55 protein-coding genes (2 of these 55 running past the window's edge) are annotated in these 57,671 nt (G+C 48.2%); 23 read left to right on the top strand and 32 right to left on the bottom strand.

The genetic code is table 11. From position 1 onward, the window contains the following. The 4 genes from PRIO_RS13235 to PRIO_RS13220 all read right to left on the bottom strand — a co-directional run. On the bottom strand, positions 1-517 hold the beginning of the coding sequence (locus PRIO_RS13235) for a Na+/H+ antiporter subunit A (protein ID WP_231869883.1). It extends 2,384 nt beyond the left edge of the window; only the first 517 of its 2,901 coding nucleotides appear in the window; it begins with the start codon at positions 515-517; its stop codon lies off the left edge, out of view. Between the two features lie 276 nt (positions 518-793). Further along, entirely contained in the window at positions 794-1,375 is a 582-nt protein-coding gene (locus PRIO_RS13230) for an NAD(P)H-dependent oxidoreductase (RefSeq protein WP_020432607.1), read from the bottom strand. Between the two features lie 297 nt (positions 1,376-1,672). Further along, complete coding sequence (locus PRIO_RS13225; protein ID WP_039790779.1) at positions 1,673-2,095, bottom strand: MarR family winged helix-turn-helix transcriptional regulator; 423 nt, start codon at positions 2,093-2,095, stop codon at positions 1,673-1,675. 141 nt (positions 2,096-2,236) lie between these two features. Continuing rightward, positions 2,237-3,292, bottom strand: coding sequence for an AraC family transcriptional regulator (locus tag PRIO_RS13220; protein WP_020432601.1), 1,056 nt, complete (start codon positions 3,290-3,292; stop codon positions 2,237-2,239). A 276-nt stretch (positions 3,293-3,568) separates the two neighbouring features. On the opposite strand from PRIO_RS13220, the gene PRIO_RS13215 reads away from it, so the two are divergent. Both PRIO_RS13215 and dhaK read left to right on the top strand, forming a co-directional pair. Then, positions 3,569-4,702, top strand: coding sequence for a glycerol dehydrogenase (locus tag PRIO_RS13215; protein WP_020432598.1), 1,134 nt, complete (start codon positions 3,569-3,571; stop codon positions 4,700-4,702). A gap of 7 nt (positions 4,703-4,709) precedes the next feature. Next, positions 4,710-6,470 carry a dihydroxyacetone kinase subunit DhaK gene (gene dhaK, locus PRIO_RS13210; protein WP_020432597.1) on the top strand — a complete coding sequence of 587 codons (1,761 nt, stop codon included), beginning with the start codon at positions 4,710-4,712 and terminating at the stop codon, positions 6,468-6,470. 448 nt (positions 6,471-6,918) lie between these two features. Here the strand turns inward: dhaK and PRIO_RS36740 are convergent, their stop codons facing one another. The 5 genes from PRIO_RS36740 to PRIO_RS13185 form a co-directional block, all read right to left on the bottom strand. Next, the gene (locus PRIO_RS36740) at positions 6,919-7,134 is read right to left on the bottom strand and encodes a hypothetical protein (protein ID WP_052741404.1); all 216 of its coding nucleotides are present in this window, start codon (positions 7,132-7,134) and stop codon (positions 6,919-6,921) included. Positions 7,135-7,196: 62 nt separating this feature from the next. Then, positions 7,197-8,144, bottom strand: coding sequence for an IS110 family RNA-guided transposase (locus PRIO_RS13200; protein ID WP_046501296.1), 948 nt, complete (start codon positions 8,142-8,144; stop codon positions 7,197-7,199). Positions 8,145-8,564: 420 nt separating this feature from the next. Further along, complete coding sequence (locus PRIO_RS13195) at positions 8,565-9,731, bottom strand: NAD(P)-dependent malic enzyme (protein WP_407944494.1); 1,167 nt, start codon at positions 9,729-9,731, stop codon at positions 8,565-8,567. A gap of 199 nt (positions 9,732-9,930) precedes the next feature. Next, on the bottom strand, positions 9,931-10,452 hold the full coding sequence (locus PRIO_RS13190) for a CDP-alcohol phosphatidyltransferase family protein (RefSeq protein ID WP_020432506.1): 522 nt from the start codon (positions 10,450-10,452) through the stop codon (positions 9,931-9,933). Between the two features lie 26 nt (positions 10,453-10,478). After that, complete coding sequence (locus tag PRIO_RS13185; RefSeq protein ID WP_046502867.1) at positions 10,479-11,177, bottom strand: TVP38/TMEM64 family protein; 699 nt, start codon at positions 11,175-11,177, stop codon at positions 10,479-10,481. A gap of 155 nt (positions 11,178-11,332) precedes the next feature. Between PRIO_RS13185 and PRIO_RS13180 the strand changes: the two genes are divergently transcribed. Both PRIO_RS13180 and PRIO_RS13175 read left to right on the top strand, forming a co-directional pair. Further along, positions 11,333-12,031, top strand: coding sequence for a response regulator transcription factor (locus tag PRIO_RS13180; protein ID WP_046502863.1), 699 nt, complete (start codon positions 11,333-11,335; stop codon positions 12,029-12,031). Then, entirely contained in the window at positions 12,024-13,340 is a 1,317-nt protein-coding gene (locus PRIO_RS13175; protein ID WP_020432514.1) for a sensor histidine kinase, read from the top strand. Before PRIO_RS13180 ends, PRIO_RS13175 begins: the two co-directional genes overlap by 8 nt. 113 nt (positions 13,341-13,453) lie before the next feature. Here PRIO_RS13175 and PRIO_RS13170 read toward each other — a convergent pair whose 3' ends face one another. Then, positions 13,454-14,209, bottom strand: a complete 756-nt coding sequence (locus tag PRIO_RS13170; protein ID WP_046506849.1) for a YheC/YheD family protein — start codon at positions 14,207-14,209, stop codon at positions 13,454-13,456. Between the two features lie 211 nt (positions 14,210-14,420). Here PRIO_RS13170 and PRIO_RS13165 point away from each other — a divergent pair, with 211 nt between their 5' ends. Beyond that, on the top strand, positions 14,421-15,233 hold the full coding sequence (locus PRIO_RS13165; RefSeq protein WP_046502856.1) for a DUF6492 family protein: 813 nt from the start codon (positions 14,421-14,423) through the stop codon (positions 15,231-15,233). Between the two features lie 14 nt (positions 15,234-15,247). Then, a complete protein-coding gene (locus tag PRIO_RS13160; RefSeq protein WP_046502850.1) occupies positions 15,248-16,567 on the top strand; it encodes a sugar phosphate nucleotidyltransferase in 1,320 nt (439 codons plus the stop codon). 21 nt (positions 16,568-16,588) lie between these two features. On the opposite strand, the gene PRIO_RS13155 is transcribed toward PRIO_RS13160, so the two are convergent. Both PRIO_RS13155 and sbnA read right to left on the bottom strand, forming a co-directional pair. Further along, positions 16,589-17,554, bottom strand: coding sequence for an ornithine cyclodeaminase (locus PRIO_RS13155; RefSeq protein WP_046502846.1), 966 nt, complete (start codon positions 17,552-17,554; stop codon positions 16,589-16,591). Positions 17,555-17,584: 30 nt separating this feature from the next. Continuing rightward, positions 17,585-19,810, bottom strand: coding sequence for a 2,3-diaminopropionate biosynthesis protein SbnA (gene sbnA / locus PRIO_RS37325; protein WP_331709848.1), 2,226 nt, complete (start codon positions 19,808-19,810; stop codon positions 17,585-17,587). A 118-nt stretch (positions 19,811-19,928) separates the two neighbouring features. Between sbnA and PRIO_RS13140 the strand changes: the two genes are divergently transcribed. The 5 genes from PRIO_RS13140 to PRIO_RS13120 all read left to right on the top strand — a co-directional run bounded on the left by PRIO_RS13140 (position 19,929) and on the right by PRIO_RS13120 (position 26,260). Next, a complete protein-coding gene (locus tag PRIO_RS13140) occupies positions 19,929-20,768 on the top strand; it encodes a YheC/YheD family protein (protein WP_020432530.1) in 840 nt (279 codons plus the stop codon). A gap of 95 nt (positions 20,769-20,863) precedes the next feature. Continuing rightward, the gene (locus PRIO_RS13135) at positions 20,864-21,547 is read left to right on the top strand and encodes a response regulator transcription factor (protein ID WP_020432534.1); all 684 of its coding nucleotides are present in this window, start codon (positions 20,864-20,866) and stop codon (positions 21,545-21,547) included. Then, positions 21,535-22,590: a HAMP domain-containing sensor histidine kinase gene (locus PRIO_RS13130; RefSeq protein ID WP_020432536.1), complete on the top strand. Its 1,056-nt coding sequence runs from the start codon at positions 21,535-21,537 to the stop codon at positions 22,588-22,590. The genes PRIO_RS13135 and PRIO_RS13130 overlap by 13 nt, the downstream gene beginning before the upstream one ends. Positions 22,591-22,748: 158 nt before the next feature. Continuing rightward, on the top strand, positions 22,749-24,500 hold the full coding sequence (locus tag PRIO_RS13125; RefSeq protein ID WP_046502842.1) for an ABC transporter ATP-binding protein: 1,752 nt from the start codon (positions 22,749-22,751) through the stop codon (positions 24,498-24,500). Beyond that, positions 24,500-26,260, top strand: coding sequence for an ABC transporter ATP-binding protein (locus PRIO_RS13120; protein ID WP_020432544.1), 1,761 nt, complete (start codon positions 24,500-24,502; stop codon positions 26,258-26,260). The genes PRIO_RS13125 and PRIO_RS13120 overlap by 1 nt, the downstream gene beginning before the upstream one ends. 86 nt (positions 26,261-26,346) lie before the next feature. Here the strand turns inward: PRIO_RS13120 and murI are convergent, their stop codons facing one another. From murI to PRIO_RS13100, 4 genes are all read right to left on the bottom strand, one after another. Continuing rightward, the gene (murI, locus tag PRIO_RS13115; RefSeq protein ID WP_046502839.1) at positions 26,347-27,135 is read right to left on the bottom strand and encodes a glutamate racemase; all 789 of its coding nucleotides are present in this window, start codon (positions 27,133-27,135) and stop codon (positions 26,347-26,349) included. Between the two features lie 248 nt (positions 27,136-27,383). After that, entirely contained in the window at positions 27,384-27,995 is a 612-nt protein-coding gene (locus PRIO_RS13110; RefSeq protein ID WP_020429863.1) for a sugar O-acetyltransferase, read from the bottom strand. Further along, positions 27,996-29,252, bottom strand: a complete 1,257-nt coding sequence (locus PRIO_RS13105) for an MFS transporter (protein ID WP_046502835.1) — start codon at positions 29,250-29,252, stop codon at positions 27,996-27,998. 23 nt (positions 29,253-29,275) lie between these two features. After that, a complete protein-coding gene (locus PRIO_RS13100) occupies positions 29,276-30,283 on the bottom strand; it encodes an ROK family protein (protein ID WP_231869882.1) in 1,008 nt (335 codons plus the stop codon). A 168-nt stretch (positions 30,284-30,451) separates the two neighbouring features. On the opposite strand from PRIO_RS13100, the gene PRIO_RS13095 reads away from it, so the two are divergent. The 3 genes from PRIO_RS13095 to PRIO_RS13085 all read left to right on the top strand — a co-directional run bounded on the left by PRIO_RS13095 (position 30,452) and on the right by PRIO_RS13085 (position 32,061). Then, a complete protein-coding gene (locus tag PRIO_RS13095) occupies positions 30,452-31,084 on the top strand; it encodes a histidine phosphatase family protein (protein WP_231869881.1) in 633 nt (210 codons plus the stop codon). Positions 31,085-31,196: 112 nt separating this feature from the next. Continuing rightward, on the top strand, positions 31,197-31,496 hold the full coding sequence (locus tag PRIO_RS13090) for a hypothetical protein (protein WP_020429858.1): 300 nt from the start codon (positions 31,197-31,199) through the stop codon (positions 31,494-31,496). 193 nt (positions 31,497-31,689) lie between these two features. Continuing rightward, positions 31,690-32,061, top strand: coding sequence for a carboxymuconolactone decarboxylase family protein (locus tag PRIO_RS13085; RefSeq protein WP_046502825.1), 372 nt, complete (start codon positions 31,690-31,692; stop codon positions 32,059-32,061). Between the two features lie 411 nt (positions 32,062-32,472). On the opposite strand, the gene PRIO_RS13080 is transcribed toward PRIO_RS13085, so the two are convergent. The 3 genes from PRIO_RS13080 to PRIO_RS13075 form a co-directional block, all read right to left on the bottom strand. Beyond that, positions 32,473-32,793, bottom strand: coding sequence for a DsbA family protein (locus PRIO_RS13080; protein WP_046502820.1), 321 nt, complete (start codon positions 32,791-32,793; stop codon positions 32,473-32,475). A gap of 258 nt (positions 32,794-33,051) precedes the next feature. Then, entirely contained in the window at positions 33,052-33,345 is a 294-nt protein-coding gene (locus tag PRIO_RS35525) for a hypothetical protein (protein WP_167345620.1), read from the bottom strand. Positions 33,346-33,502: 157 nt separating this feature from the next. Continuing rightward, positions 33,503-33,775, bottom strand: coding sequence for a hypothetical protein (locus PRIO_RS13075; RefSeq protein ID WP_046502815.1), 273 nt, complete (start codon positions 33,773-33,775; stop codon positions 33,503-33,505). A gap of 708 nt (positions 33,776-34,483) precedes the next feature. Between PRIO_RS13075 and PRIO_RS13070 the strand changes: the two genes are divergently transcribed. Beyond that, complete coding sequence (locus tag PRIO_RS13070) at positions 34,484-34,873, top strand: Ku family protein (protein ID WP_046502810.1); 390 nt, start codon at positions 34,484-34,486, stop codon at positions 34,871-34,873. A 733-nt stretch (positions 34,874-35,606) separates the two neighbouring features. Here PRIO_RS13070 and PRIO_RS13065 read toward each other — a convergent pair. After that, the gene (locus tag PRIO_RS13065) at positions 35,607-35,879 is read right to left on the bottom strand and encodes an FtsX-like permease family protein (protein WP_039791405.1); all 273 of its coding nucleotides are present in this window, start codon (positions 35,877-35,879) and stop codon (positions 35,607-35,609) included. Between the two features lie 4 nt (positions 35,880-35,883). Here PRIO_RS13065 and PRIO_RS34810 point away from each other — a divergent pair, with 4 nt between their 5' ends. Beyond that, positions 35,884-36,144: a hypothetical protein gene (locus tag PRIO_RS34810; RefSeq protein WP_231869880.1), complete on the top strand. Its 261-nt coding sequence runs from the start codon at positions 35,884-35,886 to the stop codon at positions 36,142-36,144. 431 nt (positions 36,145-36,575) lie between these two features. Here the strand turns inward: PRIO_RS34810 and PRIO_RS13055 are convergent, their stop codons facing one another. The 3 genes from PRIO_RS13055 to PRIO_RS13045 form a co-directional block, all read right to left on the bottom strand. Next, entirely contained in the window at positions 36,576-37,220 is a 645-nt protein-coding gene (locus tag PRIO_RS13055; RefSeq protein WP_020434216.1) for a cysteine hydrolase family protein, read from the bottom strand. Positions 37,221-37,259: 39 nt separating this feature from the next. Next, a complete protein-coding gene (locus PRIO_RS13050; protein ID WP_020434215.1) occupies positions 37,260-38,621 on the bottom strand; it encodes a uracil-xanthine permease family protein in 1,362 nt (453 codons plus the stop codon). 163 nt (positions 38,622-38,784) lie between these two features. Further along, on the bottom strand, positions 38,785-39,543 hold the full coding sequence (locus PRIO_RS13045; RefSeq protein ID WP_231869879.1) for a FadR/GntR family transcriptional regulator: 759 nt from the start codon (positions 39,541-39,543) through the stop codon (positions 38,785-38,787). Between the two features lie 208 nt (positions 39,544-39,751). Here PRIO_RS13045 and PRIO_RS13040 point away from each other — a divergent pair, with 208 nt between their 5' ends. The 3 genes from PRIO_RS13040 to PRIO_RS13030 all read left to right on the top strand — a co-directional run bounded on the left by PRIO_RS13040 (position 39,752) and on the right by PRIO_RS13030 (position 42,628). Further along, a complete protein-coding gene (locus tag PRIO_RS13040) occupies positions 39,752-40,957 on the top strand; it encodes an MFS transporter (RefSeq protein WP_020434213.1) in 1,206 nt (401 codons plus the stop codon). 367 nt (positions 40,958-41,324) lie between these two features. Then, the gene (locus PRIO_RS13035) at positions 41,325-41,711 is read left to right on the top strand and encodes a MerR family transcriptional regulator (RefSeq protein ID WP_046502799.1); all 387 of its coding nucleotides are present in this window, start codon (positions 41,325-41,327) and stop codon (positions 41,709-41,711) included. A gap of 68 nt (positions 41,712-41,779) precedes the next feature. Continuing rightward, a complete protein-coding gene (locus tag PRIO_RS13030) occupies positions 41,780-42,628 on the top strand; it encodes an oxidoreductase (protein ID WP_046502795.1) in 849 nt (282 codons plus the stop codon). Positions 42,629-42,964: 336 nt separating this feature from the next. Here the strand turns inward: PRIO_RS13030 and PRIO_RS36040 are convergent, their stop codons facing one another. Next, positions 42,965-43,126 carry a hypothetical protein gene (locus PRIO_RS36040; RefSeq protein WP_167345618.1) on the bottom strand — a complete coding sequence of 54 codons (162 nt, stop codon included), beginning with the start codon at positions 43,124-43,126 and terminating at the stop codon, positions 42,965-42,967. A gap of 154 nt (positions 43,127-43,280) precedes the next feature. On the opposite strand from PRIO_RS36040, the gene PRIO_RS13020 reads away from it, so the two are divergent. Further along, complete coding sequence (locus tag PRIO_RS13020; RefSeq protein WP_020434210.1) at positions 43,281-44,162, top strand: helix-turn-helix domain-containing protein; 882 nt, start codon at positions 43,281-43,283, stop codon at positions 44,160-44,162. Positions 44,163-44,270: 108 nt separating this feature from the next. Beyond that, complete coding sequence (locus PRIO_RS13015; protein WP_046502786.1) at positions 44,271-45,551, top strand: glycoside hydrolase family 27 protein; 1,281 nt, start codon at positions 44,271-44,273, stop codon at positions 45,549-45,551. A gap of 58 nt (positions 45,552-45,609) precedes the next feature. On the opposite strand, the gene PRIO_RS13010 is transcribed toward PRIO_RS13015, so the two are convergent. The 8 genes from PRIO_RS13010 to PRIO_RS12980 all read right to left on the bottom strand — a co-directional run bounded on the left by PRIO_RS13010 (position 45,610) and on the right by PRIO_RS12980 (position 55,847). Further along, positions 45,610-47,382 carry an extracellular solute-binding protein gene (locus PRIO_RS13010; RefSeq protein ID WP_020434208.1) on the bottom strand — a complete coding sequence of 591 codons (1,773 nt, stop codon included), beginning with the start codon at positions 47,380-47,382 and terminating at the stop codon, positions 45,610-45,612. Positions 47,383-47,484: 102 nt separating this feature from the next. Beyond that, on the bottom strand, positions 47,485-48,372 hold the full coding sequence (locus PRIO_RS13005; RefSeq protein WP_020434207.1) for a carbohydrate ABC transporter permease: 888 nt from the start codon (positions 48,370-48,372) through the stop codon (positions 47,485-47,487). 30 nt (positions 48,373-48,402) lie between these two features. Continuing rightward, positions 48,403-49,362 carry an ABC transporter permease gene (locus tag PRIO_RS13000; protein ID WP_020434206.1) on the bottom strand — a complete coding sequence of 320 codons (960 nt, stop codon included), beginning with the start codon at positions 49,360-49,362 and terminating at the stop codon, positions 48,403-48,405. Positions 49,363-49,428: 66 nt separating this feature from the next. Further along, positions 49,429-51,105 carry an extracellular solute-binding protein gene (locus PRIO_RS12995; RefSeq protein ID WP_039791395.1) on the bottom strand — a complete coding sequence of 559 codons (1,677 nt, stop codon included), beginning with the start codon at positions 51,103-51,105 and terminating at the stop codon, positions 49,429-49,431. A 154-nt stretch (positions 51,106-51,259) separates the two neighbouring features. Beyond that, on the bottom strand, positions 51,260-52,405 hold the full coding sequence (locus tag PRIO_RS12990) for a response regulator transcription factor (RefSeq protein WP_020434204.1): 1,146 nt from the start codon (positions 52,403-52,405) through the stop codon (positions 51,260-51,262). Next, positions 52,398-54,149: a sensor histidine kinase gene (locus PRIO_RS12985; protein ID WP_046502776.1), complete on the bottom strand. Its 1,752-nt coding sequence runs from the start codon at positions 54,147-54,149 to the stop codon at positions 52,398-52,400. The genes PRIO_RS12990 and PRIO_RS12985 overlap by 8 nt, the downstream gene beginning before the upstream one ends. 472 nt (positions 54,150-54,621) lie before the next feature. Then, positions 54,622-54,873, bottom strand: coding sequence for a beta-galactosidase (locus tag PRIO_RS35520; RefSeq protein WP_231869878.1), 252 nt, complete (start codon positions 54,871-54,873; stop codon positions 54,622-54,624). Positions 54,874-54,914: 41 nt separating this feature from the next. Beyond that, positions 54,915-55,847, bottom strand: coding sequence for an AraC family transcriptional regulator (locus PRIO_RS12980; protein ID WP_046502771.1), 933 nt, complete (start codon positions 55,845-55,847; stop codon positions 54,915-54,917). 128 nt (positions 55,848-55,975) lie between these two features. Between PRIO_RS12980 and PRIO_RS12975 the strand changes: the two genes are divergently transcribed. Together PRIO_RS12975 and PRIO_RS12970 are read left to right on the top strand one after the other, a co-directional pair. Further along, a complete protein-coding gene (locus PRIO_RS12975; protein ID WP_046502766.1) occupies positions 55,976-57,157 on the top strand; it encodes an MFS transporter in 1,182 nt (393 codons plus the stop codon). A 130-nt stretch (positions 57,158-57,287) separates the two neighbouring features. Beyond that, on the top strand, positions 57,288-57,671 hold the 5' portion of the coding sequence (locus PRIO_RS12970; protein ID WP_020434198.1) for a sugar O-acetyltransferase. The gene runs 168 nt beyond the window's last position; the window shows 384 of its 552 coding nt (coding positions 1-384); its start codon is at positions 57,288-57,290; its stop codon lies beyond the right edge, outside the window.

Here is a 57,671-nt window from a genome sequence, read left to right as displayed (position 1 = left end):
GCGCTCCGTAGCGCGATCTCTCCCGGCGGTGCCAGAAGGCAATCAGCAGGAAGGACGTAATACTGGTCAGTTCCCAGAACCCGTAGAGCACCATTAAGTTGTCAGACAGCGTGACTCCCAGCATGGCTCCCATGAACATAAGCAGATACATGTAGAAGTTATGGATGGATTCCATCCGCTTTTCCAGATAATAAATCGAATATAAAACTACCAAAGCTCCCATCCCTGTAATCAGCAGGGCGAACAGCAGGCTCAGCCCATCCAGCACCAGGGTAATATCAATCCCCAGCGAAGGCATCCACGCTACCGTGGCCACAGTATTTTCCCCGGATTGAACGGACCGGATCTGCAGCAGGAAATACACAAAAAGAGCCATAGGAGCAGGCAGCACCGCCCACCCAGCGTGAAGACGCGGAATACGCTTGACGAGCGGGATCAGAACAGCCAGCAGAAATGGTATTAAGATTGCAGCATGCAGCACAGCTTCGCACTCCCCCTCTTTCAAATCAGTCATCATCTGCCTTAAATTCCCATAAAAAAACACAAAAAGAGCCCGCTGTTGGCAGGCTCCTCCGGGTAAATCCATATACAATTACATTGATTATATAGGCTACCGGGAAGATTGTAAAGGAACAAGCGGGTCAGCCGTTGGCTTCACCGCCACAAGCGTTATGTACATAACACCTGTAATATCCCCTTTTTCCCGGAAGGTTATTACATAGAATATAGATTGAACTTGAAATCCGTAGTCTTCATTTGGGATAACAATAGTGGATTTGTTGCATGACTGTAGTTAGAATAACGAGGTTACGGTTTCCTCAACCTGGACCAGAATTTCATCCAGAGCGGCCTGTCCGGCTGAAGGGATGCTGCCAAACAGCAAATGCTCCACCATTTCAATGCCCGTAAAGCCGAAAATCCCGCTATCCGATGTAATTTTGAGCCCTGCGGTCATTCCGATTTGATCATAGATCTCTTTTGGTGTGCCGTGTGTATTGATAATAAATCCTTTTTTGCCTGTAAGCAGCTTATCTACCCCAGTTTCCCCATAAGCATATGCGAAACCGTAAGAAAATACCCGGTCCACGTAACCTTTGAGAATGGCTGGCAGCCCTGTCCACCAGATCGGGTAAATAAAAGTCACGACATCCGCTTCAGCAATAAATTTCTGTTCTGTAACAATATCCGCGGGCGTCTGTCCGCTGCGCATTGCTGCAGTATCCTCGGGCTTGAGCACAGGCTGGAAATCAAGAGCGTACAAATCCCGTACAACGACTTCATGGCCCTTCTTCTTCAATGCCTGGACAGTTGTCTCCATAATGGCATGATTAAAGCTCTCTGCATTGGGATGGGCATACACGACTAGATGTTTCATTTTGATTACCTCCGAGTATATTGTTTGGTTGAACAGCATATAAAGAGTGAACTTAAGATATTTACATTAGGGACTTCGTCGGGACTACGGAGAATGTTTGGACTTCCGGCCGCTGTTGTCTGCAGATTTCTTGATTATTACCGCACTTCGCGGTGGAAATCCGCAGACAAAGGCGGACGCTTTCGCTCCTACAGTTCCAAACTTCCCCTCCATCCCTTTTCCCTTTTGTTAGCTTCTCATATTCACTTTATATAACAATTATTTTAGATAGATATCTATATATTTATGCAAAAAAAATTAGAATCTTCTATATATATGTTCCAATAGAAACTCAAGGTCCTCCCGCTGTCCGGGATTTAGGCCTCCATATATGGCTTCATTCAGCTTATCCGATATTTCCTGGAAGGCTGGCTTCAGCGCCAGGCTCTTATCCGTAAGCTTAATAAAAGTAACTCTGCTATCCTCCCCTCTTTTTATTCTGTCCACATAGCCCAGCCGTTCCAATTTGTTAACAAGAACAGTTACTGTAGGCTGTGTGAGGTGAACTTTGTTCGCAAGCTCCTTAATAGACAAGCCATCCTGCTGAAACAGCAGACCCAGCACATCTCCATGCGAAGGGACGATATCCCCGATGCCCCGTTTCTCAAGCTCTGACACAATCATCTTGTGTGCCTCTGAGCGGATCTTGCTGATGAGCGACAATGCATTATAGTTAGGCATGGCTTCATTATACATAGATATCTATATAATATCAAGCATCGAAACCGTGGACCTGCTGTATACCTGCAACCACAAGCTGTTCACCACTAAGGGAAGCTATATGCAAAATGTTCTTCAAGCTCTGCTACGCTGACGGCATGTTTAGCCCTGCTCACCTTTGATAAATGAGCGGTAGGCTGCAGGGGTGCGCTGTTCGTATTTTTTGAAAATTTTGATAAAATAGCCGGCATCGCAAAAACTCAGATGATCGCTGATCTCATTAACCGACAGCCCGGTCGTTTCCAGCAGCTGCTTGGCCTGTCCGATTTTGAGCCGAGAGACATAAGCCGAGAAGTTCTCTCCGCTCTCCCGCACGAACAACCGGCTGAAATAACTGGGGCTGATGTGACAGAGCCGGGCCATCGCCTCAAGAGAGAAATTCTCATGCTTGTTGCTGTAGATAAAATCGAAGGCCGGCTGAAGCGTTGGGTTTGTACAGGTGACAACGGATAGGTCTGGAATGACCGCTGCATTGTTCCCGCTTTCTATGAGTGAAGCGGAATCGGACAGCTCTTGCTGCACCGCTTGAGGTGCAGGACAGGACGAATCTGCCAGCGTTTTGTGGGGCAGTATATCTACGGGTGATGCAGCGAGGGCCTGCCGGTACAAATCCATAATTTCATTTTTCCGGCTTGCTTCTTCAACGATATAATTGCACAGATGGGACAGCATTTCGGCGATGGTGACCACTTGAGCATACGGCATAACGGGCAGCTGCTCATACTCCTGCCTTAATGCTGCGAATGTCCCGGCGCTCTCCGGTGTTGCCGGGCGGGTTACAATCTGCTCCAGCCGTGATCCGTCATTGTCCGCAAGCCGGACCTGCCCTGCCATCACAGCTCCGACATATTGATTGTCCACCGTAATGGGTATAGCTATATCCAGAATGCTGAAGTGGCATAAATACACATAAGGTTCATTCAGCCGGACCGCCTCCAGTCCGCCGCGCGCATCACATTTCTGGCAGTAGGAGGACAGCTCGGCATCCTGGCGTACCGCCTGGCAGAAGGCTTGGCAGCGGCTGTGCCGGGTAACCGGAACTCCTTTGTAATCGACGGTAATGATCGCCATTTGTGTGACGAGGGACAGTGAATCCTGCAAAGCCTGCCATTTCTCAAGATCAATAATCGACTTCAGATCATATTTGGATAACATCATAGCCGTTTGTCTCCATCCCCGGCAAATATGCCTGTTCTATACTGAATTATAGCGAAACCAGGCATAAGAGAACAAGATAATTATATTTTTCTGGCGGATGACAAAAATTTACGATCTGAAAACGCTTAAATCTGTCAATTTCCTTCCATGCATCTAATTTAGCCCGTGTCTATAATGAGGATAGGCTCACAAAACTTAGCGTATGCTTCCGAAGCGAGTTTTGTACGAAGTGTATTCAGGAAGTTAAGCTTACAAAACTTTTAGGAGGAAAAAGCCATGAGAAAAGTGTTCATCAGCCCGACCAAATATATTCAGGGGGAAGACGAGCTGCTTAACCTGGGGTATTTTGTGAAGACCTTCGGAGACTCCGCCCTGCTGATTGCCCACCCCGATGATGTGCAGCGGGTCAAGGCCAAGCTGGATGCCACCAGCAGCAAGTTCGGTATTACCCTGATTACGGGAAATTTCCAGGGAGAATGCTCCCGCCAGGAAGTGGCCAGGCTGCAGGCCTTGGCCCGTGAACATGCTTGTGCCTGTACGATTGGCCTCGGGGGAGGCAAAGCCATCGACACGGCAAAATGCGTAGCCGAAGGCGATGCCTTGATCATCGTTCCCACTATTGCGGCAACGGACGCTCCTACCAGCCATTCTGCGGTCCTCTATACACCGGAAGGCGCTTTTGACGACTATGCTTATTTCAAGCAAAGCCCCTCCGTGGTCATGATCGATACAACCATCATCGCTGAAGCCCCTACCCGATTCCTGGTGTCCGGCATGGGGGACGCTTTGTCCACCTATTTTGAAGCCCGGGCCACTGCGCGATCCTTCTCCAATGTCAATGCCGGGCTTCCCTGCGGTGTGCGCGAAGGCGTGAGCCAAGAAGCCAAAGGAACCAAGGCCGCGCTTGCGCTGGCCCGCGTATGCTACGAAACCCTGCTAGAGGATGGCGTCAAGGCCAAGCTGGCCTGCGATCAGAATGTTGTGACCCCGGCACTGGAAAACATTATCGAAACCAACATCCTGCTGTCCGGCCTCGGTTTTGAGAGCAGCGGACTTGCCGCAGCCCATGCCATCCACAACGGACTGACGGTTCTGGAAGGCAGCCATCATTATTACCATGGCGAGAAAGTGGCCTTCAGTACCTTGGCCCAGCTGGTGCTGGAGAATGCGGACAGCCGTGAAATCCAGGAAGTGCTTGCTTTCTGCGCTTCCGTAGGCCTTCCTGTGTGCCTGGCTGATATCGGCGTCCACTCGATCACCAGGGAAGAGCTGCTGGAAGTGGCCCGCAAAGCCTGCATTCCGGAGGAATCAATCCACTCGATGCCGTTCCCGGTGACACCGGAAGCAGTCGCCGCAGCGATTACCGTTGCCGACCAGTTGGGTCATGCCTTCAAGAAAGGCAAGGTGTAAACGCACTATGAAAAAGATAATCAATCAGCCGGAAACCTTAGTCCGCGAAATGGGCAGCGGCATGGTGATGGCCCATCCGGAGCTGGCTTTTGACCGCAAATACAAGATCATCGCCAAAAAAGCGCTCAACGGGGACAAGGTCACCCTGATCAGCGGCGGCGGCAGCGGACATGAGCCCGCCCATGCAGGCTTTGTGGGCCAGGGCATGCTGGATGCCGCGGTGTGCGGGGATGTCTTCGCCTCCCCTTCCCAGATCCAGGTATACCAGGCCCTCCGCAGCACTGCGGGCAGCAAGGGCGCCCTGCTGATCATCAAAAATTACAGCGGCGATATGATGAACTTCCAGAACGCGGCGCAGCTTGCCCGGGAAGACGGCATTGCCGTCGACTACGTGAAGGTAGAGGACGATATCGCGGTAGAAGACAGCCTGTATACTGTCGGCAGACGCGGTGTGGCCGGAACCCTGTTCGTGCACAAGGTCGCCGGGGCCGCAGCAGAGGCCGGCCTGTCCCTGGAAGAAGTGAAACGCGCAGCCCAGCATGCGGCCGACCGGGTGCGCAGCATCGGCTTTGCTTTTACCTCCTGTACGGTTCCGGCCAAAGGCACCCCCACCTTCCAGCTTGCGGAGGATGAAATGGAATATGGCGTCGGCATCCACGGGGAGCCGGGTATCCGCAGAGAAAAGGTGGTCAGTGCCGGCGAGCTTGCCGGACGCATGACATCCGCTCTGCTGAACAGTCTCCAGCTTGGCGGGGCAGCGGGCCAGGAGGTGGCCGTGCTCGTCAACGGCTTCGGGGCAACGCCGCTGCAGGAATTGTACGTTCTGAACCACGCTGTTATGCGGGAGCTGTCGGAACGCGGCATAACGGTCCGCCGCACGCTCGTAGGCAACTATATGACCAGCATCGATATGGCCGGAGCCTCCGTAACTCTCCTGAAGCTTGACGATGAGCTGAACCAATGGCTGGCCGCCCCGTGTGATACACCGGCCCTGAGAATTACAGGACCTCTCGAACCTATTCTTTATGCCGATCCTTTGGAACGGCAGGCGGAGTCCGGCGAGGTTAGCTATACCAACGAAACTGACCCCGCCCATGCGGTGATCCGGGACGAACGCCTGTCGACAGCCAACATCATCTATCTCGTTGACCAGATGAGTGAAGTGATTATCACGAACGAGGTGCCGTTCTGCGAGCTGGACGCCCATGCCGGAGACGGGGATTTCGGCATGAGTGTGGCTAAAGGCTTCAAGCAGCTCAAGAGCGAGTGGCATGATCTGCTTCAGAATCACGCCACGGACACCGGCAGCTTCCTGCAGGCCTGCTCGCTGATTATTATGGAGCACTGCGGCGGCGCATCGGGCCCGATCTGGGGCTCCGCGTTCCGGGCAGCAGGCAAATCCGCAGGAAATAAGACTTCCCTATTCATTCAGGAAGTCGCTGACATGCTGTCCGCCGCCGTCAAAGGGATTCAAGATACCGGCGAGCGTTCCTTCGGCCGGGGAGCCGTTGTCGGCGACAAGACGCTGATTGACGCCCTCGTTCCCTGCGCCGAAGCGTGGCAGAGCAGTGCAGCGCAGAAAGACACGCTGCATACGGCATTCACCAAGGCCGCCCAAGCCGCCGTTCAAGGTGCCAAAAGCACGGAGGGCATCGTCGCCCGGATGGGCCGGGCGGGAGCCGTCGGCGAACGCAGCATCGGCTACCCGGATGCCGGAGCCTACGCGCTCGGCGTCATCTTCACGGCACTGGCGGAAGCTGTTCGGTAAGCAAGTAGAAACGGCTACGCCGTCCTTATTAGGAGCCTATGCTTCCGAAGCAGCGATACAAAGTATCGCTTTCAGGTACCCGTTTCAACGAGAAATAGAAGGATAATTTATAACGTGAAACATATAAATTCTTATATTTTGAAAAAAAACGGCTGTGCCGTCCTCCACGGGACGCACAGCCGTTTTTTGTTCTAGGGTTCCCTGGAGAACGGCTCCCTGTGAATCCTACGGCAACACTTTAAGTGGAATAAGGTTAACTAATTTGCTGGAGTATCCTGTCCTCGACAGTTCTAAGTGGAAAAAGGGACACTAATTCAGCTCATTTTGCCTTTGGACCAGAAATATAGCCCGATTTATACGAAAATAACTTTGTCGCTTCACAGCTCGAAAGTAAATTTTGCTTTAAAGATCCCCTATATCGGAACTTCATTTTTTTAAAAAGTGGGTATCATGTAATAGGTGTCAGTTCCACTTGGTAGCCTAGCTTTTGAAGTTTTTTAATCAGGTAATTTGCGGTCTGCTCTGGGGTGTTCAGATATTCCGTCCCCAGCTCGGTATAGGGGACTTTATCCCGAAGCATCACATACATGATTCGGATCATCGCATGGGCTAAAGCGACGATGGCTTTCTGTTTTCCTGCCCGTTTCACGATCCGACTGTACATAGCGGAAAGCCGATTATTCTTGGACTTGCTCGCTGCCCAAGCGCACTGGACGAGTACGGCTTTCAGACCTCGGTTCCCGCGTTGGTTCTTTTTACTTTTTTTTTACCGGCGCTCTCATGGTTGGCTGGACACACCCCGACCCAAGAGGCCAGATGAGCTTCACTTGGAAAAGGAGACACGTCGGTACCCAGTTCCGCCACGATGCTCGCCGCGGCATCCGTGCTCACGCCTGGAATGGTATCCAGCAGTTCAATTTCCTTCCTGTATGGTTGCACCAGTTCCTCAATTTCAGCTTCCAACGTCTGCATTTCACTCTCCAGATACTGCAAATGATCCCAATGACGCCGGATCATCTTCCGGTGATGCAGACGTAGTCGGCCGTTCATCGCTTCGACCAGTGAAGGCACCTTCATCTTCAGCCGGGTATGCACCAGCTTGCGGACCTCATGCACCTCCAGCACTTCGCCATTCACAATCGAGTCCAGTAGCGCACGACCGGAAACGCCAAAAAGATCGGAGACATACGTGGTCAGTTTAATGTTGGCATCTTGTAGAATTTTGTGAATCCGGTTCTTTTCTTGCGTCGCGTTTTGCTTAAGCTTGCGCAGATACCGGGTAAGGTCACGCAAATCGCGGATGGGCTCGTCCGGGACAAAGCTTCCCTCAATCAAGCCGCAGCGGTGGAGCTTGGCGATCCACTCGGCATCCTTGACGTCGGTCTTCTTCCCGGGCATATTGCGGATGCGTTGCGGGTTGGCCAGCGTGATCGTACAGGTGCTTTCTAGAATGTTCCACACGGGTTTCCAAAAGACCCCTGTACTTTCCATGGCAATCTCGGTACATCCCTGCTGCTCCAGCCACTCCTGTAATCTCAAAAGCTCGCGGGTCGTGGTTCCAAACGTCTCGATCACGGACTTGGGTTTCTTCTCCAGGGGGCCACTCAGTAGACAAACCACCACCGTCTCCTGATGAATATCCAACCCGGCACAGCGTTCACGAATGGCATCCATATTCCCTACCTCCAAGCTAAAAGTATGCGTGGATCATGCAACCTAAAGAGGTGAAATTTTATACACGTGCTCGTGGCAACACTCGGCGATCCTCGTCGTTGCAGTTGGTCAGATTAGGTTACGGGATGTTTCACCAATATTGAATCGACCTCTGATCCACAGCACGATTTTACCAAATATATACTCTGACTTCACCTGATTTTCATGACCGACGGTGGCCGCCAGGCCATGGGTGATTAGGTTTACTTTTTCCACTTAACCCTCAGGATTTCTTAATTTCCGGAAAAATAAGTTCCCTTTTTCCAACTAGCACCTGCGAAGAAACCGGTAAGTAATTGCTAAAAGGACGGTACCCGTTTTAGCTCTTTATTCTTGCAATCTGCCGGATTGACACTCGCCCGTCCAGCGACTGATACCCTGTTATGTATTCGCCCCGATCAGCAGCTTTTTACGGGCAGCACCGCTATTGAACGCCGCTTCGGCAACGGCAACGCGGATTCGTTCCACCACGCGCGGATCAAAGGCATCCGGAATGATATACGTCTCATGAAGATCCGCAGCATCAATGACCGAGGAAATTGCTTGCGCTGCTGCCAGCTTCATTTCATCGTTGATGTCGGTGGCTTCACAATCCAGCGCCCCTCTGAAAATACCGGGAAAGCACAGCACATTGTTAATCTGATTCGGGTAATCTGAACGGCCTGTCGCCATGACTCTTACATGAGGCGCAGCGATGGCAGGATCGATTTCCGGTGTCGGATTCGCCATGGCGAACACGATGGGGTCCTTGGCCATGTTCAGCACATCCTCCAGCTTCAGCACATCCGGAGCGGAAACCCCGATAAATACATCGGCACCCTTGATCACATCCGACAGCTGGCCCGTTTCCAGGCAGGGATTCGTCATCCGGGCATATTCGTTCCAGTGTGTCCGGCTGTAGGCAACCTGCCGGTTGAGGGCACCTTCCCGATCCACACCGATCAGGTTCACAGCCCCTGCATGGAGCAGCATTTTGGAAACGGAGATGCCTGCTGCACCGATACCGTTGACCACGATTTTAACATCCTTGATGTTTTTGCCGCATACCTTCAGGGCGTTCAGCAGCCCGGCAAGCACAACGATGGCCGTCCCGTGCTGGTCATCATGGAATACCGGAATGTCCAGCTCCTTCCGGAGCCTTTTCTCAATCTCAAAACACCGCGGAGAGGAAATATCCTCGAGATTAATGCCTCCGAATGTAGGGGCGAGTGCTTTTACAATCGCAATAATCTCTTCCGTACCCTTCGTGTCGAGGCAGATGGGCACAGCGTCGACATTGGCGAACTGTTTGAACAGCGCAGCTTTGCCTTCCATCACCGGCATGGCGGCTCTCGGGCCGATATCTCCCAGACCCAGTACTGCAGTTCCATCGGATACCACGGCTACGGTGTTTTTCTTCGTTGTTAGTTCATAGGCCTGCGCCTGATCCTGAGCGATCGCCTGACAGACCTCCGCAACACCCGGTGTATATACCTTGGACAAGTCTTCTTTTGTCCGGATCGGATTTTTTAATGTTGTTTCAAGCTTCCCGCCTTTGTGGAGCAGCATGATTTCGTCCAATAATTCCACAATCGTTCCCCCGTTCAACTGATATACCGCTTGTTCCAACCATTTTCTCTACCTCTATAGTTATCGGCTATATTCATCAGTTTTGCAAGATAATTAACGGCGTTACTGTTGCCGGAATCAACCTCCCCGGACCGGGATTAACAAAGTTGCCACAAGTACCCCAAATGCTTCTGGAGCTTTATCTTTTGTTGAATTTGTATTTGGAGACCATGAAGCAGGCAAGAAACAGCAGCAGCACAACGGAACCCATTGTAAAAGCACTATTGATAGGTGCAGCCAATGAATACACGGCGAGAATAAAACCCGCGACGGTAATGGGCATACCTATAAATACATTATCGAAATGACCGATGTTATATTTGGCCAACCGGTAAGAACCGCTGATGACATACAGCAATAACACACAGATGCCGATTCCTTTAATATGGCCCAGGTTCAGAAAATTGAATTTACAGAATATTAGCAGCGCCGGCGCAACCCCGAAGGAGACCAGATCCGCCAGGGAATCCAGTTCTTTGCCAAGTGTGCTGGATACGTTCAAGAAACGGGCGATTCTGCCGTCATATCTATCCACTACCGCCGCACAGATTAGAAACACCCCGCTGATAAAGTAGCTTCCGCCCACAATCTCAAGAATGGCCAGAACGCCAAAAGATAAGTTCAGGAACGTAAGCACATTGGGTATAGACTTTTTAACCATACTTCTCCTCCGCCTTCAGCAATAAATTATGAACGGCCGGCTCTCTTGCCGGCCCCGAATCTCTGAATCAGCTTATCCTTATAAATCAATCCCAATACAAAAGCCACCACGGCCAGCACGGAAAGGATGATAGTGGAGGTATAATTTTTCTGATAAAGGTTAGCTCCGACTGCTACAGACGCGATCAGCCAGGGCAATCTTCCCGCAAGCAATATTCCGAACAACCTGAGCGGCTTCATCGGCGTCAACCCTGCAATATACACGAGTAAATCCTTCGGCAGTCCGGGAATCAGGAAGAAAACAAACAAAAATACCGAAAAATTCTTTCTCCCCATCATATCTGTCATCCACTTCAGCTTCTTCTTTTCTATTAATCTCCCAATCAGGAAGCCTCCCATAAACCTGGTGAAATAAAAGGCAATAGCGGAGCCCGTCAACATCCCGGCCGTTACATAAATTGTTCCCAGCGTGACTCCATATATGTAGCCTCCGGCAATTTGCACGACCTCTCCCGGAATCGGAGCAATTACGGTTTGGAGGATCTGAAACAGAATTAATACCGCCGGTCCCGCTTTGCCCGTTGAGAGAATATACTTTCGGAATTCATCAAAAGACACGGTCAATTGAAGGATATCCGGCAGATATTTCAGCATCAGAATAACTGCCGTACCTGCCAGTATTAACAATGATATTCTGGTGATTAAAATCTTTCTGGATGGGGCCATAGGTATGTGATCCTTTCTTGCGTAGTGTAGTTAGCAGTATACGAGGAGGATCTTAAGCTTGACCTGAAGAGAATCTTAAGAATTCTTAAGTCCTCTCCATCCGCTAGATTAAATCAATATTGAATTATATACTGAGAGCGAACGGAGGAAGATCAATGAACTATACAACAAATATTCTGATCGCCGATGACAACGATGAAATCCGGGAGATTGTCCGTGTTCTTTTGAAAAGCGAAGGGTTCCATATCATCGAAGCTGTAGACGGAGACGATGCTGTCCATAAGGCCGATGAAACGATAGATTTATTCATTCTGGATATTATGATGCCTGGAAAATCCGGATTTAAGGCATGCGTAGAAATCCGCGAGAAATCAAGCGCTCCAATCTTGTTTTTAACGGCAAAAACGCAGGACTCCGATAAATACATGGCCTTCTCGGCGGGAAGCGATGACTACCTGTCCAAACCGTTTTCTTATACAGAGCTGGTCTCCAGGGTGAAGGCGCTGCTGAGAAGATATTATGTGTACAAAGGGAAGGACAGTGCGCCTTCTTCAGATACAATCCACATTCATGATCTGAGCATCAACACCGCCTCCAATGAGGTGACTATGGCTCAGCAGGAGATTACGCTGACGGAAACCGAATATCAAATTCTGCTGCTGCTGGCACAAAACAGGATGAAAATATTCTCTGCACAAAATTTATATGAGAGCGTGTGGAACGAGCCTTATTTCTATAGCTGCAACAACACGGTCATGGTCCATATCCGCAACCTGAGAAGCAAATTGGAGGCCGATCCGCAGAATCCGGAGTATATCAAAACGGTCTGGGGAAAGGGGTACCGCATTGATTAAGAGGTTTGTATCCGGCAAGCTGAGAATCAAATTAATTCTCTCCCTGTTGTTCTCATTCGCCGTTTCTGTAGGCATCTTCCTATTGCTGCAATTCACTGCGGAAGACATTGCGGAGGACTATTTCGATCAAAGCTCCTTCATCGAGAATCAACAAAATCAAGCCATTGCCGAATTCAAGAAATATGTGTCCGATAACAGGCTGGCCCTGAGCGATCATGAACAGCTAACCAAATGGGCTGGCAAAATGAAATATGTAACGGTCTATCTTTTCAAAGATGATCACCTGGTATACAGTTCGGATCGTGAAGAGGCTGCTGCCGGCAGCGGGAATCACATGATTAACCCGATTCTCAAAGGGATTCCGCTTGTGCCTGTCGCCTTTGCCGACACCAACGTCCAGCTATATATGGAATGCTTTTTTGAATACAAGTATATTAACATCATTGGCTTTGTAACCCTCACCCTCTCCTTTATCTGCTTTATCTGCATCATGCTGTTCTTTATCAACCGGAAAACCTCTTATATCGGAGTACTGGAAAATGAAATCAAAATACTGGAGGGGGGCTATCTGGATTACCCCATTACGGTCAGCGGCGATGATGAGCTGTCTTCACTGGCCCAAAGCATCAATGAAATGAGAAAGTCGTTTATGGAAAGACTGAACAGCGAGGAACGGGCGAGGTTGGCCAACAGTGAACTGGTCACGGCGATGTCGCATGATCTGAGAACACCGCTCACTGCGCTTGTAGGTTATCTGGATATCATTGCGTACCAGAAATATGGCACCGAAGACAACCTGAACAAGTATATTCACAACAGCCGTGAAAAAGCCTATCAAATCAAAACGCTGTCAGACCAATTGTTTGAGTATTTTACAGTGTTCAATACCGATGAGGGTGATTTGGCGCTGGACACCTTCGACGGGATGCCACTGATCGATCAGCTGATCGATGAGCAGCTTCTGGGACTGCAGAATCACCGGATTCAGTTTGAGTATCTTCCATGCGGCACCCCCTTTCAGATCGACATCAATTTGACAGCTATGCGCAGAGTGTTCGATAATCTGTTCTCCAACATTACAAAATATGCCGGCACCTCAAAACCAGTAATCATTAAATGCTGTATTGCCAATCAAAAGCTGCGGTTGGATATTCAAAATCACATTGGCCCTAATCCGGAAACGATAGACAGCACAGGAATCGGCATGAAAACCTGCGAGAAAATTATCAGGCAGCACAAGGGGTCCCTGGCGGTCACCCGAACCGAAGATATCTATTCTGCCTGCATCCATTTGCCTGTAAAGGCCTGAGCGTCCGCCGTTCAGGACCTGCACTCCCATAAACATGCAAATAACCCCACACCAAGTGGGGTTATTTGCATGCAGAACCACTTCAAACGGCAGCCCGATTCAGGGCGGCAGCTTTATTTTTCCATCCAATAACGCCGGTATTTCATAACCTTCCTGTACATGGATTTATCCTTCAGCTGATTGAAGATATAAGGGTCAGGATTCATATTTACTTCAATCACCCATGGGGTCAGTGACCGGTCCAGGCCGACATCTACGCCGATTTTGCGGATGCGGGGATAGGTTTTCTGCATATGGGCCGCCATGCGGGTGCCAAGCAGATTCAATTCCCCGGTCAGATGTGCAAGCTGTTGGCGGGTCAAATGGGTCGAGAGCAGGGTTTCAATCGCCATCGGCCGGCCGCCGCTGTGGTAATTCGTAACAATTTTGCGCGGATGGCCCAGCCGTCCGATAATTCCGGTAGCTTCCCAGACTCCCTTCGGGCTTAGCTGCACCATCACCCGGATATCAAAGCGGCGGCGGTTATGCTTCAGCAGGTGGATGCCTTTTTGAATCAAATAACTTCTTTTGCCTGTTTTTTGGGCCAGGCTTTTGTGAAAGGCTTCAAAGGTATCAAAATGGCGGACCGTTTCCTCATATTGGTACGTGTAGCCCTTGTTCTCACTCCGCTCGGCCCGTATAACCCCATTGCCATAGGTTCCCCGTTCCGGCTTAACATAGATCATTCCATAGCTGCGAATCATCTCCTCCAGATTGCGTCTGGAGAATTTCCGGGTATCCGGGATAAAAGGTCTGACCGCATTGCTGCGCAGCAGCAGCTTTGTCTTCACCCATTTGCTCTGCACTAGGTTAGCTGTGTTTGCCTTCACGCTTGCACTCTCCCATCCGGTAAGGGTATTGCTCCCTCCCTGATTTACAACGTCACTGTATCCTATGCGGAAGCAGTCCTTGCTGAAGTAAGCATCTATCCCGTGCGGGAAGATTAATTTTGCGGCGGCCCTTGCCCGGTCCTGAACGGTTGCAGCGGCATACATTGGTTGCAGACGCCCTAAGTGTCAATATGTGTCCGGAGATGAAGCTATGTCAGCAATATCAGGCTTAACGAACAGCGGACCGGCAATCGATGTCCTGATCCCGGCCATTGAAAAAGATCTGGCAACCCTCCCTCATGTGATAGACAGCCTTCGCCGCTATGTCCGCCATCCGATCAGCAATATTTACATTGTCTCACCGAACAGCCGCAAAATCAGATCTCTGTGCACACGGAAAAGCTGTATCTTTGTCGACGAAACCCGAGTGCTGCCGTTTACCAAAAAGGACATCCGTTATTCCTCCGCCCGCTGGAACCGGTCGGGCTGGCTGTACCAGCAGCTGCTGAAGATGAACGGGGATCATGTCTGCCGGGAGAGCTTTTTTCTGGTTATTGATGCCGATACTGTGCTGATCCGTCCCCACCGTTTCCGTTCCGGGAACAGCAGCATTTTCTATTGCCGCAGCTGGAGCCAGCCGGAATATTTCCGCACCTACCGGAAGCTGATGGGTACCCGGCCGCCCGCTCCCAGATCATTTGTCACCCATTATATGCTCTTTGAGAAGGCAAAGCTCGCCGGATTAAAACGAAAAATCGAAGACCGCCACGGCATGTCCTGGCACGCCGCCATTATACGCAGTATCGACAAGAGGAAGCAGTTCGGCTTCTCTGAGTACGAAACCTACGCCAATTATGTGTACAGCGGAGACAGCACCTCTGTAATCATGAAGACTGCCAATAATAAATCGCTGAAAAGCTCATTTGCGTCTCTGGGGAAAGCGCAGACTTTGCGGCTTGCCCGCACGTTCCGTTCACTTTCCTTCCATCAGCGCAAGGGATACTCCACTCCAGCCAGGCACTAAGGAGGCAGACAGCTGTGCATACCATTCTTTTATGCGGCGGTTCCGGCCAGCGGCTGTGGCCGCTGTCGGGCCGCATCCGTTCCAAAATGTTTCTGGAGCTGCTTCCGGCACCGGATGGAGGCAAGGAGTCCATGATCGGGCGGGTATGCCGCCAATTGGATCATGCCGGTCTTGGTGCATCGGCATTGTTCGTCGCACATGAGGATCAGCTGGCCCTGACGCGGCGGCACACCCGGAACCGGTATCCGGTGATTGGTGAGCCCCACAAGCGGGGCACATTCACAGCAGCCGCACTCGGGGCGCTCTATTTGTATTCCGCAGGAAAAGCCAAACCGGAAGACACGTTATGTGTCGCTCCAGCCGATATGTACACGGATGATGCCTTCTTCGATTGTTTTCACCGGTTCACAGACATTCTGGCCGATTCACAGGCCGAACTTGTCCTGCTTGGGACAAGGCCCACCCACCCTTCGGACCAGTACGGCTATATCATTCCGGGGAACGCTGGACCGGGAGCCTATGCCCCCGTCCTGTCGTTTCAGGAAAAGCCGGACAGCGCCAGGGCCTTGGAGCTTATACAACAGCAGGCATTATGGAACTGCGGCATTTTTGCTTTTCGCCTAAGCTTCATGCTGTCGCATTTGGAGCGCATGGGTCTGCCCGCTGAACCCGCTGCATTTACAGAGCTGTACCCCGGATTCCCGGTCCGCAGCTTCGACCAGGAAGTGGCGGAGCGCAGCCGGAAAGCTGTCGTGCTGAGGCATGAAGGAGAATGGCGCGATTTGGGCAGCTGGGATGCACTGACCGCGCGCCTGGCCGATCCGGTAATTGGGGAAGGCGGGATTTGGGGCAGCTCCCGGGATACTCATATTGTTAACGACCTGGGGATTCCGCTGCATGTGATCGGGGTATCCGGCATTGTCGCTGCAGGAAGTCCCGAGGGCATTCTCATTGCCGGCAAAGGGGAAGCAAATGCCATCAAAGAAATCCTGCAACAGGCTGCTGAGGAACCGAGGTATGGGGAAACCGGATGGGGAAGCTATACCGTCCTCGACCGGACCTTCAGCGGGCCGGAGCTTATTCTGACCCTTGCCTTATCCCTGCTGCCGGGCCATGACCTGCCTGAATTGCAGTGTCAGCATTCCAGCAAGAGCTGGGTCATCGTGTCCGGTCAAGGAGAGATCGTGCTGAACGGGCTGCCCGCTGCGGCACAGACCGGCGGAATCTTTACAATCGCCAGGGGAGACAGGCATGGGATCAGAGCTTTTACGGCCCTGAAGCTGATAGAGATCAGAACTTGCGGACAAGATGATGAGCAAAAGATCTACAGCTAATGTTGCAGTAATCCCAATCAGCTACTCCAGCTCGTTGCCGATCCCTTTCTCCCTTGCCTTCTTCACGTAATATACCGCTGTAGCAATATCGAAAACGGCCATGCCCATCGGGCAGAAAAAGACCGGCTCGGCTTCAGCGAAATCGGTCAGGCAATGCCGGACGACGACATCGGTAATCTTTCCCGTGCCGCCCTGAGTCAGTCCCCGTTCCAGATGGAGCCGCTCAATGTCCGTATTCTCCCGGCAGACTTCATCCCAGTCATCGACGATGACGGCTGTCACCGCCGCTAACGCCTCCGGCTTGTAATCCCGCAGTGAAACATTCAGCAGAAGACTGCCCCGGGCTGGGGGAAGATCGATATACCGGTGGTTGGATACAGTACATGTGATAAAGATATTGGAATGCAAATAGACCTCTGCCCACGTGGCGGCCGCTTCCGTCCTGTCTCTATAAAGAGGCGGGATTTCCGCCAAATCCACTCCCCGGATATCATAGATCCGGATGCTCTCAATCCGTTCACCGTACAGAGCCGCTGCCATTTGGAAATGATACTGTCCAACCGGTCCCCAGCCGATAATCCCGAGCTGAATCCGCTCCAGCGGGCGCGCCTGCAGCCAGTGGCGGATCATCAGCCCGCTGATGGAAGCTGTCCTGACGAGGCTGGGGACCGGTGAATTCAGGATTGCTGAGGGCTGGCCTGTAAGGGGGTCATTCAGCACGGTGATGCTATGGGCCCGGGGAAGACCGGCCTTAAGATTATCCGGGAAGCTGGAAATCCACTTGATTCCCGCCGCGCTCACCTCTCCCCCTACGTAAGCTGGCATTGCGATAATACGGTTATTAAGATTGTTATATCTTAAGTAGGGCTTAACCGGCTGTGCGTAATCACCGGAATCAAGAATGCGCACCGCAGATTCTACGGAGTCCACCAGGGCAGGCCAATCCAGCCCGACGGCCCGGAGATCCCGGTCGTTTAAGTACAGCATGCTCCTCCTCCTTTTACCAGTGTGATGAACTTATCTTTCGCTATGGCCGAACTGGTTCTGCACCCATGAATCGGAGTACACGGTATCGAGGTAACGTTCTCCTTTGTCATGCACAATCACCCCGCAGACAGATCCCGGGGCTATTTCCTGCTCCATATGCTTCACTGCGGCAATAATTCCCCCGGAGGATGCGCCGGCCAGGACCGATTCGTTCTGTGCGAGTGCCCGGCAGCCTGCAACAATCTCGGAGTCCGAGACATGCACGACCCGGTCAATCAGCTCTGTTCTGCAAAAGGGCGGCACGATTCCGGCACCGAGTCCCGGGAACCGCCGCCGGCTCTTATTCCCGCCAAAAATGGCGCTGCCTTCCGCGTCAACGGCCACAATCCTGGTCTTCAGGCCATGATCCCTTGCATATTCCGCAAGGCCGCGGATCGTGCCGCATGTACTGACGCTGCAAAACAAATAATCGATCCGGTCAAGCGCAGTCACGATTTCTTTCATTGTCGTGTGGTAGTGGGACAAATAATTATTCGGATTACCATACTGGTTCAGCCAGCAGCTGCCCGGCAGCTCTGCCAGGAGCTGCTGCACACGTTTCAGCCGGGCAGGCAAAAACTCGCCTGTGTCCGGGTCGGGCTCGGCCACAACATCTATTTTGGCATCCAGTGCCTTAAGGATTTGAAGATTCGTCCCGGTTGTCCGAGGGTCTACAACACTAATAAACCGCATCCCCAGATATTTGCAGATCATGGCCAGGCTGATCGCCATATTTCCCGAGCTTGATTCAATGATGGAAGTGCCCGGCCCGATTTCTCCGGCCTTCCAAGCCTCCTGGATCATCCGCAGGGCAGGGCGGTCCTTCGCGCTTCCTCCGGGGTTCAGCAGCTCCATTTTGGCATAGACCTCAAACCTGCTGTTCCGGAACAGGTTGCCCAGCCTGATTAAGGGCGTATTTCCGATGGCCGCCAAAATGCCGCCGCTGAGGTTGATCCCTGCCCTGTCCTTCTGCTGCTGGTAATATAACTTTTTGTTCTTCACCTGCCCGCTCTCCAGCGGTTCGTCTCCGGCTGCCAGAATAACCTCAATCTCCTTCAGCAGATGGCCCCTGATCATCATGCCGATTTCCGGAATGCAATCTCTGATCTCGTCCCGGATGACCGGAAGGATAGTGTGATCTGCAGATTTGCTTTTGACAGATACGGTCAGCGCATTATTCCTTACTTGAACCCGGACGATTGCGTCCTCAAGATGGCGGTATACCACCTGCTCGATATCGTACAGGCTGATTTTTTCCCCGTGCTTCAGCTCCCGGCCCACCCGTTTGACGATAGAACCAAAGCTCTGCTTCATTACTCCCCCAACCATCACGGGCCTGAAGTCCCTGATCACGTCATAAGTAACGAACCGGACGGCAGGCAGCATCTTGCGGACGCTGGAGGTAAGGACCAGGATGCTTTCATCTGTTCCCAGCGGCCTCAATTCCCCGCCTAACTCCTGTGTCCCGATCCCTTCCGCATAAATGCCGTCAGCAAAAATATACCTGCCCAGATCATGGGAGTAATAGGCGATGGTGCCGATTTCAATGGAACCATACGTATCGGTGATGTCGCGCGGATCAAGACCGAACAGACGGGCCATATTCCGCTGCCATTCGGGCGTGGCGATTTCCCCGACCAGAATGATTTTGCGGATACCCAAGGCACGCGGATTGTCGCTGGCATATACGATATGGTCAAGGATGGAGGGCATCGTGTACAGCAGATCCGGCTTAAAAGCCTGAATCCGTTCAATATGCTGTTCAACCGGCAGCTCAAAGGGAATCGCACTCTTTTCCAGCCCCAGCCGTTCAAAAATCGTTAGGGCCGTGGCCGCTGCATGTCCGGTACCCATGTCCGCCATCGCTCTGGTACATCCGCTTCCTGCAATCAGCTCCCCAAACAGCTTCGTTTTGATGTCAACATAGTGCTTCTCGTCTTCCTCTGAGTAGAATATTGCCTTTCTGCGGCCTGAGCTTGTGCCCGATGTCCTGTATACAGCCAGAGAAGGATCGGCAGAAACTGTATAATAATGGGTTTCAAGAATTTCCGCTGTCATAAGAGGAAGGTTCTGCAGCTTATAATCCGTTGTCTCACCACCAATCAGCCCTTTGTACCAGGGAAAACACTCGCTCACTTCGAGCACCTTATCCTGCAATTTGTCCAGCAGCATCATAGCCGCCTCCTGCTCCGCCGCATCTGCAGCCTCATTAATCACCTGCAATAATCATATGTAGAACGCCTAGGGTGTGTTCTTTTATTGCGTGGCGCCCAGTCAAAAGCAGACCGGTTCCCGTAATATAGCCTACATAGACTAATGGAGACGGAGGGATACAATGAAGGAGCAGATCCGGCGGATATCCAACAAGCTGACGAAGACAAGGGTGCTGGCCAGGAGCCAGGAGTTAAAAAGTCGTATCCCGGCAACGAAAAGAATGAACCAGCGTGTGCTTCAGGAGATGCTGCAAAAATACCAGATGGTGTACGTTAAACCATGCTGCGGTTCTTTGGGGCAGGGCGTGATCCGGGTTGAAAAAACTGCCGGCAGCAGCCTGAGAAGCAAAAACAGCGGGAATCATGCCCCGGGGGACAAAGGGACTTACCGCTATCAGGCGGGTATGCAAATACACAACTTTTCTGACTATGACGCGGCATACCAGGCCATTCATAAGGAAACCCGGGGGAAGCCCTATCTCGTACAAAAAGGAATCCGGCTCCTGCTTCACAAGGGCCGCCCCTTTGATATCCGGGTGATGGTGCAGCGCAATCTCAAGGGCCAGTGGGAAGCTACCGGGGTGGCAGGACGCGTGGCGCATCCGCTCAAGGTGGTTACCAACGGCAGCCAAGGGGGAACGATTTATCCGGTTGAGGTATTATTAACACCCTACACCAGCCCGGAGAAGCGGACGGCATTGATCGCAGCTATGCATGACATTGGCGTGAAATCCGCCAGGCAGCTAAGCACGGCTTATCCCGGTCTTCAGGAAATCGGTGTGGACCTTGCCCTGGACCGGAACCTGAAGCCATGGATTCTGGAAGTAAATACAGCCCCTGATCCCTGTCCGTTCACCAAGCTGAAGGACCGCCGAATGATTAACCGGATCGTCCAATATGGCAAAGCGTATGGGCGGATATATCATCTTAAGTGTATGAAGGCGAAGCAGGGTGTGGTGTAATTACACATGTGCACCTTCTTGCCTAATCCTCTTCATGGTGGTTATGATAAGGTTGCCTATGTATGTCAAATGACCAAACCATTGGAGTGAACCCGATGATCCATATTCTAGTTGTGGAAGATGACCGGCATGCCAGAAGACTGCTTGAAGCCGTGCTGAAACGCGAAGGATACCTGGTGTCTACTGCTGAAGACGGAGCGCGGGCCATGGACGTGCTCGACCAGCAGCATATCGACCTCATCGTTCTTGATATTATGATGCCGAACATGGACGGATATGAGTTCGCCAAGGAGCTCCGGGATGCCGGCAGCCTGATTCCCGTTCTGATGGCTACAGCCAAACATCTCCCGGAGGATAAAAAGAAGGGCTTCCGCCTGGGGATCGACGATTATATGACCAAGCCGGTCGATACCGAGGAAATGCTGCTGCGGATTGGTGCCCTGCTCCGCCGTTCCCAGATTGCCAGTGCCCGTAAGCTGGTTGTAGGCAATGTGGTCTTGGATTACGATGCCTTGACGGTTACGCGCGGCGAAGAGAAGCAGACCCTTCCGCAAAAAGAATTTTACCTGCTGTACAAGCTGCTGTCCTATCCGGACCGTATCTTCACCCGCATCCAGCTGATGGACGAAATCTGGGGGATGGAAAGTGAAAGCTCGGACACGACGGTCAATGTGCATATCAACCGCTTGCGGAAGCGGTTCGAAGGGTATCCTGAATTCGAGCTGGTGTCCGTCCGCGGCCTCGGCTATAAGGCGGTGCGGCAGCAATGCGCAGACTGATTCCACGGATCAAAGAAAAGATCACTTTGCCGTTCTTATTTTCACTGATGGTCTCTATCATTTTCCTCATTACCATCGTGATTACCGTTATACTGGTCTCTCTGGCACATTATTTCGGACTGTTCAATGAAGAAATCGCCCAGGTCGGAACCGCACTGCCTATCATTATTTTGATATCCTGCATCATCATCGGGACCACGATATCCGGTTTAGCCAGCCGAAGTATGGTCAAAACCATCCGCGAGTTCATCGAAGCAACCCAGCGGCTGGCTGCCGGCGATTTTTCCACGCGCCTCTATTTGAAAAGTCCTCCCGAATACCGGATTCTGTCCGAGAATTTTAACCGGATGGCCGAAGAGCTCGGCAGCATCGAGATTTTGCGCACCGACTTCGTGAACAATTTCTCCCATGAATTCAAGACACCCATTGTCTCGATCAAAGGTTTTGCCGAAATCCTAAAATACGATGATCTCTCCGAAGAAGAACGGGACGAATACCTCGATATCGTCATCGAGGAATCCGCCCGGCTCGCCTCGCTGGCCTCAAATGTGCTGGAACTGTCGAAGATCGAGACCCAGACCATTCTGACGGACAAGCAAGAGGTTAACGTTGGAGAGCAGATCCGCCAATGTGTGCTGCTGCTGACAACCAAGCTGGAGAAAAAACATCTCTCCCTCAATTTGGGTCTTCATGATTATTCCCTGTCCGGCAACAAAGAGATGCTCAATCAGGTCTGGCTTAATCTGCTGGAAAATGCGGTCAAATTCACACCTGAACAGGGAACGGTTACCATTGAAATGAAGCGTACCGCAAACTCACTGGAAATGGTGTTCAGCAACACCGGAAGCGTGATCGATCCGGAGACCCTCCCCCGAATCTTCGACAAATTCTATCAGGCGGACACCTCCCACGCGACGGTGGGCAACGGTCTCGGCCTGACCATTGTACAGCGAATCGTGAACCTGCATGGCGGGACGGTTGCCTGTGAGAGCGGGCCTCTCCAGGGAACTGTTTTTATCGTCACCCTTCCTTTCGCAGCCTAAAAACAACCCCGCAAAGTGAGGTTTTGGCTTCAAATTAAACAAAGCTTTGAAAGAACCGCGAGGTTTTTTCAAAGCTTTTTCTTTTTTCAGAAAAGTTAACGTTCAGTTTATGTTCTTCCGGTACCATACATACATCATCACACAAAGGAGTCAGACTTATGGTCAAAATACTCAAATACTTGAACCCGAAAGAATGGGCTCTCTTCGGTGTCAGCTTCCTCTTCATCGTTGCCCAGGTGTGGCTGGATCTGGAATTGCCCGATTATATGAGCGAGATTACCCGGCTGGTCCAGACACCGGGAAGCGAAATGAGCGACATCATCGCCACCGGCGGCTGGATGCTGCTCTGTGCGCTCGGCAGTCTGGCAACCTCAATCGTTGTAGCCGGCATCGCCGCAAGAATCGCCGCCAACTTCTCTTCCCGGCTCCGTTCCAAGCTGTTCGATAAGGTGCAGTCCTTCTCCATGGAGGAAATCAACAACTTCTCGACAGCCAGCCTGATTACCCGTTCGACCAACGATATTACCCAGGTGCAGATGCTGATTGTCATCGGATTGCAGCTGCTGGTGAAGGCTCCGATCCTTGCGGTATGGGCGCTGCTCAAGATTACCGGCAAGAGCTGGGAGTGGTCGCTGACGACCGGCATTGCCGTCGGTGTGCTTATCCTGATCGTCGGAATTTGTGTCGTGCTCGTGCTGCCGAAGTTCCAGAAGCTGCAGCAATTGACGGATAACCTGAACCGGGTGTCCCGAGAAAATCTGACCGGCCTGCGGATCATCCGTGCATATAATGCTGAAGGCTATCAGGAAAACAAGTTCAGTGAAGCCAACAATGTGCTTACCCGCACGAACCTGTTCGCAAACAACGTACTGGCCGTGCTTATGCCCAGCATCACCCTGATTATGAGCGGTCTGAGCCTCGCCATTTATTGGGTAGGCGCATCCCTGATTCAATCCGCCGATATGGGTGCCAAAATGGGATTGTTCTCGGATATGATCGTCTTCTCCTCCTATGCCATTCAGGTGGTTATGGCCTTTATGATGCTCATCATGATCTTCATTCTGATGCCCCGCGCCCATGTCTCGGCTAAACGGATCAACGAAGTGCTGGATACCAAGCCGAGCCTGATGAACGGCTCGCTGACCGCCTCATCTTCCAAGCTTGCCGGCGAGGTTGAATTCAGAAAGGTCAGCTTTAAATATCCCGATGCGGATGATTATGTCCTCAAAGACATCAGCTTTACAGCCAAAACAGGCGAAACCGTCGCCTTCATCGGTTCGACCGGCTGCGGCAAAAGCACTGTCGTTAACCTCATCCCCCGCTTCTATGATGCTACTGAAGGCGAGGTGCTTGTCAACGGGGTCAATGTCAATCAATACGAAGAAAGCGCGCTCCGCAACAAGATGGGTTATGTCTCGCAGAAGGCGGTGTTGTTCGGCGGAACCGTGACTTCCAATATCGCCTTCGGCGACAACGGCAGTGATGCTTCCGCTGAAGTGGTAGATGCGGTGTATATCTCCCAGGCTTCAGATTTCGTCGAAAAAATGGAAGGCAGCTATGATGCGCACATCGCCCAGGGCGGCACTAATCTGTCCGGCGGCCAGAAGCAGCGGCTATCCATTGCCCGGGCGATCGCCCGCCGTCCGGAAATTCTGATCTTCGACGATTCCTTCTCCGCGCTTGATTACAAGACGGACCGCAAACTGCGCAGTGAACTGAAAAAGGGTGCCCGCGGAACCACAATGCTGATTGTCGCCCAGCGGATCGGCACCATTAAGGATGCAGACAAAATTATCGTGCTGGAAGAAGGCCGCATCGCCGGCATGGGCACACATGAGGAATTAATGGACACCTGCAGCGTTTATCAGGAGATTGCTTATTCGCAGCTGTCCAAGGAGGAATTGGCCTAATGACTGCAAACAACAAACAACCCGGCACCTGGAGCAAGCTTATCCGCTATTGCCGTAATCATATTCCTGTGGTGCTGGCAGCCGTGCTCAGTGCGGCCGCCGGAACTGTGTTGACCTTGCTTGGTCCGGATCAGCTCTCCGAGATGACGGACCTGATTACCCAGGGCATCGCTGCCGGAATCGATATGGAGGCGATCGCTTCTATCGGATTGTATCTGGTCATCATCTACGGAATCAGTGCTGTGCTCTCTCTGCTGCAGGGACTCATCATGTCGTCGGTGACGCAAAAGGTCTCCAAACGTTTAAGAGGCGATCTGTCGCACAAAATGAACAGACTGCCGATCTCTTATTACAATAAATCAACAACCGGCGACATTCTCTCCCGGGTAACCAATGATGTGGATACGATCGGGCAAGCCTTGAATCAAAGCGTCGGTACGCTGGTCACCGCCCTCTCGCTGTTCGTCGGGTCCATCGTGATGATGCTCAAGACGAACTGGATCATGACCGTTACCGCAGTTGTCGCTACAATCATCGGTTTTGGCCTGATGACGGTTATTATGAAGAAGTCCCAGAAGTATTTTCAGAGCCAGCAAGAGTATCTGGGCAAAATCAACGGCCATGTGGAGGAAGTCTACACCGGACATACTGTTGTAAAAGCCTACAATGCCGAAGCGCAGATGCGCGGCGCATTTGAAGACCTGAACCGCAATCTGAAAAACAGCGTGTTCAAGGCGCAGTTCCTCTCCGGCATGATGATGCCGATCATGATGTTTATCGGGAATTTGGGTTTCGTGGCCGTCTGTGTGGTTGGGGCTGTACTGGCAACGAACGGAGATATTTCCTTCGGGGTCATCGTCGCCTTTATGATGTACGTCCGTTTCTTTACCCAGCCTCTCTCGCAGATCGCCCAGGCTGCGCAGAGCCTGCAATCGGCTTCGGCGGCCAGCAAGCGCGTCTTTGAATTTTTAGAGGCCGAGGAGATGGACGATGAAAGCCAAAAGACGGCACAACTGAAAGCTGCAACGGGCAAAGTGAAGTTCGAGCACGTGCAGTTTGCTTACGAGGGTACGGATAATCTGGTGATCAGGGACTTCTCCACCGAGGTTCAGCCGGGGCAAAAGATCGCCATCGTCGGCCCGACCGGCGCCGGCAAAACCACGCTCGTCAATCTGCTCATCCGCTTCAATGAACTCACCGGCGGAGAGATTTATATCGACGATACGCCGATTAGCAGCCTGACCCGGGAGAACATCCATGACCAGTTCTGTATGGTGCTGCAGGACACCTGGCTGTTTGAAGGAACGATCCGGGAGAACCTGATATACAACCAAACCGGCATCACCGATCAAGACATTCAGGAGGCATGCAAATCGGTAGGCCTGCACCACTTCATCCAGACCTTAAGCGCCGGCTACGATACGGTACTGAACGACAAAGTCAACCTGTCCGCCGGCCAAAAACAACAGTTGACCATCGCCCGCGCCATGCTTAAAAATGCGCCGATGCTCATTCTCGACGAGGCGACCAGTTCGGTCGATACCCGGACAGAGCTGCTGATCCAGCAGGCGATGGACCGGCTGATGGAAGGCCGGACATCCTTTGTCATCGCCCACCGGCTCTCGACCATCAAGAATGCCGATGTCATTCTTGTGCTGAAGGACGGGGACATCCTGGAAAGCGGAAGCCACAGCGAGCTGCTGGCCAAAAACGGCTTCTACGCCGAACTGTACAACAGCCAATTCGAGCAGGCTTCATAAAACACTGAGGTGCTTCCTTCAGCAAACATATAAAAGAGCAGCCGGCTCAGGAGTTATTCTGGGCAGGCTGCTCTTCGCCCGTTAATTTAATTCCCTGCGTAGTACCCATCTAAAATTTGAAAAAGCTTTTGATAGTTAGATAATGAAAATGAATCCTGTACTTCTATACCTGATTTGAAATATTGAATATCGCCTGTTCCCTGGTTAACCAGTTTTTTAGATTCAAGAATTCGTTTCAAATTTTTTGCTGTTCCTATGCTGCCTGAGATAAAATCAACTTCTTCAGGAAACACTTTCCTCAATATCCCTTCAAAATAAGGGAAATGAGTACAACCCAGCACCACAGTACCATACTGTTGTATATCAAACGAGGATAATTCCTTTTCTAGATAAGGAATAACCCGATTCTCATCAAATTCAAAGTTTTCAGCGAACTGTACAAGCCCCGGAAGTGCTAAACTGTCTACAATATCTTCAGAATCAATCCGCTGAACCAGATCATGATATTTCTTCTCTTTTAACGTTAAATTTGTAGCCAGCACTAGAACCTTCTTCTGCCTTCCTGCCATATTATCAACTGCTGGCTTTACTGCCGGTTCTATACCCAGTATAGGAAAGCTATATAGATTGCGGAGTTCCTCAATAACGATACTGGTGGCAGTATTACAGGCAATAACTAAAGCTTTGACATGATGTTTAGCTATAAATTCTACAGCATGAATGATATACTCCCTTACTTCTTCCTTTGATTTTTCTCCATAGGGAACATGTTTAGTATCCGCATAAAAAAGATAATCTTCATATGGCAAAAACTTCAATGCTTGATGAAGTACAGTCATTCCGCCTATACCCGAATCAAAAAAACCTATTCTCATGACTTTCACTCTTCTCATGACTATTTTTAAAATTTAAATTCATTTGGACCTAAGTAGCAGGAATCAGGCAAAACCGGTAACTTGGGATTCCCCTTTTTACATCATTGTAATCCCTTCAAGATATCGTGTAAAATGAATCATCCCAATTTATCCGGGTTGCAAAACAGAGGTTTTGCTTCACACAAGAAAGGCAGTACAGAACTCATCTTCTGAGTCCTATACTGCCCTTAATCATTTGGAGCATATATTTAAATATAATCCGGCACGTCAAACTCTTTATCTTTAAAATAATATTTCCGGTCCTCTTCCGTGATTTCACGGACAACCTTGCAAGGGCTGCCTACCGCGATAACATTATCAGGTATGTCTTTAGTTACTACACTGCCTGCCCCAATCACCACATTGTGTCCGATGGTCACGCCGGGATTGATGATAGCATTGCCTCCAATCCATACGTTATTGCCGATTGTAATCGCAATCCCATATTCATACCCTGAGTTTCTGGAATCCGGATGAACGGGATGACCAGCCGTATAGATGGACACATTCGGCGCAAACATGACATTCTCACCGATTACAACCTTGCCGACGTCTAGAATGGTGCAGTTGAAATTGGCATAGAAGTTCTCGCCCACCGAGATATTTGCGCCGTAGTCGCAATGGAAGGGGGGTTCAACATACACATTCTTACCAGTGTGACCAAGGATGCTGCGGATCAATTCATCCCTTCTCTCCGTTTCGTCGGGGCGCAGCAGATTATATTCATGAATTTTCAGCTTGTTGGCGGTCCGCTCTTCACTTAATCCATCCAGCCATGCCTTATACGGGAGTCCTGCAAGCATTCTTTCTTTCTGATTCATTTACTGTTCCTGCCTTTCGTATGGTTCATGATGTAGTACATTTAGTTTTGCCGGTTCTTTATAGTGAAAAACTGTAATCCATAGTAAAACAACGCCATAAATGAAAGTCGTCGCCAGTGCAAAAGCCACCCCCTTCCCGATCGCGAGAGAGAAGACGACGCCCCCCAGGACAGACGCAGCACCTTGAATAAAACCAATAAATGCGGTGCCTTTAGCAATCAGTTGTTCTCCCATATAAGCTTGGGCATAGGCGAAAGGAGCCACTTGATAAATACCTAAGCCTATCCCAATGGTGGCTGTAGACAGGATGACGATTGAATAATTGGTGACAAAGATCATTCCCGCATAAACTAGGGTGCCCATAAATCCGGCTCCGGCCATTACCAGCATGAAGCGTTTGCTGCACCCCTTCTTTTTAATGTACCAACCAGATAAACCGACTGTCAGCATGCCGAGTAAGTTGCACGGGAGTAATATTAATGCGCTGATAGTTGCACTGGAATTAAGTGCAGTCTGCGCATACAGTGGAATGTATTTACCGCTGCATGTTATACAAGTAAAAACAAACGTAATCAGTGAAACGATCAGGAATCCTCTATGCTTCAGCAAGACGCTGATCTGTAAATCTTTCAATATATTTTGAGGAGCATATTGTGCTTCAGAGAATTTTCGTTGGTTAAAATCAGGCAAGAAGAACCAAATTAATGCTAAACCCGCTGCAAATAACGGGCACAACGCAAATAGGGACATGCGCCAGTTCCAGTATTCAGTTAACAGGCCACAGATAATAGGGCCAATAATCAGCACGCTAAAGTTGACGGTCTGTAGCGTAGCGAGCCGGACAGGGTACTCTTTTTCAGGAACTACATCATTAAGAATAGAGAAAACATTAGAGAAGAACAGGCCCCAAAAGAAACCGGAAGCCCCTTGAGCAATCAGAAACAAAAAACCATCAGGTGATAGTGCACATAGGAAAATACTAAGGGCATATGCGCCTACACTCCATAAATACAGCTTTTTGCGTCCGAAGTATTCTCCAGCGCTTCCGGAAATAAGCAACGCTGCGCTTCTTGTCAAAGGTTCAATTACAAATAGTATACTTAGCAGATCAATTCGATCGTATTCCCGAAAGGCCGTCGCTGCATAAATCCCCGTGCTCCCGCTAATATAGTTGGCACAGATATTAATTAAAATTAATCCGGCAAAAATATAGGTGACAGAACGTGAAGTAAGTTGCTTATTTTTGAGAACTTCCATTTAAAATCCCCTGTCCGTTCGCCTCAAATTCTCTTCTCCACCAGTTGGTATGAATAGGATAAGCTTTCTAGCGTCATACGGATTAGACCATGTATGTAGTCCTCCTCCGGATGCTTAAGCAGCATAAGCTGCGGCATATGCATCTCGGGTATATCCTTTAGACATTCCTGACGAATCAGAGCGGTATCTGCAGGTTGTACCAGACTTCCTGTCAAAGCAATCATTTCAGGATTCATGACGGCGATCAGACTGCTTACTGCATGAGCGGCCGTAGAATGAAAAGTGTTGCGGTCATGCAACCGCTGAAATTGCTCTGCACGGGACATCCCATAAGGCAGGAAAGAAATCTCTCCGGCAAAATTAGAATTCCCTCTATGAATATGCCCGTTCACCATCATACCTGATCCAGGGAAGCAGCCTTCGATAAAAGTTGCAACAGCAACAGACTTCTCTTCTTCATATTCTTGTTTGTGGTAAAAACCATACACGGTTAAATTCATATCATTTTCTAAAATAACCTCTACGCCATACTTCTCACGAATTAACGCCTCAATCTCGACATCAATTAATTCTTCAATATCACTGATATTCATAATTCCCTGATTAACTGCCCCAGGAACACCAAAGCCTATAGCCTGAATCTTGGGATAATGGGCGACAAGGCGGCCGGTTATTTGATCTATAGCGGTAAAATCTAGCGGCATGTATTCCTCACGCCCCTTCTCCACCACTTCCCCAGCCAGGTTTGCCACCGTAAATTCAATTGAGTGCTTTTTCAATCCGGCTTTGATGATAATGCAAGCAATAAAAGCAAAATCCATATTGTATTGATACACTTTTGCCGGCCGGCCGCCATTAGATTCTTCTGTTTCCAGCTCCAGCACTTCACCTGCTGCTAAAAGCTCATTCAGAATGCTCCCGCAGGTGCCAAGACTCAAACCTGTGAATTTAGCCACAGCAGCTTTTGTAGCTTTCCTATTTGCTTTGAGGGTCTGCCTAACAAGCTCCTGGTTCATCTTCTTGACGCGCATCGTATTATTCGCAATTGGACTCATCATCATCCCCCTTAATACAATACTTATTATAATACTTGCAATAAGTAAAAAGATAACCCATTATATTTATTTTGTCCACTCTTTTTCATAAATACTGTTCCCTTGCAGGGATAGGATAATGTTATAATTTTCTGTAATGAAAAGATGGAGGCCATTTTTATGAGTATGAAACTTTATTTGACACGACACGGTGAAACGGAATGGAACGTTGTGCACCGTATGCAAGGTTTTGAAGATTCCCCCTTAACAGCGCTTGGGGTCCGTCAGGCAGAAAGCCTAAAAACCGCTTTGGATGCTGTTCCCTTAGACATTGTCTACACGAGTCCTAGTCCCCGGGCTATTCGGACGGCTAAATTAATTTGCGGGGACAGGAATATCCCATTGGAAACTTCCGAAGCGCTGATGGAGATGGGGTTTGGGATTTGGGAAGGACGTGTTCACGCTGATGTGGAGGCCCAGTTTCCTGAGCAATGGAATCTTTTCTGGAACGACCCTGAGAAGTTTGCAATAACCGATAGCGAAACGTATACGCAAGTGCATGACAGAGCCATTGGATTCTTAAATGAAATTGTGCAGAAACACCCCGGGAAATCGGTGCTCATCGTTACGCATACCATTGTAGTAAAGATGCTGATGGCTCATTTTGCCGGAAGCGAACTGAAGCAGCTATGGAAATCGCCCGAAATCCTCCCAACCAGCCTTTCAAGAATCGATATCACGGATGATGCTGCTGAGATTATACTGCATGGGGATGTCAAGCATTATAAAAACTTGTAAAAACAGTGAGGCGGAATTTAGCCGCATGAATTTCACTGAATTATATATAGTACCTTGAATTGTGTTATAATGAACTTCTTATTGAATATGAAGAAGAATAGAGGCACTGAGGATGAAATGTAAAATTAACCGTAACGCAGCAAAAGTTCTGAAAGATATGCTCAGCACTCCTGAAGCGGAAGGCAAAAAGATCCGCGTTGTCATTACCCAGAACCATGGCAATCACGGCCATTATGCCATCACACTTGATACACCGACCGAGCATGATGAAGTTGTCGCTACCGACAAGGACATCGAGGTGTTGTTGGATACGCGTGAGCCGCTGCTGGATGGCGTATGGATTCAATTTTTCTATGTGCCTGAGGAAGGCTTTTTTATCACAAACCCTTCTACCGGATTCCTTGAGAAGTAACGGAGTAAGTTTATTTGAAAAAGAAGCCCGCAATTGGCCGGATCGGCTGATTGCGGGCTTTTGATTGTTTTGCCGATACTAATGGACATTAGCAATTCCGCCTTTTTTAGCTTTGGGAAAAATCCCAATCCCCCGCTTCAAACGCTGCAAGCCATCTTCCAGACGCGTTTTGGGGCAGGCGTAATTCATTCTAATGAACCCTTGTCCATTCCCGCCAAAAATAGCTCCTTCAGAAATATACAACCCGTTAGAGAAACAAACTGCAGGCAGAGATAACTTGGGAGAATTCGCGCCGAAATTTGCTGAACTGAACGATGATGTATTGTTTGGTGAGGTTTGGTCAAGAGAGAAAGAACTCTCCCCCCGCGACCGCAGCATGATTACAGTAGCTACTTTAATCTCCGAAGGAAACTTTGAACAATTAACTCCACATCTTCATAAAGCGAAAGCAAACGGAATTACCCAAGAAGAAATTGCAGAGATCATTACACACCTTTCGTTCTATGCCGGTTGGCCCAAAGCCTGGTCCGCTTTTAACATCGCTAAGCAAATCTTTAATGATTAAAAATAAAGAAGATGCATCTGATGGCAAATGAACAATTAAGCAATGTAGGAGATGCTTATTTGCAAATTCGGCAAGTTTTATTAGCTGTTCATTCAGTAAACGAATAACATTATTTATCACAAAAAAAAGTCCCGATGTAGGAATTCCTAGTCGGGACTTTTTTTGTGTTCATTTAAAACTCGATCTCGCCAAATATTATTTAAAACCTCAACGTTTGAAAGAAACACTGTAATTTATCATCCCAAAGGTTTCATAAGCACACATAGCATTTCAAAGCAGAAATAAATTTCTTTTTTGGATAGTCTTTTTTAACGTGTGAAAATACGTGTCTGTTAATATGCTGCTTCTAACCCTGAGGGTATTAATATAATACTCACTCAATAATTTTACATATTTAACGAAAAACTGAATTTATTGAAGTTGTTCTAAAACTTTTTCTCTCAGTTGAATAGTATCAACTCCGATTCCATTCACAAGAAAAGTAGGCGTACCAAAAATTCCATTAGCTGCTGAAATTTTAAAGTCTTTCTTTACATTTTTGTCACCTAAAAAAGGTTGGTTCTCAAGATCAAAATCTCCCTTTTTAATTTCCAACTTACCTTTAGCATCCATTAAAGTAGGAAGTTGATTTGCGCTTGTTTTTTCGTTAAAAATATTAGACGAGAAGAGTATAACTGCAAAAATGACCACAAAGCCTATTACAATAGTAAATTTCTTACGATGGTTTTTCATTTAGCACCCATATACTTATGTTTCAAAAGAATATCGGTTCTTTTAGATATTACTCAAATCTATCCTCTTTTTTTAATATTAAATACAGTCATAAAAATGAGACTTAATGTTAATGAGGCACCCCCCCAATCCATCCTATTAGAGGTGCATATTCAAATGTTTTTTCCCCCAGAAGAGTTAATAAAAAGAAAATGATAGCCAAAATATTGAAAGTTATTGCCACTCTTTTGGTATTCATAGTTCCAGTCCTTCCCTAAATCAATCACATTGAGCCAAGCAATAGCCGACTGCTGAGCCTGCACCAATATCAGCTGCTGCTAAGCAGACATAACAAGACAATCCTGCAGTAGCCGCACATCCAGCAGCACATAAAATACCCAATAAAGTAATGGCCCATGCGGCTACTCCTTGCGAAGCTAAACATACATGACCAGAAACTCTGTATTCCGACTTTTGGAGCAAGATCAATTTTACTCCCATCAGGAAGGTACTTATAACCAGAAATAATTTTTCCAGTTTCACTAACTTGAGCATCAATTTTCGTTTCTCCATTTATTTTAATGATTGAATGTATTTGGTTATTTTTACTTTTCAGTCCAACTCAAGTACTTTTCCATCATTATCAATTGTAATAATGTAATTACTGCTATTTTCCCCTCCAAGCAAAGGGAAGTATACAAAATAAAACTCTGAATCATAGCTTTTTACTTTAGAATATGTTTTTTTCCATATCATAGCTGAGTTTGGGAGAAAATTCTTTATGCATTTGAGCTAGACCTTGTTCAAGAGCACCACTTTCATTAACCTGCTGATATAGTTGATTGGCAATATCTTGACTATTCTCAATTCTTGTAAATACCTGATCCTCGTCTGCGAAAGCTGCAGTTACTTTGGTACTTTGGGATAAGATGCTAGTACACAGAAAAATAATTGCTAAAAGTGAAACAAAACCTTTAGAAAAGCCCTTAAAAATCTCGAACAATTACATCATCTTCTAAAATATGGTATTTTGTAACGTAAAAAACCATAACATTAATTAAATAATTATGTCAACGAATAAAAAATTTCTCAAATAAAGCAAATCACTTAAAAATTGACACTTCTCACATTCTACACAGACATAATCACAATCCGTATCTTTGGCTCTTCTCCCAGAGCTACCATTCATCTCATCCGCTCGCTTTATCCGGTCCGTTCTCTTGAACTTTCTCTTTTCACACCTTTTCTCAATTCTGTTTCATTTGGCTTGCTTACCTATTGTGTGGTGTCAAAATTAACGAGAGTTGCGAACGATGCATTGAAAATGAAAACAAAAAAAGCTTACCTTTGAAAACAAGGGAAGCTTTATAGGAATTTAAAAATCATACACCATTTTGTTTATTGCTGAATGTCAATTGTATGAGATAATCTGCTGATCGAGAATCTATATCATCCTATTCGGTAAAATGTTTCGAGGTATAACACATTCGCTGGCTACATAAAAAAGTTCAAGACGCCGCTAGAAAGACTCGAATTGATTAGACTACTACTATTAATCTACTTATCGTAGCTTGTTCTATATTCATAACTTGTTTTGTCGATTCATCAATTACCAACGTTACCTCTGGCCTAACTACTTCATTTAAATCATTTTTGATAAGTATTTCTAGCAAATATGATAACTGGTTAATAAATGTTTGGAGGAATTTCTGTGCATACAATATGGAAGGGTTCAATAAGTTTTGAATTAGATAAAGTTCAAGAAGAGGCCAGCAAGCGTATCAGTATTCTTGATTTCCTTAAAGAGGACCAGATCGACTTAATGTATACACAGAAAGCATATTTCCTTGGTCCAGTGATTAAACCAGTTAATGGTAATTGCATTCAACTAGCCACTCTGCATTACGCAAATGAGATTCGATCGATAAGTAATGTTCCCTCTCTAACTAACGATAATAATGTGAATGAGATTCAATTGAAGTTAGCATTGCAAGTTATCAAAGGTATTGCAGGTAAAACTGATCTAACCTCACTTTCTAATCCAGGACAAGAAAAATTACAAGCAGCCATTCAGTCGAGCTGGTCAACAGATCATTTCTAAACAAGTTCACGAGGAGGAGATTGTTATAGATCTACTTGAGGCACTGCAAAAAAGTGTGAAAGTGACCAAAAGCATCAAGGTTAAGACAAATCAGGTCAATGAGAACAAAAATAAAGAAAAACTAGGCTAAGTAAAAAGAGTACTCCTCGTGAGTACTTTTTTTAGAAAAATCACCTTCCTGCGCAAACATAAGAATATTCTTACATCTCAAAGTCAGGACAATTCAATGTCTACGATGAAATTAAACTTCAAATTCTGCTCTTTTTACTTGCAATCTCGTAGAAATAACGCATAACCTTTCTTTTACGCTGTTTTTATGATTGAAGAGGATGTCCCCTGCTTCATAAATCCTTATGGTGCTCCAGATTGCTGAACCGTTCATATTAAGACTGTTTGGAATTTAATTAAAACAGTTTGAATTGCATACCGAGAAAAACCATTCCTATCCACGCCCGGTATAAAATAAACTCATTGCTGGATAAGTCTATCAATAATTCAACCGGAAATTACCATATTCACGCACAGACCAGCGATTGTAATGCACTTTGCTCCGCACCCTTCTAAGAGTTTCCTACCGCTGAATTTAGAAGCCTATTAAGGTGGCCCTGAGCAGCCACATCAAAACAGATTCTATTACATTACACCCCATAAATTCTGCTGATACTGCGGTAGCAAATCATTTCCCATATTGATGATGATGTTGGTCAGAGCAAATTCCTCATGATATAACTCCTTAGTTTTCTTTTCTTAATGCATCCACTATTGTTGATTTCGTAAGTCTATACATTGGCCATGCTGTCGCAATAAGGACTGTAACAACGGCACCTACACATGCAATCCCATTATTAATCCAAGGCAGAGACCATTCGATATCAACCACACCCTTGAAGAGGTAGTGCACGCCGAAACTTAAACCTGTTCCGATGATGCTTCCATATATCGCTGCATACACTCCGTAAAATATTCCTTTCAGTAGAATCATTTTGTTAACCTGTCTCTGTGTCATACCGATGGCTTTTAGCACAGCGATGTCCAGCCTGTGGCCGGAAGTACCTTACCAGTATTGTCAGTACCATTATCTCAAAGATATTGCCAAACCCGTCATGGACCTGGACCGCAAGCTGAAGACGGGGATTAAGAAAAACTTACGGGTGGGATTCGCCAATTGGAAAAGCAGATTCAGATGGTGGACTCTGAAGATGCTGCTATTGCCAGAGACTATTTGGCTGCGGTACGTGCTGTATTGCTCGAGGATGGCAACCCGCCTCTAGATCTCCTGGGTATTCGAGTTACTAAGAAGCCTTGGCGATTCCGCCGAATCCAAAATAAGTCACCGCCGAACGACCGGACTAAGCAGTTGGAATCGCTACATCTGGCGCAGTGGTGAATTTGTCATTTGGGTAGATGACGCTTTAAACAAGAGAATCTGTTGAAACGGCTGAGCCGTGTAGACTATGAAAGCTATCTCCTCGAACGTAAGGGTTGGGAATCTCGGCTGCTCGAAGGAACAAAGCGTCTTCACTTCCGCAAAGACCCTAACCTTTATTTAAATCGCCTAGAAACCCGTGTCTGTTTGTTAATTGGGCAGGACTAGAAAAAAACTGAAGGACAGCACCTATTACCAGCCTGTCCTTATTGAGGGGGAGACGGGAAGGAAAGGTAAAAAGACGGCCCCTGACTGATTCAAGGGCCGCCTTCCGGCTTAGCTGAGCGTCTTCGATTGAATCTCTTGAATAATGTCTTCGGTCAGCGAGACTTGCCCGAATTCGTAGGCAACGACCGTCAAGGTTACACGCTGAATCTCCTCGGCGGAAATGCCGCCCCAGCCCATATCGGGGTAATCCATGGCCGCATTGGCATCACTGAGGAAAATCACCTTGTACTCACGGTGCGCACCGTCGCGGACCGTCGTCTCACAGCATACATTCGTGACGGTTCCGCAAATAATGATTGTGTTGATGTCATGCACCCGCAGAATCGTATCCAGATCGGTATCGTGAAAGCCGCTGTAGAACAATTTATCTACAATAATATCCTGTGGCTCGGGCGCCAACTCGTCGATAATCTCCACTCCCGGCGTACCGCGCTTCAGAATCTCATTCACGTTTGGATACATATCCAGCATCCGGCCTGTATCGCTGCCGTCGCCTCTCACAATATGGCGAAGATAGACGACCGGCATCCCGGCCGCTCTCGCAGCACCGGTCAGCTCCTTGATGTTGCCGATAATCCCCTCGGTCCGCGGGACGTAGAGGGCACCTTCCGGCTTGCAGAATACATTTTGCATATCAACAACGATAACGGCCGTTCGCTCCGGCTGAATATCCCACTTCATTTTAGCTTTCATATGTTAATCCTCCTGTGAAAATAATACGTGCTCCCCAGACTAGACAGCCTCGCTTGTCACCTCAGACACTCCCGTCGTGCTGCGCCGCTCAAGCAGCGGACGAATCCAAATGTTGACCACTGTATTCAGCACAATCAGCAGCACCACGCCGACCAGCATCGGCTGGGTCACTATGCTCTGAAAGGCAAGCGGCAGATTCTGCGTCAGCTCGGCCGGCAGATACATCGTGCCGAGAGAGATAATGAAGGAAGAGCCTGCCACCACAAGATTCAGTTCATCCCAGACGACCTTGCTGACCATCTGAATGCCGCTGATGGCAATAATGCCGAACAGAATGGTGGAGGCCGCCGACAGCACCGGTCCCGGAAGCGAGGCGATGAACATGCCCACCTTCGGAATGAGGCCCAGAACAATCGCGAGAACGCCGGCGGTCATCGTCACATACCGGCTGCCGATTCCGGATACGCGGACAATGCCAATATTCTCCGGATACGAGGTTGTGCCCAGCCCGCCGAACACCGCGCCAAGCGTACTGCCGAGGAATTCTCCGAACAGGCCACGGTTCACGCGGTCATTGTCCAGCTTCTGATTGCCCCACTTGGTCAGCAGCGTGTACATCCCTACCGCTTCGGCCGAAGCCTGAAGGAACGCGAGCAGCATCAGAATAACGATTGGAACGGATACACCGAAGCCGAAGGGGAAGACGTCCGGGAAGCTGAACCAGCCGGCCGCTGCAACAGAAGAGAAGTTCGTCGTACCGAAGATCGAATAGAAAATCGTGCCGGCAATGATGCCCCATAGCAGCGCGCCGCGGCGCAGAATGGTATTGCCGCCGAAGATGAGCAGCACCAGCACAATAAGGACCGTAACCAGTGAGGCGGCAAAGTTAATGCCGGTGTCGGCGCTGCCGAACCAGTTCTTCAACCCGATATCGGCAAGCTGAGCTCCGATAATAATGAGCAGTGTACCATAGACGATGGGAGGCGAAATAAATTTATTCAAATAGCCGATCAGCCCGAATCTGCGGACCGGAATCGACAGCAGCATGAAGATCAGGCCGGCGACCGCCATGGAGCCGAATGCCGTCCCTAGCCCCACAGTTGACCCCGCTGACAGCACCGCGACGAAGAACGCCGCCGTCGGGCCTTGAACAACCGGGAGCCGCAGCATTTTGCCCGACTGCAAGACTGTTACAATCCCCGTGGTCAAAAAACACGCCTGAATCATATAACCGATGATGCTGGCATCCAGGCCAAGCGCCTGCCCGATCAGCACGGGGAACAGAAAGATACCGGTTAATGCCAGCAGATGCTGGAACCCGTACGTCACATTGGCGCCGATGGACAGCTTCTCCTCAATCCCTACGGTCAGTACTTGTTCCTCTGAATGTGTACTATGCATGATTAAACCCGCTCCTATCTGTTGTCTGTTAGTAGCGCCGTCTCTCCAGACAGCATATCATCTGCTGTTTCGCGGCAAGCAGATACGGCTGCCCCATCGCTATGAACGGTGCCGTCTCTGATATTAATGTAAGAATACGTTACGCTTCTCACAGCGACTGCGTTCAGTTGGCTGTAAGGTCCTCCTGCTTCAAGCCCCGGCCGGAGCCGTGTTTGCCGGTCAATGCATCCAGGTTCTGAGCGGTGTACCGCTTCGCTCCGTCGCTGTCGCCTGCCTTGATCGCCATATAAATCGCTTCATGGTAGATTGTATTATCCTCATATCCGCGTGTGTCCAGTATCAGCTGGCTGAGCATTTCCCTTAATCCGTCGGCAATCACCTTGTACATCGCCGAGAACACATCGTTGTGACAGGCCTCCACTACCGCCATGTGGAACGATATATCAGCCGCGACATATTCGGCGTATCTTCCCTTGTCCAAATACTCGTTCCGCAGGTCCAGCCTGGAGCGCATAATCCCGATATCGGCATCTGTCCGTCTGGCAGCGGCCAGCCCGGCCGCTTCAATCTCCAGCATCCGGCGCACTTCAAGCACCTGCTCGAAATTTTGCGGAATCAGGGTAGCCTGCACGGATTGGAAGCCGATGGACGGCATTTTTACATAGGTGCCGTCGCCCTGGCGCACCTCCAGAAATCCGGCATGTACGAGAATCTTCACCGCTTCCCGCACCGTCGAACGGCCGACGGAGAGCAGCTTCATCAATTCAGGCTCGGGCGGGAGCTTCTCGTCTTTCTTGTACTGCCCGGATTGAATCAGCCCCATCAGCTGATCCAGCACCTCATCAACCAGTTTTCTTCTTTGAACGGCTTTAAGTCCTGTCTGGTTAGAAATGAACCGCACCCCCTTGTTACTATACTTCACATATTGATCGAAACATCTGATGTTTGTCGTGCTATATTGCACATTATATGGACTGTCTTGCGTAAAAACAAGCATTATTTTTTTGTTATGTAAGCTATATTGACATAATCCTTGACAGCACTCCGGTTTCCGGCTAGTTTTAATACAGATTAAACATCTGATGATCTAATGTTTGTGCCATTATTTCTGCAACCGCAAAGGAGCCGCCATGAGCAAACTGACCACCAACCCTCCATGGATTCATTCCAATTACCGTATGATCAGCATCCTGCTGTTCTTCCCGGCCCTGTTCATTCTCTCGGCACTGTACATTACAGTCCCGCTGATCCCGGTGTTCGCCGGGGAGTTCCATATATCGCTTGAGCAAGCGGCCTGGAGCGGGAGTGCCTTCTCCCTCTTTTTTGCCTTCGGCTGTCTGCTGTTCGGGCCATTGTCGGACAAGCTTGGGCGCAAGCGGGTCATGGTGCTGGGGCTGGCTGCGCTCTCGCTGGCTACACTCGGCACCGGCCTGGTTTCTTCCTTCCCGGCATTGATCGTCTTTCGCTGCATCCAGGGAGCCGTTGCCGCGACCTTTTCGCCGGTAGCCTTAACCTACGCCGGCGAGGTTTTCCCGACACACAGGCGCGTATCAGCCATCGGGATGATCAGCGCCGGGTTCCTGATGGCCGGCATACTCGGCCAGGTCTGGGCCAGCTATCTCAATGAACGGCTCGGCTGGCACGCCGTATTCCTCCTGCTGGCCGCTGTCTACGGCCTGACATTCCTCGCACTGGCCTTGTATCTTCCGTCCAGCCCGGCTTCCGCCGGGAGCGCCGCAACTCCCGGTAGCCGCCGGACGGAGTGGCGGAGCATTCTGGCGAACCGCTATCTATGGCTCTGCTACAGCGTAGCCGTCATGCTGCTGCTGTGCTTCGTCGGCATGTATACCGTGCTGGGCAGCTTCCTGCACAACAGTCCGTATGAGCTGTCCAATATGCAGGTGCTCGGCATCCGCGCCTTCGGCATGATCGGCATGCTGTGCTGCTTCATCTCAGGGCCCTGCTGCGCCCGCTGGGGCAGCAAGGCGGTGCTGCGCAGCGGGCTGCTGCTGGCGATTGCCGCGATGTGCGCCCTGTCGCTCGTCCGCTCGATCGCCGCCTATACGGCGCTGAGCGCCGTCTTCGTGGCCGGCATTGCAATCCTTGTGCCGTCCCTGATCTCGCTGGTCGGTGACATCGGCAGCAAGCAGCGGGCTACTGCCACATCGCTGTACACGTTCATCCTGTTCGCCGGCGCCAGCCTCGGACCGATTGTATCCGTCTATGCGCTCGATATCGGCCCGCCCAATGTGCTGCCGTTCCTGATCTTTGCCGGCCTGCTTACCGTAGGCCTGATCAACTCGCTCTTCATCAAACTTCCTGGCCGGACGGCGTAAGCTTTTAACGTGGAGCGTTACCGGAAATACTCATACACGCATAAATGAAATAAGCGATTCGAAATATAGCACAATACGAGACTTAAGGCTGCAAAAAGCAGCACCAAACAAAAAAAGGTTGATTTAGAAATCGATAGATGACATCTTTGCCAGGAAGATCGGCTCCACGGGCACTTTCCAAAAGCCGAAACTAGTGCTTTCTCTCGAATTTCGAACTATCCTTTATCCAATTCTGTCTTTTATCGTTCGAGCCCGTTAAGCTTCAGATCCTCTTCAGTAAAAAAATTGAAAGAAACCGAGTTGACCTGAGGAAAATAGTGTATAATCTAATTAAAGTCAGCTTGAATATAAAAGGAGGTAAACCATAATGTATAGCATCAGTGAAATTGAAAAAATAACTGGACTGCCCGCCTCTACTCTCCGTTATTACGAGCAAGAGGGGATTTTACCTAGCGTGAATCGAAATGCTCGTGGGAGAAGAGAATATACAGAGGAAGTATTAGAATGGCTAGAATTAGTTGTTGCTTTAAAGGATACTGGCATGTCGATCGAAGAGATCAAAGCCTATACAGAGCTTATACTACACGGAGATGAGACGCTGAACGCAAGGAAGGATTTTCTGTCACAGCATAAAATGAAAGTAGAAAAATCAGTAGCACAAACGCAATTCCATCTGGAGAAAATCATTCGTAAAATCGCGATCTACGATGTCTTGATGTATAAGAAGGAGTCAAGTAAAGTAAATTTGATTTAAATCCCTTGTTGACTTCAAGTTTACTTTAAGTTGTAGACTGTGGATATAAACTTGAAGGAGTGATTATATTGTCTCAACAACAAGGAAAAGTTTGGTTTATTACAGGATGCTCAACCGGATTTGGACGTCATATCGCGAAGCATGCCATTGATGCAGGATATAAAGTTGTGGTAACAGCCCGCAATGTGGATCAGATTCAGGATCTCACAGCTGGATATGAAGAAAATACACTGGCTCTCCCATTAGATGTGACCAATCAAGGTCAAATTAACAGTGCTGTCGCCAAGACGATTGAGAATTTTGGTCGCATAGATGTGCTGGTTAACAATGCCGGCATTGGCTATTTTGGTTCGGTTGAGGAAAGCGTCGAGGAAGAGACTCGCAAAATGTTCGAAATTAACTTTTGGGGTCTCATGCATGTGACAAATGCCGTATTACCACATATGAGAAGCCAGAAATCCGGGCATATCATTAACTTTTCTTCAATCGGTGGCTTGACCTCGTTTCCAACACTCGGCTATTATCACGCGACAAAATATGCTGTTGAGGGGATTTCCGAAAGTCTCGCTCAAGAAGTAGCGCCGTTCAACATTCATGTGACACTGATCGAGCCAAGTGGCTTCCGTACGGATTGGGGCGGTCGTTCTTCGGTTAAAACTGACACAGCTATTCCTGAATTAAAGCAGTCGCCTGTAGGCCAAATGTTGAACGCTGTCCAGCAGGAGGCAGGACAAGAAGCCGGCGATCCTTCCAAGGCTGCAGAAGCGGTTATTACTGTCGTTGAAGCAGACAAACCGCCACTTCGTCTGCTCCTTGGAGAAATGGCTTATCAAGCAGCCACGCATAAATTTACGAATCTGCTTGCAAATATAGAGGAATGGAAAGAAACTACGATCAAAGCTGATTTCAAAAAATAAGAGTTTTTGTGTTAATCAAGGGGTTGTCTGACTTTCAGAGGGACAACCCTTCTTTATTGAAATTAAGTCTCCTGTTTCTGAATGGAAAAATTCTTTATCAAAATGGTTGCAGTTCTCTCTTAATTAACCTGCTCGTTAGGCTACCGAATTATTCGCAGCCTGTTGTCATCGCACACTCCAGTTAGCTTATTATACATGTATTGTTAGTATAAACATGATAGAGCTTTTAAGTTGGCGGCTTTAATTTCCATTCGGGGATAAAGCTTTCTTTTTATATGCAAAAATAGGCTATAAATCTTCCTCTCATACACCCAGCATTAAGACTTAAACAATGAATTAATCGTCACAAAGATACTGAGCGTTAATCTTTTTTACCACGGAATGAGAATTCCACGCCGCACCGGAGAGGGCAAGCCATAGTACATCATTGGTATAGTAGGTCCGCCCGATAATTTTCACATGGCCTTCTGTTGCTTTATACACTTGAGTACTAGACATTTCTAAACCTTCCTTCTCAGCTAATATTTGTAACAGTAACAAAGGCTCTCTCTCTTTTCAATAAGCCTCCCTAACTTTGCATGTATTACCCCGGATATGGGTTGTATGTTAAGATCAATGCTAAAGTATCTTCACTGACTAGAGGAGAACAATCATGGACTTCACCAGAGGAACCTACGGCTTTCGGTTTGCAGAAGATAAGGAGTTGCAATTATGCGTTCTATTTGCGGCCGGTTATGATTCTATCACCGATCCCTCTTACCGTTGGGACGGTCTGGAGCGAAATGACGGTCCTCTTCTATTGTTCCAATACACCCTCTCCGGAGAAGGTGTGTTTGAGTCGGAGAACCGGACTTACCTGGTCACTGCCGGACAGGCTTTTCTGGCAGAAATTCCCGGCCGCCACCGTTATTTCTACCCTCCGGATTCGAAAGAACCATGGCAATTCTTGTTCCTGTTATTCCGGCCCGATCTGATCCTGCCCCATTGGCGTAAATTTCTGCGTGAGGCAGGGGAAGTACCGCATTTGTCTGCAGACTGTGCACCGGTCCGGCTTCTACGGATGATTGTAAATGATGCAGCTGCAGGTAGAATCTCCGATCCTCTGATCGCATCTTCTTCCATCTATCAGTTCATGACAGAGCTGTCCAGGCTACAAGTAACAACGCTGAGAAACAAGGATAACTGGTCGGAGAGCATAAGGCGCGCTGCCGATTATATTGAGCACAACTTTGCACAGATGATAAGTATTGAGCAGCTTTCCGAGCATGTCTCCTTGTCCAAATATCATTTGATTCGCCGCTTTTCGGCTAGCACAGGTCTGACTCCCGGTGCTTATCTAACCCGTATCCGTATTGAGAAGGCTATGGAACTGCTCCGGGGAAGCAGCTTAAGTATTGAAGCCATTTCCAAGCAGATCGGCTACTCCAGCGGGAGCTACTTTATCAAGGCATTCCGCAGCCTGACCGGACTGACGCCTGGAGAATTCCGCAGCGGAGGCGACAGTCTTGCATACCGTAGGCTGTTTTTTGACTAACCGCAATTTTGTGCTATTCAGCTACTAAGATTACTATAGATATTGCTACTATCCTTTATTATGATGAGTATGACAAGAGCAATAATACATCAGTAAAGGAGATTTACAATGAATCATAAACTTGCAGCACCTACTCCACCTCTTGGCTGGAACAGCTGGGACTGCTATGGTGCAGCCGTAACTGAAGACGAAATCCGCGGCAATGCGCAATATATGGCAGAACATCTCAAAGACTTCGGCTGGAGCTACATTACCGTCGATATTCAATGGTACGAGCCCTTTGCGAATTCTTCACAATACCGTCCATTCGTACCGCTAGTGATGGATAAATATTCCCGGTTGATGCCTGCCGAGAACCGGTTTCCCTCCGCAGCGGGAGGTCAGGGCTTCAAGCCATTAGCCGATTATGTCCACAGTCTTGGCCTGCAATTCGGTATTCATATTATGCGCGGTATTCCACGGCAGGCCGCCCACGCTGCCACTCCTGTACTGGGTACAAGTGCAACGGCACGCGAGATAGCGCACGCGAACTCCATCTGTCCATGGAATACGGATATGTACGGTGTAGATGCCTCCAAAGAAGGAGCACAGGCTTACTACGATTCGCTCTTTGAACTGTACGCAGAATGGGGCGTTGATCTGGTGAAGGTCGATGATATCGCAGCTTCCCGGCTGTACGATACTCATCAGCCAGAAATCGCCCTGATCTCCAAAGCGATCGAACGATGCGGCCGGCCTATGGTGCTGAGTCTCTCGCCTGGTCCTGCTCCGGTGGAGTACTCGGACTTCTTCGTAGAGCATGCCAACATGTGGCGCGTAACAGATGATTTTTGGGACCTGTGGCCACTGCTTCTGGACATGTTCGATCGCTGCCGAAAATGGCAGGGCGTTCCGCAGGCCGGCTCCTGGCCGGACTGCGACATGCTGCCGCTCGGTCATATTGGCATTCGCTCTGTGGATGGCGGCGGGGAAGACCGCTGGACCCGATTCACGCGTGACGAACAGCTGACGATGATGTCGCTCTGGAGCATTTTCCGCTCTCCGCTGATCTTCGGCGGTGAACTGCGGGACAATGACGACTGGACACTATCGCTGCTGACCAACCGTGAGGTGCTGCGCTTGCACCGCGAGAGCTGCGGAGCCAGAGAAGCACTCTGCAAAGATGAGCTTATTGTTTGGACTGCAGGACACAGCGATGGCACCCGGTATGCTGCTGTATTCAACGTCGGCGACACCCTACTGCCGGTGGAACTGGCGCTTGAGGAGATTGGCTTCAGCGGCTCAGCCTCCGGCACTGAGCTCTGGAGCGGGACGCCAGCCAAAATTGCCGCAGGTGTGCTTCAGACAACTGTACCGTCTCATGGTGTACGCCTGTATAGCTTCTTGTAAGGAAAAAGCCTGTAGTCCAGAATCGTTTGGACTACAGGCTTTTTTGTCTTGAATAAGCTTATCTGTTCGGGAATACCATCTTTTCAGCATTGCCGACTTCAAAGGCTACAGCCTCATCATAACCAAGGCCTTTGGATTTCGTAATCATTTCTTCCTTGAGCTTGTTATATTCAGCATCATTCTTGGCAAATACCATTTTCCATGAGTACTCCTTGATAATCTTGCCGATTCCGTCAATCTTCTGCTGCAGCTGGGCAGGCACAGTGACCGGAGTTTCAGTCGTGAAGAACGGCTTCGATACTTCAATCATGTTGTTCTTCACAAAATAGTCTTTCGCCGTCATCACTCCCGTAGCTTCGCGCCAGCTTTTGGTGACCGGGTCCGGATCATGATTCAGCGTTGAAGGCCACAGGTTGTAGTCATAGGTTTCACCGGTATCCGGGTTGATGTTCGTCAGCTTCAAAGTAGTATTATTAATCTGGTTTGTACCGTCCTTGAACGTGCCTCCGCCATATTCAGCCGGTACAGGTTCAGCATTCGCAGGCAACGCCTTCCAGCCGAAGTCGGTCACGAACGGCTTCCCGCTCTCATCAATATCCCAAGCCAGGCCCTTTGGACCATAATTCGCTTCCATCACGCCTTCAGGCGAGTACAGCCAGCTCAGGAATTCCATAATACGTTCAGGTTCCTTGGCCTTTGAACCGATTGCCCATACCCGGTTGCCGCCATACGGACTTTGTCCGTAAGAAGTAACTTTCTCATCGGCAAAAGGCACTAGAGCAAAGCCTTTGCCCTCAGCTGTACGTTCAGGCGTATTGTAAACGTTATCAACCCAAGGGAAATGTGAGAATAATACTTGCCCGTCCTTGATCTTGTTGGAGACATCCGAGAATTTCTGCGTTAAGGAATCAGGATCAAGCAGTCCCATCTGATTCGCGTCATAATAGAACTTCAGACCTTGAAGATAATATCCGTCTTCATCCAGGACACCCTGCCATTCGTCCTTATTTTGATGCGTCAGGGTCAGCCCTGCTGGATTCAGTCCGTCGCCTTCATTATAACCGTGGAACTGGGCGATAACTTTAGCCAGGGTCATGTAAGTGCCATCCCAGTCGGACCACAGGGAGATGCCGTAGGTCGGACGACCATTCTCACTCTTTGGTTCGAGTTCCTGCATTTTCTTCAGCAGCGGGAGATAATCATTCAGTGTCTTGATTTCCGGACTGCCGAGTTTTTGGTACAAGTCCCAGCGGAGGTTCGGTCCATAGTTCATTGTCGCCCCTTCGGAGGGGCCTTCTCCTGTTCCTACATCGAATCCAACTCCGTACACCGCGGTACCTCCACCGAATTGCTTCTTATTTGCTTCAATGGCTTCCGGAGCATTAGCGAGCAAGCCCTGACCATACTTATTTAGCATATCGTCCTTCGTAAAATCGAGCAGCAGGCCTGCTTTGATTGCATCCTGATAGTCCTTGCCGTTGGTGCCGAAGACTACCAGGTCACCCAGATCTCCTGAAGCCATCATGGTTGCGACTTTTTGCTGTCCGCCGGCCAGGTTCGAGGCGATAATGTTAAGCTTGATGTTAAACTTATCTTTGACAAGCTTGGCAAACCAGCCGGGCTGCTCCCCGGCATAGTTGGCCAGCATGGAGAACACATCAATGGTGATTTCTTTTTTATCTGTATTATCGTTGTTATCAGAAGCAACTGGTGCGTTTGTTGCGCTGCCTGCTGAATTCCCGCCGTTATTATTGCTGCTGCACGCTGAAGTGAATACGAGCATCGCACACATTGCAGCGGTAAGTGCCGTTCCGGCCCATCTCTTTTTCATATTTTAAATCCTCCCCTGTTTTGAACGCATTATTCTTATTGTTGAATACAACACCGTTTCGTGGAAGAATTTCACCCCTTTCAAGTAATGAACCTCCGGCAGTCAGCCTTTGACTGCACCAATCATAATTCCTTTTACAAAGAACCGTTGGAAGAACGGGTACACCAGCAGAATCGGCAGTACTACAACCATAGATACGGTGGTGCGGATGGAGGTTGGCGTTGCCATATTGGCCAGATCCAGATCCATAGCACCTGTAGACTGCTTCATTAGCTGGGCGATGGAAGTCGCTTCATTCATGTAACGATATAGAATAAATTGAAGTGTGAATAGCTTCTGATCCGTGACCAGGAACAACGTATCTGTGAAGCTGTTCCATTGGGTAACTGACGAGAAGATGGCAATGGTAGCCAGTATTGGCGTAATGAGCGGTAAGATAATACTTGTGAACACCTTGAAATACCCGGCTCCATCAATCTGTGCAGACTCCTGCAAGGCTATCGGTGTAGATTCGACGAAGGTTTTGACAAGAATAATAAAGAACGGCTGGACGATAAACGGCAGTACGTAAGCGGCAAAATTATTAGTAAGACCTAAATTCAGCATTGTTAAATACCACGGAATCAAACCGGCGTTGAAATACATCGTAATGACCAGAAAGCGGTACCAGAATTTGCGTCCCCACATTTGTTTGGTAAACAGATAACCGAGAAAGGCGGAAGCGGCAACCGTCAAAAGGGTACCAATCACTGTGCGGCCGACCGACATCAGTGCCGCCTGTCCGAGGCCGGGAATTTTAAAGACATCCATGTAGTTGGTAAAGTGAACACCCTTGGGATAGAACATAACCAGCCCTCTGCTGCTAAGGTCATTGTTACTAATCGTATTGATGAACAAATAATAGAATGGAAATACACAGATGAGCGTGATAAGGGCAAAAACGGCATAATTAATGAAGTGGAACAACGTAAATTTCTCTTTGGCAGGCATATGTCTCTTCTCTCCTTTTCTGTCTGTCTATTAAAAGATGCTGTCACCGCGGATGACTTTCGACATGGTATTAGCCACGAACAACAGGAACAGACTGACCAGTGATTTAAGCATGCTCACTGCTGTAGCGAAGCCGAAATTGGAATTTGTCATTCCGATATTGTACACATATAAGTCGAGAACCTCGATATGATTCGTATTCATTGCATTCTGGAACACGTAGAACTGCTCCATTCCGTTATTGATGAAATTTCCGATGGATAGCAGCAGCAGTACGAAGAAGGTAGGCATAATGCCCGGAACCGTTACGTGCCACATTAACCGGAATCTTCCGGCTCCATCGACTCTTGCTGCCTCATAGATCTCCTGATCAATCCCGGTTATAGCGGCAATATACATAATTGCTCCCCAGCCGAGCCCTTTCCATATACTCCATAAAGTCATTGCCATCCAGGTATGGTTATCGGAGGCGAGAATATTCATGGGTGTTGAGATCCAACCCAAATCCAGCAGCAAGTTATTCAAAAAACCATTATCTACCGAGAAAAGCATGAAGGCAAAGGAATAAACAAGCACCCAGCTAATGAAATTCGGCAGTGTTGTAAGCGTTTGTACAATTTTTTTGAACCTGGTGCTTCTTAGCTCAACCAGAAACACTGCAAAAATTACCGGTAAAACTGAAGTAGCAATATTTAAAGAACTGATAGCAAAGGTATTGCGCAGTACTCTCAGAACTTCCTGTCGCTGAATTTCATTGGAAATCATCGAAGTGAACCAGTCCAAACCCATGAATTCGGAAGCTGAGAGCGGAATACCCGGCCGGTAATCATAGAAGGCATAAATCCATCCGTAAAGCGGCAGGTACGAGAATAAGAAGGCCAGGACCAGAAATGGCAGCGCCATCAGGAACAAGCGGTATTTATCATTGTTGCGCAAATGTTTGGGGGTGCTTGCATTCACTAAAGATTTACTTGCAGGATTGATGTCCATTGTTTCTCCTCCGCTGCTCTAAATAATAATAGGTGCGCCAGCGCTACCCTGGAATCTTCATTGTAGCTAACGCTCTAATTCATTAACTTCACGGGTAATCTCTTCTCCGCCCTGCCGCTTCCACTCCTCAGCGAAATGGTCAAAGGCTTCCAGTGGAGCCGCGCCCAGGATAATCTTCAAGAAGGTCTCATCTTCCAGCCGCTGAAGCTTCAGCCATCTGCTTTCCATCGTCGGAGTCTGAGTATAAGTGGCACTGAATATTCCCTTAATCTCATTGTCCACTAGCGGCGATCCGCCAACCATTAAAGAATAGGCGCGAACCCACATGGCCCTGTTCTTATCTGGTTCCCAGTACTGAATATCGTATTTGTCGTAAGGTCCTAATTTGACAGGTCCAATATTGCGGATATCGGACTGCAACATCTTGTACTCAGGCTTATTCAAGAAATCTTCAGCGGTTTTAGTACCAGCAAATACTTGCCGGAGTGCCTTCACTTCATACTCGGTTTCATCAGCTGCCGCATAAGTCAAGCGTAACGGGTACTCCGTGGGACCTCTTTCGGTAGTGAAGGTGCCCCGGCTTTCCCCAAGTACCAGATTATTAACGATTAACATAGCGGCTTCAGGATGCTCATACCCTTTGCGGACAACGACAAATTGGCTTGTAGTATTACTCATATGCGGGCGGTACGAGCCACTCTTGTCCAGAGGGAGTGCATACGCCTGCCAATTTGCCTCAGGATTATTCCGTACTGCATCGTCGATAGGCCCATAGGGAGCCCACCATGGTGCAAAGAACATCCCCGTTTTCCCGCTTGCAACAGATTCTCCCGGATCTTCACGCACCCCCATTTCAGGATCAATTGCCCCTGATAGATACATCTTCCTTAATATCCCCAAGGCTTCCTTGGTCTCAGGTTGAATGGAGCCGTATACAACCTTGCCGTTATTCTCCAGCCAATAGCCAGGGTAGGCGTTATAAGCAGCAAATATCCCGTCAAAACCATACAGATTATTGGTTGACTGAAGAAAATTGGCATACATCCTGCCCGTTGCACTTGGTCCGGCCAGCCCAATCGTATCCCGCTGGCCGTTGCCGTCCGGATCCTGTTCAACGAACGCATGGGCAACTGCTTCCAGTTCCTCCATCGTCTGCGGCGGCTTGAGCTGTAGCTTATCGAGCCAATCTTTACGAAGCCATAAAAGATGTATCCCGTCTGCCTGTAGCTGTACATTAGGCAGTGCAAGGATTTTACCGTTAAACGTTACGCTGCCCAATGCCTCTCCGCCTGTGCTGTCAACAATTCTCTTGATTACTGGAGACGCGTAGGTATTATAGACCTCGGTTAAATCCGCCAGCTGGTCAGCCTCTACCATTTCTTTAAGCTCAACAGCGCCGACAACCATTGCATCCGGCAGGTCACCGCTGGCAATCGCCAGGCTTACCTTCTGGTTATAATTCGCCGGTGAGGCTTTGAAGGAATAGTCGACAATAATATTTAAGTTGTTTTTGATATTACGGGTATATTGATTATCAACAAGGGTTTCACCCTGCAGCAGAGATTTGGTAGACTCGACTGTGGTACCGATATGAATGGTGACGGGCTCTTCATATTTGCCCGATGAACCGGGAAGCAGTTTGGCATGCTGACTTGCATCTGAGTTTGAATTTTTGCTGTTGCTACATGCATTTGTCGTTAGCGATATAAGAAGCACAGCAATCATCCCAAGCCTTCTTTTCATCTTACCTTCCCTTCTCTCAGTGATAACACCTTGTAAACTGAGTATATAGGATAGAAACCGCCTTCGAGATAGAAAGCGGCTTCGAATCTGGGTAGAGAAATGGGGGAAGTTCATGCTGGAGCAGCAGTCATTTATCCCCCTAAATATCGGACATTTATCCACCCGCTTGAACGGACTGCCTGTACTCGCTAGGGAGCATGCCTGTTTTCTCGTAAAATACCCGGCTAAAATACTTCTGATCCGTATATCCCGTATGCTCGGAGATCCACTGCATGTTTTTTTGTGTATACTGCAGGTACTCCTTGGCTTTGTCCATCCGGATTGTCCGCAAATAATCATTGAAGGTCATCCCGACCATATCCTTAAAACACTGGCTGAAATAACTTCGGCTCATATTCACTCTCTTGGCCATTTCGGAAGCAATGACCGGATTAGCCATTTCTTCATGCATAGCCTGCACCGCTCTGGCGATACATTCTTTAACCTCTTCCGAGTACTGGGGCTTGCCAATGGCAGCAGCCAAGGATTGTCTGGTGTTATTCAGCCATTCTTCCACTTCAAACCAAGCAACGAAGGTCTCCGGCAGTTCGATTTGCTGCCCCGTTACAGAAGCATAGATCCGGTTCCATCCGGGCAGTAATGTATTTAGGAACCCGGTCAGCCTGGCAGGAGGCAATGCTGCACCTTTCAAACTCTCCAGAAACCTGACGAATTCGGACTCCTTATGAACCCAGCCCAGTGACTGGCCTGACTTTTTCAGCCCGGTTAGTAAATCCATACTTACTGTCGGCATGGATAGGGATGCTGTATCCCGGATTACTTCATTTGTTGGCATTTGGCCGGGAATAACAGTATAGAAGCTGTTATTACCAGACACCGCCTCAGCGGTTAAATTGACCGGCGCAGCATTCTTCATTTTCTCTTCCTGTATTCTGGCGCTGATCCTGCCCATTACCTCATCATAGCTGTCCGTTTCCAGTTCAACCTTGGCGATATAATCAATTGCCCCCAGCCGGAGACAATCCTGAATGTATTCGAAATCCTGATGGAGCGTGAGCACAACAATAGAGATACGGGGATATTGCCTGCGAACTACTCGCATCAGCTCCATACCGGACATAACCGGCATGGCCAGATCGGTGAGCAATAAATCTACCTGCTGCTCAGCGAGGAAATCCAGCGCCTTTTCACCATTCTTAGCCTCTCCAACCACTTCCATGTTGTACTCCAGCCAGGGAAGCATAGATCTTAAGCCTTTGCGCACCAGGTTATCGTCATCAACAATTAAGACTTTAATCATTCGGCAAAACCTCCATGCTCGGTAATTTCAAAAAGACGGTTGTTCCCTGGCCCAGTTCACTATGAATCTCCAGGCTGGCCAGTCCGCCGTACTGGTTCTCAATCATCCGTTTGACATAACTCATTCCAATGCCCATTCCGGCTTTCTGCTGTTCAACCTGCTGCTGATGCAGCAGCTTCGCGATTTCTTCTGCTGAAATGCCTGCGCCATTATCATAAACAGAGATGATTATCTGCCCTTCTTCCTTTCCTACCTCAACCTGAATATAGCCCTCATCATGAAGACCGTGGTACAAGGAATTCTCCAGCACCGGCTGCAAAATAAAGCGGGGAATCGGTAATTCCAGTACATCATCATCGACATGAATCCGTACATCAAAGCCGAAGTCATACCGGACCTGCTGGAGCGTTAAATATTGCCGGATGGAGTCGATTTCTTCACGGATCGTAGAGACCAGTCCTCTTTTGCCCAGATTGTAATACAGCAGCTTGTTGAGCGAAACGACCAGCTTATCAATGTCCTTCTGCCCGTTCATCACTGCCAGCCAGTGGACCGTATCCAGTGTATTCATCAGAAAATGCGGATTAATCTGATACAGCAGCTTTTCCACCTCCAGGTCTGCCCGCCCCTTCTCCTTAACCTCAACTTCCTGGATCAGCTCGGCAATCTGGTTCTTCATATTCTGCAGCTGCTTGAGCAGAAAATCGAACTCGGGTATTTTAATGCGCGTGACCTCGGTAACTGCCGTATTCCGCTGTGCAATGGACTTGATCTGATGGTTGAACTGCTGCAGCGGAACATAGACCATTTTCCACAGGAACCAGGCAATCAGCAGACTGACGGCAAGAAACAACAGGAACAAATAGATCATTTGAATGACCCAGCGATTTTTTTGCTGGTTGTATTCATTCACGGGAATTAGTGAGATAACGCTCCATCCTTGATTGCTTGTACTTTCAAACCAGTAATATCCGTTCTGCAGGCCTGCGTCACCGCTGCTCCCGCTGTCCGCGAAATAATCATCCATAGCAAAGTCTTCCGGAACATCGCTGTATGCAATCCGTTTGTCATTGTCCAGAATCAGGTAATAGGAGGCATCCTCCTGATTATCCTCAAAGATAGAAGGGGTCATCTTGAAGCCGGATTCAACATAAACATACATGTCATCTGGATCCCCGGGTAAATCTACCTTTCGCAACGCGGAGATCACATATTCGTCATTGTAACGTTCATTGCTGATATGAGGTCCAAAATAAGATATCCGGAAATACTCTGCCAGCAGCGGCAATCCGGTAATCTCATAATCCTCTTTAACGATGGTACTGTTGAACATGTAAGTACCTTTAACTTTAGAATAGTACATCATCAAACCGATCGTAGGATTGGTAAAAGAAATCAAATTAATCTCCGTATTAATCTCTTCCGTCAGCACAGCACGTTCAAACTGTTTATCGGAGGAAAGGAGTAAATCAACCTTCTTACCGATACTGCCCTGCAGCGCAAGCTGCTGGGAGACATGATTCAGGTTGCTTATAGTCCTTTCCAGGGACAATTCAGCCTGTTTCAGATTACTGCGAACACTGCTCTCCAGATTGCCCGCCAATATGGAAGACATCGTATGGTAGGACAGAAGCACGACACAAATAAAGGGAATCAGGGTAGCGCTTGCAAAAATAAACATGATCCGTTTCTTCATCGTCGCCTGCTGAAGGTAATTCATTATTAGCTTTAGCTTTGCACTCATCGACATCCCCCCAGCTATGGCTTATCTAAATTCATTATCGCACCTATTATTCGACAAATATAAGGCTGTTTCTGCTTGAATTGTTATATAGTGATCTTGAATTCACATTTATATTAATTTAATATGCATTTGCTAATATATTTGCAGCAACCGGGAGTGTCCTTATTTAATCTGCCTTTAAACAAAAAAGCCCCAGAGGCAACAAGTGGATCATTAATTAGACTGGACTTGCATATGCAACCCGAACCGCCTGAATGATCACATGATTATCTTACATGTAGGTCTAATTCGTCCTATTAATAATTAGTTTAATTTCATAACACATTTAGCGCTTTGTCCTGAGTACCTGAAATTAACTTCGCCATACCTTTATTTACCATATTGTAGAAAAACCGGTCAGCAGATGCTGACCGGTTAGTTGATTAACCAAAAAATATCTGAACATTCCCATAAACCAAAAACTTGACTGCTTTTACAAACCAACATGAATCGAGCATTGCCGATCTTCCGTCGGAACTGAAGCTCTTACAATCGCAATATCCACATGATAACTAGTCTTTGCAATCTGATCATCATTCCGCAGGATTTCTTCTCCGATCTGTGTAACCTCCCTCACGCGGTGGTTAGGCTGATTGTGGTAAATCTCGATACTCACCACAGCCGTGCACAACCGGAAGTACACGACCAGATCTGCACCGTGGGCAATAGATTGATAGGTCCACAATCAGTTTTTGTCACAATTGCGTTTCTGCCATAGCAGACTTGTTAACCCAGCCCCCGGGTCCGCTTTTCTGCTCTATGATGTAAAAGAGCGAGCCCTTGTTCTATAGCATGTCTACGTAGCTGGTTTGGCGTAACCCCATATGCCTTCTTAAACAAACGGTCGAAATACCCTACATTGTCAAATCCGACTGTTCCAGCAATATCTGTAACCCTTCTTTTTGTAGTCAATAACATTTTTCTGCCTTGCTTAAGACGAAATTGGATCAAATAATCTACAGGTGAGGTAGCTGCTCCTTCTTTAAAACAGCGCAAAGCCTCACTTTTACTTACTTTAGCCGCAAACGCAATATCTTCAAGACGAATTTTTTCCATAAAGTGGTTTGCAATGTACTCTATCATCAAACGCAGACGTGTCTGGGTAGTGATATAGGTTGCGGTATGAGGAGATGAACTGCAGGAATCTTGATGCAGAAACACTTGGCGCCAAATAGAGGTAATTGCAATTTGTATATCCAGTTCCCTTGTCTCATCCTCTGAATTGCATGTGCTAAAAATATGATTTAAGGACATCAGAATATCCTCTTGCCAGCTAACCCTGCTGCTTAAGTATAAGTAAGAGATCTGAGAGTTTTGTATTGGCTGTATATATTTTTGATACACTGTCTGATTTCCGCCAGCAATTAACTCCGGAGAGAACACTATATTTGGAACAAGTGTATGATTCTCAGCTTCATAACCGTGAATAATCCCCGAATTGATAAAAATCCCTTCTCCTTTATGGAGCACAACCGTTTGATCACCGATCTGATAGTTAGCCTCCCCTTCTTGAATGACTGCGAACTCTATCTCATCATGCCAATGGCAATTAATTCTGCGGTCAGGATAATGATTAATATCATCAAGATAATATTGAATTGGAAAATTTTTCGAGCCATGCGTTGTCATTTCCCGAAGCTGGTCATTTGTAATAACCATATTATATATATCCGTCCTTTCTCAATTAATAATGTGATATTGTACAATGATTTTATGTAATACTGCAAGTAAACTGAAAAGTTCTTGTGATATATTACATCTCACACACATCTCCAGAGGAGGATATTATGGCAACACTGCTACTGGTAGTCATTTACATCATTTTTATAAGTCTTGGAATTCCTGATTCCTTGTTCGGGGCTGCTTGGCCAGCTATTTACGATGAATTTAGTTTACCAGTTTCAGCAGCAGGATCTGTGACGTTTACCATTTCGGCTTGTACAACCATTTCAAGTCTTCTTAGTGCAAGGCTTATTAATAAATACGGCACAGCCAAGCTCACTACAATCAGTGTTTTCCTGACAGCTACTGCACTATTAGGATTTTCGCTTTCACCAAATATAATTTGGTTTTGTCTATTCGCTCTTCCGTTAGGACTAGGTGCAGGAGCTGTAGATGCAGCGCTCAACAATTATGTTGCGCTTTATTATAAAGCCAGCCATATGAATCTCTTGCACTGCTTTTACGGTCTTGGAGTTTCTGTAAGTCCATATATCATGTCACTTGCACTTTCACAACAGAATAATTGGCGGGGTGGTTATAGCAATGCATTTTGGATTCAGATAATTATCGCATTGATTGCCCTGTGTTCTTTACCGCTCTGGAAGAAAGTAAATCGACACAAGCAAGAAGCTGAAGATGAAGTTTTTCATATCGTCAGCATTACCACACTATTTAAACTTCCCTCTGCTAGAGCAGTATTCTTTATTCTCATCAGCTCTTGCGCTATTGAGTATACGGCTGGCATTTGGGGGAGCACTTTTCTAGTGAACACTAAAGGATTAACTGCCGAGAACGCTGCTAAATGCCTTGCTTTGTATTATATTGGACTAGCTACCGGTAGATTGTTAGCAGGTTTGGCAGCAACCCGATTATCAAGCTGGAAGTTAATTTATATCGGCCAGAGTGTCTTGATTACCGCGATTTTCATGCTTATGCTGCCATTGCCTACAAGCGTTTCAGTTGGTGCGTTATTATTAATCGGCCTTGGTAACGCCCCTATATTCCCTAATATTCTTCACTTAACTCCACAGAATTTTGGAAAAGAGTACTCACAGTCCATGATGGGAGCTCAGATGGCTGTTTCCTATGTCGGGATTGCCCTGATGCCTCCACTTTACGGTATACTTGCTCAAAAACTTAGCATGAGTATATTCCCTTATTTTATAGTGCTCTTATTTTGTATGATGCTCTTCTCCATCTACCGTCTAAGAGCTACTCTGAAGGAACAGCAAATAAAACTGCTTTAAATCGTTTGCTTCTCCAGTACCTGCTATGCTTCATCTTTTCAAACTACTTTTTGATTTATCGCAATCACATTTTTTGCCGAGAAAACACAGAATTTTTGAGAGAAAATCAACATTTTACGAGGTGTCTGAAATGAGTGAAAAAGAAAAATCACATACTGGATTGTTATACCAACCTAATGACCCAGAACTTGTTGCGGACCGTGATGTGACTGTGAAGAAACTGTACGACTACAACAACCTACACCCGCTTGAGCGCGAATTAAGAAGTGCCGCTATACGCGAATTGCTCGGTAAGGTCGGTGAAAATTGTGTTGTGGAGCAGCAGCTTTTTTGTACTTATGGCTATAATACTACACTGGGCAATAACTGTTTTATTAATCTCAACTGCAAACTAATGGACAGCGGATTCATTACTATTGGAGACAACGTATTTATTGCCCCCAATGTTTGTATCATAACGGAAAATCACGCGATGGATGTGGAGCACCGTTTGGCGGGGCTAGAATACACAGCT

The organism is Paenibacillus riograndensis SBR5 (assembly GCF_000981585.1).
In the GTDB taxonomy this organism is placed as follows: domain Bacteria; phylum Bacillota; class Bacilli; order Paenibacillales; family Paenibacillaceae; genus Paenibacillus_AQ; species Paenibacillus_AQ riograndensis.
This window is presented reverse-complemented; position numbering and strand designations above follow the sequence as displayed.

Bases quoted from the DNA above. Each gene is read 5' to 3' on its own strand.
- PRIO_RS13095 (WP_231869881.1), top strand. From the start codon at position 30,452: ATGGAGGCCATTTTTATGAGTATGAAACTTTATTTGACACGACACGGT.
- PRIO_RS13185 (WP_046502867.1), bottom strand. From the start codon at position 11,177: ATGGCCCCATCCAGAAAGATTTTAATCACCAGAATATCATTGTTAATA.
- PRIO_RS13120 (WP_020432544.1), top strand. From the start codon at position 24,500: ATGACTGCAAACAACAAACAACCCGGCACCTGGAGCAAGCTTATCCGC.
- PRIO_RS13220 (WP_020432601.1), bottom strand. From the start codon at position 3,292: ATGATGTTATCCAAATATGATCTGAAGTCGATTATTGATCTTGAGAAA.
- dhaK (WP_020432597.1), top strand. From the start codon at position 4,710: ATGAAAAAGATAATCAATCAGCCGGAAACCTTAGTCCGCGAAATGGGC.
- PRIO_RS13100 (WP_231869882.1), bottom strand. From the start codon at position 30,283: ATGCGCGTCAAGAAGATGAACCAGGAGCTTGTTAGGCAGACCCTCAAA.
- PRIO_RS13155 (WP_046502846.1), bottom strand. From the start codon at position 17,554: ATGCTGTACTTAAACGACCGGGATCTCCGGGCCGTCGGGCTGGATTGG.
- PRIO_RS12990 (WP_020434204.1), bottom strand. From the start codon at position 52,405: ATGATTAAAGTCTTAATTGTTGATGACGATAACCTGGTGCGCAAAGGC.
- PRIO_RS13000 (WP_020434206.1), bottom strand. From the start codon at position 49,362: ATGGACATCAATCCTGCAAGTAAATCTTTAGTGAATGCAAGCACCCCC.
- PRIO_RS13090 (WP_020429858.1), top strand. From the start codon at position 31,197: ATGAAATGTAAAATTAACCGTAACGCAGCAAAAGTTCTGAAAGATATG.
- PRIO_RS13180 (WP_046502863.1), top strand. From the start codon at position 11,333: ATGAACTATACAACAAATATTCTGATCGCCGATGACAACGATGAAATC.
- PRIO_RS35525 (WP_167345620.1), bottom strand. From the start codon at position 33,345: ATGGAGAAACGAAAATTGATGCTCAAGTTAGTGAAACTGGAAAAATTA.
- PRIO_RS12980 (WP_046502771.1), bottom strand. From the start codon at position 55,847: ATGGTTATTACAAATGACCAGCTTCGGGAAATGACAACGCATGGCTCG.
- PRIO_RS13200 (WP_046501296.1), bottom strand. From the start codon at position 8,144: ATGGATGCCATTCGTGAACGCTGTGCCGGGTTGGATATTCATCAGGAG.
- PRIO_RS13135 (WP_020432534.1), top strand. From the start codon at position 20,864: ATGATCCATATTCTAGTTGTGGAAGATGACCGGCATGCCAGAAGACTG.
- PRIO_RS13080 (WP_046502820.1), bottom strand. From the start codon at position 32,793: ATGAAAAACCATCGTAAGAAATTTACTATTGTAATAGGCTTTGTGGTC.
- PRIO_RS13035 (WP_046502799.1), top strand. From the start codon at position 41,325: ATGTATAGCATCAGTGAAATTGAAAAAATAACTGGACTGCCCGCCTCT.
- PRIO_RS13050 (WP_020434215.1), bottom strand. From the start codon at position 38,621: ATGCATAGTACACATTCAGAGGAACAAGTACTGACCGTAGGGATTGAG.
- PRIO_RS12985 (WP_046502776.1), bottom strand. From the start codon at position 54,149: ATGAGTGCAAAGCTAAAGCTAATAATGAATTACCTTCAGCAGGCGACG.
- PRIO_RS13055 (WP_020434216.1), bottom strand. From the start codon at position 37,220: ATGAAAGCTAAAATGAAGTGGGATATTCAGCCGGAGCGAACGGCCGTT.
- PRIO_RS13065 (WP_039791405.1), bottom strand. From the start codon at position 35,879: ATGACACAGAGACAGGTTAACAAAATGATTCTACTGAAAGGAATATTT.
- PRIO_RS13190 (WP_020432506.1), bottom strand. From the start codon at position 10,452: ATGGTTAAAAAGTCTATACCCAATGTGCTTACGTTCCTGAACTTATCT.
- PRIO_RS13005 (WP_020434207.1), bottom strand. From the start codon at position 48,372: ATGCCTGCCAAAGAGAAATTTACGTTGTTCCACTTCATTAATTATGCC.
- PRIO_RS13130 (WP_020432536.1), top strand. From the start codon at position 21,535: ATGCGCAGACTGATTCCACGGATCAAAGAAAAGATCACTTTGCCGTTC.
- PRIO_RS13195 (WP_407944494.1), bottom strand. From the start codon at position 9,731: ATGCTGCTCCACAAAGGCGGGAAGCTTGAAACAACATTAAAAAATCCG.
- PRIO_RS36040 (WP_167345618.1), bottom strand. From the start codon at position 43,126: ATGTCTAGTACTCAAGTGTATAAAGCAACAGAAGGCCATGTGAAAATT.
- PRIO_RS13010 (WP_020434208.1), bottom strand. From the start codon at position 47,382: ATGAAAAAGAGATGGGCCGGAACGGCACTTACCGCTGCAATGTGTGCG.
- PRIO_RS13215 (WP_020432598.1), top strand. From the start codon at position 3,569: ATGAGAAAAGTGTTCATCAGCCCGACCAAATATATTCAGGGGGAAGAC.
- PRIO_RS13230 (WP_020432607.1), bottom strand. From the start codon at position 1,375: ATGAAACATCTAGTCGTGTATGCCCATCCCAATGCAGAGAGCTTTAAT.
- PRIO_RS12975 (WP_046502766.1), top strand. From the start codon at position 55,976: ATGGCAACACTGCTACTGGTAGTCATTTACATCATTTTTATAAGTCTT.
- PRIO_RS13225 (WP_039790779.1), bottom strand. From the start codon at position 2,095: ATGCCTAACTATAATGCATTGTCGCTCATCAGCAAGATCCGCTCAGAG.
- PRIO_RS12995 (WP_039791395.1), bottom strand. From the start codon at position 51,105: ATGAAAAGAAGGCTTGGGATGATTGCTGTGCTTCTTATATCGCTAACG.
- PRIO_RS13020 (WP_020434210.1), top strand. From the start codon at position 43,281: ATGGACTTCACCAGAGGAACCTACGGCTTTCGGTTTGCAGAAGATAAG.
- PRIO_RS36740 (WP_052741404.1), bottom strand. From the start codon at position 7,134: ATGTACAGTCGGATCGTGAAACGGGCAGGAAAACAGAAAGCCATCGTC.
- PRIO_RS13165 (WP_046502856.1), top strand. From the start codon at position 14,421: ATGTCAGCAATATCAGGCTTAACGAACAGCGGACCGGCAATCGATGTC.
- PRIO_RS13040 (WP_020434213.1), top strand. From the start codon at position 39,752: ATGAGCAAACTGACCACCAACCCTCCATGGATTCATTCCAATTACCGT.
- PRIO_RS13015 (WP_046502786.1), top strand. From the start codon at position 44,271: ATGAATCATAAACTTGCAGCACCTACTCCACCTCTTGGCTGGAACAGC.
- PRIO_RS13085 (WP_046502825.1), top strand. From the start codon at position 31,690: ATGAACCCTTGTCCATTCCCGCCAAAAATAGCTCCTTCAGAAATATAC.
- PRIO_RS13125 (WP_046502842.1), top strand. From the start codon at position 22,749: ATGGTCAAAATACTCAAATACTTGAACCCGAAAGAATGGGCTCTCTTC.
- PRIO_RS13140 (WP_020432530.1), top strand. From the start codon at position 19,929: ATGAAGGAGCAGATCCGGCGGATATCCAACAAGCTGACGAAGACAAGG.
- murI (WP_046502839.1), bottom strand. From the start codon at position 27,135: ATGAGAATAGGTTTTTTTGATTCGGGTATAGGCGGAATGACTGTACTT.
- PRIO_RS34810 (WP_231869880.1), top strand. From the start codon at position 35,884: ATGGCTTTTAGCACAGCGATGTCCAGCCTGTGGCCGGAAGTACCTTAC.
- PRIO_RS13110 (WP_020429863.1), bottom strand. From the start codon at position 27,995: ATGAATCAGAAAGAAAGAATGCTTGCAGGACTCCCGTATAAGGCATGG.
- PRIO_RS13105 (WP_046502835.1), bottom strand. From the start codon at position 29,252: ATGGAAGTTCTCAAAAATAAGCAACTTACTTCACGTTCTGTCACCTAT.